The 57483-nt window shown below is 65.7% G+C and carries 50 protein-coding genes and 1 pseudogene (2 of these 51 only partly in view); 33 read left to right on the forward strand and 18 right to left on the reverse strand.

Features of this window, described 5'->3' with window-relative positions; translation table 11 throughout:
- From ACWKWX_RS22900 to ACWKWX_RS22910, 3 genes are all read right to left on the reverse strand, one after another.
- Window positions 1-991: the 5' portion of an MFS transporter gene (locus ACWKWX_RS22900; RefSeq protein WP_416422765.1), read on the reverse strand. The gene continues 323 nt to the left of window position 1, outside the view; only the first 991 of its 1314 coding nucleotides appear in the window; the start codon lies at window positions 989-991; its stop codon lies off the left edge, out of view.
- 282 nt (window positions 992-1273) lie between these two features.
- Window positions 1274-2512, reverse strand: coding sequence for a transporter associated domain-containing protein (locus tag ACWKWX_RS22905; protein WP_483829011.1), 1239 nt, complete (start codon window positions 2510-2512; stop codon window positions 1274-1276).
- An 11-nt stretch (window positions 2513-2523) separates the two neighbouring features.
- Window positions 2524-3336, reverse strand: a complete 813-nt coding sequence (locus ACWKWX_RS22910; protein ID WP_416422767.1) for a cytochrome C assembly family protein — start codon at window positions 3334-3336, stop codon at window positions 2524-2526.
- A 193-nt stretch (window positions 3337-3529) separates the two neighbouring features.
- Between ACWKWX_RS22910 and ffh the strand changes: the two genes are divergently transcribed.
- From ffh to ACWKWX_RS22970, 12 genes are all read left to right on the forward strand, one after another.
- Window positions 3530-4909, forward strand: coding sequence for a signal recognition particle protein (gene ffh / locus ACWKWX_RS22915; RefSeq protein WP_416422768.1), 1380 nt, complete (start codon window positions 3530-3532; stop codon window positions 4907-4909).
- Window positions 4910-5157: 248 nt separating this feature from the next.
- Window positions 5158-5409 (forward strand): 30S ribosomal protein S16, encoded by a 252-nt coding sequence (gene rpsP, locus ACWKWX_RS22920; protein ID WP_008366201.1) that lies wholly within the window; start codon window positions 5158-5160, stop codon window positions 5407-5409.
- 5 nt (window positions 5410-5414) lie between these two features.
- Complete coding sequence (rimM, locus tag ACWKWX_RS22925) at window positions 5415-5954, forward strand: ribosome maturation factor RimM (protein WP_416422769.1); 540 nt, start codon at window positions 5415-5417, stop codon at window positions 5952-5954.
- 3 nt (window positions 5955-5957) lie between these two features.
- Window positions 5958-6710, forward strand: a complete 753-nt coding sequence (gene trmD / locus ACWKWX_RS22930; protein WP_027978896.1) for a tRNA (guanosine(37)-N1)-methyltransferase TrmD — start codon at window positions 5958-5960, stop codon at window positions 6708-6710.
- Between the two features lie 43 nt (window positions 6711-6753).
- Window positions 6754-7104, forward strand: a complete 351-nt coding sequence (rplS, locus tag ACWKWX_RS22935; RefSeq protein ID WP_027978895.1) for a 50S ribosomal protein L19 — start codon at window positions 6754-6756, stop codon at window positions 7102-7104.
- A gap of 104 nt (window positions 7105-7208) precedes the next feature.
- Entirely contained in the window at window positions 7209-7616 is a 408-nt protein-coding gene (locus ACWKWX_RS22940; protein ID WP_476296868.1) for an acyl-CoA thioesterase, read from the forward strand.
- Window positions 7617-7652: 36 nt separating this feature from the next.
- Window positions 7653-8549 (forward strand): site-specific tyrosine recombinase XerD, encoded by an 897-nt coding sequence (gene xerD, locus ACWKWX_RS22945; RefSeq protein WP_416422770.1) that lies wholly within the window; start codon window positions 7653-7655, stop codon window positions 8547-8549.
- Between the two features lie 157 nt (window positions 8550-8706).
- The gene (locus ACWKWX_RS22950) at window positions 8707-9444 is read left to right on the forward strand and encodes a thioredoxin fold domain-containing protein (RefSeq protein ID WP_416422771.1); all 738 of its coding nucleotides are present in this window, start codon (window positions 8707-8709) and stop codon (window positions 9442-9444) included.
- A gap of 135 nt (window positions 9445-9579) precedes the next feature.
- Complete coding sequence (locus ACWKWX_RS22955; protein ID WP_416422772.1) at window positions 9580-10884, forward strand: homoserine dehydrogenase; 1305 nt, start codon at window positions 9580-9582, stop codon at window positions 10882-10884.
- A gap of 54 nt (window positions 10885-10938) precedes the next feature.
- The gene (gene thrC / locus ACWKWX_RS22960; RefSeq protein ID WP_416422773.1) at window positions 10939-12348 is read left to right on the forward strand and encodes a threonine synthase; all 1410 of its coding nucleotides are present in this window, start codon (window positions 10939-10941) and stop codon (window positions 12346-12348) included.
- A 111-nt stretch (window positions 12349-12459) separates the two neighbouring features.
- Window positions 12460-16056: an ATP-binding protein gene (locus tag ACWKWX_RS22965; RefSeq protein WP_483829012.1), complete on the forward strand. Its 3597-nt coding sequence runs from the start codon at window positions 12460-12462 to the stop codon at window positions 16054-16056.
- Between the two features lie 88 nt (window positions 16057-16144).
- The gene (locus tag ACWKWX_RS22970; protein WP_483829013.1) at window positions 16145-17380 is read left to right on the forward strand and encodes an EAL domain-containing response regulator; all 1236 of its coding nucleotides are present in this window, start codon (window positions 16145-16147) and stop codon (window positions 17378-17380) included.
- 9 nt (window positions 17381-17389) lie between these two features.
- Here the strand turns inward: ACWKWX_RS22970 and ACWKWX_RS22975 are convergent, their stop codons facing one another.
- Window positions 17390-18052: a response regulator gene (locus ACWKWX_RS22975; RefSeq protein ID WP_473005559.1), complete on the reverse strand. Its 663-nt coding sequence runs from the start codon at window positions 18050-18052 to the stop codon at window positions 17390-17392.
- Window positions 18053-18260: 208 nt separating this feature from the next.
- On the opposite strand from ACWKWX_RS22975, the gene ACWKWX_RS22980 reads away from it, so the two are divergent.
- Window positions 18261-18551 (forward strand): DUF3509 domain-containing protein, encoded by a 291-nt coding sequence (locus tag ACWKWX_RS22980; protein ID WP_416422777.1) that lies wholly within the window; start codon window positions 18261-18263, stop codon window positions 18549-18551.
- Window positions 18552-18703: 152 nt separating this feature from the next.
- On the opposite strand, the gene ACWKWX_RS22985 is transcribed toward ACWKWX_RS22980, so the two are convergent.
- Entirely contained in the window at window positions 18704-19576 is an 873-nt protein-coding gene (locus ACWKWX_RS22985) for a TIGR02285 family protein (protein WP_483829014.1), read from the reverse strand.
- 139 nt (window positions 19577-19715) lie between these two features.
- Here ACWKWX_RS22985 and ACWKWX_RS22990 point away from each other — a divergent pair, with 139 nt between their 5' ends.
- From ACWKWX_RS22990 to ACWKWX_RS23000, 3 genes are all read left to right on the forward strand, one after another.
- Window positions 19716-20258 carry a YaeQ family protein gene (locus ACWKWX_RS22990; protein ID WP_416422779.1) on the forward strand — a complete coding sequence of 181 codons (543 nt, stop codon included), beginning with the start codon at window positions 19716-19718 and terminating at the stop codon, window positions 20256-20258.
- A 46-nt stretch (window positions 20259-20304) separates the two neighbouring features.
- Complete coding sequence (gene recJ / locus ACWKWX_RS22995) at window positions 20305-22014, forward strand: single-stranded-DNA-specific exonuclease RecJ (RefSeq protein ID WP_473005560.1); 1710 nt, start codon at window positions 20305-20307, stop codon at window positions 22012-22014.
- Between the two features lie 87 nt (window positions 22015-22101).
- Window positions 22102-23208 (forward strand): NADH:flavin oxidoreductase/NADH oxidase, encoded by a 1107-nt coding sequence (locus ACWKWX_RS23000; RefSeq protein WP_416422781.1) that lies wholly within the window; start codon window positions 22102-22104, stop codon window positions 23206-23208.
- 103 nt (window positions 23209-23311) lie between these two features.
- Here the strand turns inward: ACWKWX_RS23000 and ACWKWX_RS23005 are convergent, their stop codons facing one another.
- Window positions 23312-24928, reverse strand: coding sequence for a glucan biosynthesis protein D (locus ACWKWX_RS23005; protein WP_416422782.1), 1617 nt, complete (start codon window positions 24926-24928; stop codon window positions 23312-23314).
- A 658-nt stretch (window positions 24929-25586) separates the two neighbouring features.
- Here ACWKWX_RS23005 and ACWKWX_RS23010 point away from each other — a divergent pair.
- Window positions 25587-25952: an MBT domain-containing protein gene (locus tag ACWKWX_RS23010; protein ID WP_416422783.1), complete on the forward strand. Its 366-nt coding sequence runs from the start codon at window positions 25587-25589 to the stop codon at window positions 25950-25952.
- Window positions 25953-25964: 12 nt separating this feature from the next.
- On the opposite strand, the gene ACWKWX_RS23015 is transcribed toward ACWKWX_RS23010, so the two are convergent.
- The 8 genes from ACWKWX_RS23015 to ACWKWX_RS23050 form a co-directional block, all read right to left on the reverse strand.
- Complete coding sequence (locus ACWKWX_RS23015) at window positions 25965-27443, reverse strand: APC family permease (protein WP_473005561.1); 1479 nt, start codon at window positions 27441-27443, stop codon at window positions 25965-25967.
- Between the two features lie 136 nt (window positions 27444-27579).
- Complete coding sequence (locus ACWKWX_RS23020; protein WP_416422785.1) at window positions 27580-29004, reverse strand: gamma-aminobutyraldehyde dehydrogenase; 1425 nt, start codon at window positions 29002-29004, stop codon at window positions 27580-27582.
- 22 nt (window positions 29005-29026) lie between these two features.
- Window positions 29027-29836, reverse strand: coding sequence for an ABC transporter permease (locus ACWKWX_RS23025; RefSeq protein ID WP_416422786.1), 810 nt, complete (start codon window positions 29834-29836; stop codon window positions 29027-29029).
- Window positions 29826-30776, reverse strand: coding sequence for an ABC transporter permease (locus ACWKWX_RS23030; protein WP_416422787.1), 951 nt, complete (start codon window positions 30774-30776; stop codon window positions 29826-29828). Before ACWKWX_RS23030 ends, ACWKWX_RS23025 begins: the two co-directional genes overlap by 11 nt.
- Before the next feature lies 1 nt (window position 30777).
- Window positions 30778-31806 carry an ABC transporter ATP-binding protein gene (locus ACWKWX_RS23035; protein ID WP_483829015.1) on the reverse strand — a complete coding sequence of 343 codons (1029 nt, stop codon included), beginning with the start codon at window positions 31804-31806 and terminating at the stop codon, window positions 30778-30780.
- A gap of 120 nt (window positions 31807-31926) precedes the next feature.
- Window positions 31927-33078: a putative ABC transporter substrate-binding protein YdcS gene (gene ydcS / locus ACWKWX_RS23040; protein ID WP_416422789.1), complete on the reverse strand. Its 1152-nt coding sequence runs from the start codon at window positions 33076-33078 to the stop codon at window positions 31927-31929.
- 102 nt (window positions 33079-33180) lie between these two features.
- The gene (locus ACWKWX_RS23045; RefSeq protein WP_483829016.1) at window positions 33181-34641 is read right to left on the reverse strand and encodes a gamma-aminobutyraldehyde dehydrogenase; all 1461 of its coding nucleotides are present in this window, start codon (window positions 34639-34641) and stop codon (window positions 33181-33183) included.
- A gap of 138 nt (window positions 34642-34779) precedes the next feature.
- Window positions 34780-35694 (reverse strand): LysR family transcriptional regulator, encoded by a 915-nt coding sequence (locus tag ACWKWX_RS23050; RefSeq protein ID WP_483829017.1) that lies wholly within the window; start codon window positions 35692-35694, stop codon window positions 34780-34782.
- Between the two features lie 191 nt (window positions 35695-35885).
- Here ACWKWX_RS23050 and ACWKWX_RS23055 point away from each other — a divergent pair, with 191 nt between their 5' ends.
- Complete coding sequence (locus ACWKWX_RS23055; protein ID WP_483829018.1) at window positions 35886-37070, forward strand: diguanylate cyclase domain-containing protein; 1185 nt, start codon at window positions 35886-35888, stop codon at window positions 37068-37070.
- Between the two features lie 4 nt (window positions 37071-37074).
- Here ACWKWX_RS23055 and ACWKWX_RS23060 read toward each other — a convergent pair whose 3' ends face one another.
- The 3 genes from ACWKWX_RS23060 to ACWKWX_RS23070 form a co-directional block, all read right to left on the reverse strand.
- Window positions 37075-37764 (reverse strand): YoaK family protein, encoded by a 690-nt coding sequence (locus tag ACWKWX_RS23060; RefSeq protein WP_416422792.1) that lies wholly within the window; start codon window positions 37762-37764, stop codon window positions 37075-37077.
- A gap of 81 nt (window positions 37765-37845) precedes the next feature.
- Window positions 37846-39129 (reverse strand): sensor histidine kinase, encoded by a 1284-nt coding sequence (locus ACWKWX_RS23065; protein WP_483829019.1) that lies wholly within the window; start codon window positions 39127-39129, stop codon window positions 37846-37848.
- A complete protein-coding gene (locus ACWKWX_RS23070) occupies window positions 39122-39793 on the reverse strand; it encodes a response regulator transcription factor (protein WP_473005570.1) in 672 nt (223 codons plus the stop codon). Before ACWKWX_RS23070 ends, ACWKWX_RS23065 begins: the two co-directional genes overlap by 8 nt.
- Window positions 39794-39929: 136 nt before the next feature.
- Between ACWKWX_RS23070 and ACWKWX_RS23075 the strand changes: the two genes are divergently transcribed.
- The 9 genes from ACWKWX_RS23075 to ACWKWX_RS23115 all read left to right on the forward strand — a co-directional run bounded on the left by ACWKWX_RS23075 (window position 39930) and on the right by ACWKWX_RS23115 (window position 51572).
- Entirely contained in the window at window positions 39930-42191 is a 2262-nt protein-coding gene (locus ACWKWX_RS23075) for a TonB-dependent receptor (protein WP_416422795.1), read from the forward strand.
- Complete coding sequence (locus tag ACWKWX_RS23080) at window positions 42191-42913, forward strand: tetratricopeptide repeat protein (protein ID WP_483829020.1); 723 nt, start codon at window positions 42191-42193, stop codon at window positions 42911-42913. The genes ACWKWX_RS23075 and ACWKWX_RS23080 overlap by 1 nt, the downstream gene beginning before the upstream one ends.
- A 219-nt stretch (window positions 42914-43132) precedes the next feature.
- Window positions 43133-44755, forward strand: a complete 1623-nt coding sequence (locus ACWKWX_RS23085; RefSeq protein WP_416422797.1) for a methyl-accepting chemotaxis protein — start codon at window positions 43133-43135, stop codon at window positions 44753-44755.
- A complete protein-coding gene (locus ACWKWX_RS23090; protein ID WP_416422798.1) occupies window positions 44755-45288 on the forward strand; it encodes a chemotaxis protein CheW in 534 nt (177 codons plus the stop codon). The genes ACWKWX_RS23085 and ACWKWX_RS23090 overlap by 1 nt, the downstream gene beginning before the upstream one ends.
- Window positions 45288-46553: a CheR family methyltransferase gene (locus ACWKWX_RS23095; protein ID WP_416422799.1), complete on the forward strand. Its 1266-nt coding sequence runs from the start codon at window positions 45288-45290 to the stop codon at window positions 46551-46553. Before ACWKWX_RS23090 ends, ACWKWX_RS23095 begins: the two co-directional genes overlap by 1 nt.
- On the forward strand, window positions 46550-47233 hold the full coding sequence (locus ACWKWX_RS23100; RefSeq protein WP_476296822.1) for a chemotaxis protein CheW: 684 nt from the start codon (window positions 46550-46552) through the stop codon (window positions 47231-47233). The genes ACWKWX_RS23095 and ACWKWX_RS23100 overlap by 4 nt, the downstream gene beginning before the upstream one ends.
- Window positions 47230-49506: a response regulator gene (locus ACWKWX_RS23105; RefSeq protein WP_483829021.1), complete on the forward strand. Its 2277-nt coding sequence runs from the start codon at window positions 47230-47232 to the stop codon at window positions 49504-49506. The genes ACWKWX_RS23100 and ACWKWX_RS23105 overlap by 4 nt, the downstream gene beginning before the upstream one ends.
- The gene (gene cheB, locus ACWKWX_RS23110) at window positions 49503-50513 is read left to right on the forward strand and encodes a chemotaxis response regulator protein-glutamate methylesterase (protein ID WP_416422802.1); all 1011 of its coding nucleotides are present in this window, start codon (window positions 49503-49505) and stop codon (window positions 50511-50513) included. The genes ACWKWX_RS23105 and cheB overlap by 4 nt, the downstream gene beginning before the upstream one ends.
- A gap of 51 nt (window positions 50514-50564) precedes the next feature.
- A complete protein-coding gene (locus tag ACWKWX_RS23115) occupies window positions 50565-51572 on the forward strand; it encodes a diguanylate cyclase domain-containing protein (protein WP_416422803.1) in 1008 nt (335 codons plus the stop codon).
- Window positions 51573-51651: 79 nt separating this feature from the next.
- Here ACWKWX_RS23115 and ACWKWX_RS23120 read toward each other — a convergent pair whose 3' ends face one another.
- Window positions 51652-52071 (reverse strand): hypothetical protein, encoded by a 420-nt coding sequence (locus ACWKWX_RS23120; RefSeq protein WP_483829022.1) that lies wholly within the window; start codon window positions 52069-52071, stop codon window positions 51652-51654.
- 181 nt (window positions 52072-52252) lie between these two features.
- Between ACWKWX_RS23120 and ACWKWX_RS23125 the strand changes: the two are divergent.
- The 6 genes and pseudogenes from ACWKWX_RS23125 to ACWKWX_RS23150 form a co-directional block, all read left to right on the forward strand.
- Window positions 52253-52384 (forward strand): annotated as a pseudogene (locus ACWKWX_RS23125) (diguanylate cyclase domain-containing protein); the annotation flags it as partial.
- Between the two features lie 210 nt (window positions 52385-52594).
- A protein-coding gene (prfB, locus tag ACWKWX_RS23130) for a peptide chain release factor 2 (protein ID WP_416422804.1) occupies window positions 52595-53690 on the forward strand; the annotation gives its coding sequence in 2 pieces (ribosomal slippage) (window positions 52595-52666 and window positions 52668-53690; 1095 coding nt in all).
- Window positions 53691-53773: 83 nt separating this feature from the next.
- The gene (gene lysS, locus ACWKWX_RS23135; RefSeq protein WP_416422805.1) at window positions 53774-55276 is read left to right on the forward strand and encodes a lysine--tRNA ligase; all 1503 of its coding nucleotides are present in this window, start codon (window positions 53774-53776) and stop codon (window positions 55274-55276) included.
- Window positions 55277-55458: 182 nt separating this feature from the next.
- Window positions 55459-56163: a TetR/AcrR family transcriptional regulator gene (locus tag ACWKWX_RS23140; RefSeq protein ID WP_416422806.1), complete on the forward strand. Its 705-nt coding sequence runs from the start codon at window positions 55459-55461 to the stop codon at window positions 56161-56163.
- 47 nt (window positions 56164-56210) lie between these two features.
- Window positions 56211-56762: a hypothetical protein gene (locus ACWKWX_RS23145; protein WP_416422807.1), complete on the forward strand. Its 552-nt coding sequence runs from the start codon at window positions 56211-56213 to the stop codon at window positions 56760-56762.
- 16 nt (window positions 56763-56778) lie between these two features.
- A protein-coding gene (locus ACWKWX_RS23150) for a flavohemoglobin expression-modulating QEGLA motif protein (protein WP_476296813.1) crosses the window boundary here: on the forward strand, window positions 56779-57483 show its 5' portion. 573 nt of this gene lie beyond the right edge of the window; only the first 705 of its 1278 coding nucleotides appear in the window; the start codon lies at window positions 56779-56781; its stop codon lies off the right edge, out of view.

Consider the following 57483-nt stretch of genomic DNA (forward strand, 5'->3'; position numbering starts at 1 on the left):
GCTCCATGGCAAAGCCCGAGGCAATCGCCAATACGCCGCCGAACACCAGCACCGGCTTGCGCCCGAAACGGTCGCTCAGGGCCGCCGAAATCGGCGTGGCCAGGGCCATGAACAGCACCGCGAAGCACAGCATGCCCAGGAAGCTTTCCCGGCTGTAGCCCAGGGTGGCCACGCCGTAGCTCAGGGAAAACACCGTGGAGATGTAGAACAGCGCGTAGCACACCACCATGGAGGCGGCGCCCAGCAGCATGGGCCGCCAGTACTGGGCGAACAGTTCCACCAACGGGATCTTCAGCTTTTCATGGGCGGCCATGGCCTTGGCGAACACCGGGGTTTCTTCCAGCTTCAGGCGCACGTACAGGCCGACCATCACCAGCAGGGCGCTGAGCAGGAACGGCAGGCGCCAGCCCCAGGCGCGGAACTGCTCGTCGCTGAGCAGCATGGCCAGGCCCAGGAACAGGCCGTTGGCCGCCAGGAAGCCGATGGATGGCCCCAGTTGCGGGAACATGCCGAACCAGGCGCGCTTGCCCTTGGGCGCGTTTTCGGTGGCCAGCAGCGCCGCGCCACCCCATTCGCCGCCCAGCCCCAGGCCCTGGCCGAAGCGCAGCACGCACAGCAGGATCGGCGCCCAGGCGCCTATCTGGTCGTAGCCGGGCAGCACGCCGATCAGGGTGGTGCACACGCCCATCAGCAGCAGCGAGGCCACCAGGGTGGATTTGCGCCCGACGCGGTCGCCGAAATGGCCGAACAGCGCCGAGCCCAGCGGCCGGGCGAGGAAGGCGATGCCGAAAGTGAGGAAGGCCGAGAGCATCTGCGCAGTACCGGAGGTCTGCGGGAAGAACACCGGGCCGATCACCAGGGCGGCAGCCGTGGCGTACACGTAGAAGTCATAGAATTCGATGGCGGTGCCAATGAAGCTGGCGGTGGCCACCCGGGCGGTGGAATTGCGCGGCTGTTCGGCGCCGCTGGCAGCGTAGGTGCTGGTGCTCATTGCAGGTTCCCTGGCAAGCGTGCCTCCGCGCCGGCGCTTGGTCCGGGCGGGGGCGCATTATTATGTGTGCAGGGATGTTAACCGGGGAGGGAAAGGGTTGCACAGGCTCTAATTGCACAACCAAGGCTATCAGCTCGGTTCGTCAGGCCATGGCGCGATGCAACAGATGTAGGAGCCGAGCTTGCTCGCGATGCGCCGCGCGGGCGGCGCTCGATCTCGCGGGCGCCACAACCATTCAGGCATGCGCCTGGTCGCCACGATGAATTATCCGGCCAGCAGCAATCAGGCCAGTTTGGGCAAACTGGATGTGTGCCAGATCAGTACCCGCGTCACGCGGTTTTCCTCGGCCTGGAGGATTTCCAGGCGGTAGCGGCCGATCTTCAGGCACACCGCGCAATCGGGGATGCTCTCCAGCGCCTCGGTGACCAGGCCGTTGAGGGTCTTGGGGCCGTCGCTGGGCAGGTGCCAGCCCAGGCTCTTGTTCAGCTCGCGGATCGACGCCGCGCCATCCACCACGAAGCGGCCGTCGGCCTGCGGGTGCACGTGGGGGTTGTCCATGGTGTGTTCGTCTTCGAACTCGCCGACAATTTCCTCGAGAATGTCTTCCAGGGTCACCAGGCCGAGCACTTCGCCGTATTCGTCCACTACCACGCCCAGGCGCCGCTGCTGCTTGTGGAAGTTCAGCAGTTGCAGGTGCAGCGGGGTGCTCTCGGGCACGAAGTAGGCGTCGTAGCAGGCCGCCAGCAGGGCTTCCATGGTCAGCTCGCCCTTTGGCAGCAGGTGGCTGACCTGGCGGGTGTTGAGCACCTTTTCCACCTGGTTGATGTCGTTGTGGTACACCGGCAGGCGGGTGTGGCGGCTGATGATCAGCTGCTCGGCAATCTTCTCGATCGGGTCGTCCAGGTTCAGCCCGTCGACTTCGCTGCGCGGCACCAGGATGTCATTGACGGTGATGCGGTTCAGTGACTGCAGGCCACCCAGCAGGTGCGGGGCGCTGGGTTCCTGGTCTTCGTCGAGGTCGTCCTCGCTCTCATCCGGCCCCGGCTCGTCGTGGGGGCGGGCGATGGGCCGGGCAATGGGCGCGAACGGCTTGAGCAGCAGGCGGGCGATGCCGCTGAACGGCCACACCAGCGGGTACAGCAGGGTCAGGGGTAGGCGCAGCAGCGAGTTGCCCAGGCCGATGAAGGCCTCGGGATGGCGGCGCGCCAGCAGGCGTGGCAGGTATTCACTGAAGGTCACCAGCACCGCGGCCATGATCAGGCCGCCGGCCCACAGGCCCTTGACGTGCCAGTGGTAGACCGCCACGAACACCCCCAGCACCACCGCCAGCACCCGGCACAGGGTGTTGCACAGCACCAGGCTTTCCAGCGGGAAGGCCAGGCTGGGGCGCTCGCCCACCTTGCGCCGGGTGCGCAGGGCGGCCAGGTGGTTGCGGGCTGTCTCCACGCCCGTGAACAGCGCCGACCAGAGGATCGACAGCAGCACGAAACCCAGCATCGCGCCCAACGGCAGATTGTCCATTTACTCGCCCGTCAGATGTGCAGAATGTATTCGCGAACCAGCTTGCTGCCGAAGTAGGCCAGCATCAACAGGCAGAAACCGGCCAGGGTCCAGCGGATGGCCTTGTGCCCGCGCCAGCCCAGGCGGTTGCGGCCCCACAGCAGCACGCTGAACACGATCCACGCCAGGCACGCCAGCAGGGTCTTGTGCACCAGGTGCTGGGCGAACAGGTTTTCCAGGAACAGCCAGCCGGAAATCAATGACAGCGACAGTAGCCCCCAGCCGGCCCACAGGAAGCCGAACAGCAGGCTTTCCATGGTTTGCAGGGGCGGGAAGTTCTTGATCAGCCCCGAAGGGTGCTTGTGCTTGAGCTGATGGTTCTGGATCAGCAGCAGCAAGGCCTGGAACACCGCGATGGTGAACATGCCGTAGGCCAGGATCGACAGCAGGATGTGCGCGAGGATGCCCGGCTCCTCGTCGATCAGCGGCACCGTGCCCTTGGGGATGAACTGCGCGATCAGCGTGGTGGTGGCGCCCAGGGGGAACAGCAGGAGCAGCAGGTTCTCCACCGGGATGCGCGTGCAGGCGATCAGGGTCAGGGCGATGACCGCCGCCGAGATCAGGCTGGCGGCGCCGAAGAAGTCCAGGCTCAGGCCCTGGGGCGTGATCAGCTGGTATTTCAACGCCAGGCCTTGGGCTACCACGGCGAGGGCGCCGATCACGTAGAGCAGGCGTTTGTCGACCGCTGCGCGCTGCTTCACGCGGGTGCCGTGGTAGACGGTCGCAGCGGCATAAAGGAAAGCGGCGGCGAGGCTGGGTAGCAAACTGGGTGACAAGGGGAGCATAAGTCCTGTGGAGCAAGCCCGAAAGTGGCTGAGTGTGGCATAGAACGGCCGCCGGACGAAAGACTGGCGCCGCACTGGTGTCCGTGGCGCGCACTTCTGGCTATAATCGCCGGCCTGCCCACGCCGCGCCTCTAATATTATTCACGGGCCAGGCTGCTTAACCTCGGTTCAATTGAGCCTGAAAGGATCGCGCATGTTTGAAAACCTTACCGAACGTCTTTCGCAGACGCTGCGCCACGTAACTGGCAAGGCCAAGCTGACGGAAGACAACATCAAAGACACCCTGCGTGAAGTGCGCATGGCGTTGCTGGAAGCCGACGTCGCCCTGCCGGTGGTGAAGGACTTCGTCAACAAGGTCAAGGAACGCGCGGTCGGCACCGAAGTATCGCGTAGCCTGACGCCTGGCCAGGCGTTCGTGAAGATCGTCCAGATCGAACTCGAAGGCCTGATGGGCGCGGCCAACGAAGACCTGGCCCTGAACGCCGCGCCGCCTGCCGTGGTGCTGATGGCCGGCCTGCAGGGTGCGGGCAAGACCACCACCGCCGGCAAGCTGGCGCGCTTCCTTAAAGAGCGCAAGAAGAAGAGCGTGATGGTGGTATCGGCCGACGTCTACCGTCCGGCGGCCATCAAGCAGCTCGAGACCCTGGCCAACGACATCGGCGTGACCTTCTTCCCGTCCGATATCACCCAGAAGCCGGTGGCCATCGCCGAAGCGGCGATCCGCGAAGCGAAGCTCAAGTTCATCGACGTGGTCATTGTCGACACCGCCGGCCGCCTGCACATCGACGCCGAGATGATGGGCGAGATCCAGGCCCTGCACGCCGCCATCAAGCCGGTGGAAACGCTGTTCGTGGTCGACGCCATGACCGGCCAGGACGCCGCCAACACCGCCAAGGCCTTTGGCGATGCGCTGCCGCTGACCGGCGTGATCCTGACCAAGGTCGACGGCGACGCCCGTGGCGGTGCCGCCCTGTCGGTGCGTGCCATCACCGGCAAGCCGATCAAGTTCATCGGCATGGGCGAGAAGAGCGAAGCGCTCGAGCCCTTCCACCCGGATCGTATCGCCTCGCGGATCCTGGGCATGGGCGACGTGCTCAGCCTGATCGAGCAGGCCGAGCAGACCCTGGATAAAGAGAAGGCCGACAAACTGGCCAAGAAGCTGAAGAAGGGCAAGGGCTTCGACCTCGAAGACTTCCGTGACCAGCTGCAACAAATGAAGAACATGGGCGGCCTGGGCGGCCTGATGGACAAGCTGCCGAGCATCGGCGGCATGAACCTGTCGCAGATGGGCAACGCCCAGAACGCCGCTGAAAAGCAATTCAAGCAGATGGAAGCCATCATCAACTCCATGACCCCGGCCGAGCGCCGCGACCCTGACCTGATCAGCGGTTCGCGCAAGCGCCGGATCGCCCTGGGTTCCGGCACCCAGGTGCAGGACATCGGCCGCTTGATCAAGCAGCACAAGCAGATGCAGAAGATGATGAAGAAGTTTTCCACCAAGGGCGGCATGGCCAAGATGATGCGTGGCATGGGCGGCATGCTGCCCGGCGGCGGTGGCATGCCGAAGATGTGATTACCCGTGCCAGCCCCCGGGCTGGCACCGCCCGCAGCAGTGCGGGCACTGCGGTAAACCTGCCCCGGCAGGTCCACCGGCCACCCCTTCGGGTGGTCATATGAAGCAAATCTATCGGGTGCACTGTGTGTGCCGGAAAAAGGCATTTGCAAAAGTCCGGATATTCCTTGAGAATATGCGGCCTTTCGGGCACCCGTGTGCCCGCTGTGCATTATGATTTGCAGCACCGACTACAGGAACGATGTTCAATGCTAACCATCCGTCTTGCCCGTGGCGGCTCTAAAAAGCGCCCATTCTACCAACTGACCGTGACCGACTCGCGCAACCCGCGTGACGGCTCGCACAAAGAGCACGTTGGCTTCTTCAATCCAGTGGCTCGTGGTCAGGAAATCCGCCTGTCCGTGAACCAAGAGCGCGTCAACCACTGGTTGAGCGTTGGTGCACAGCCTTCTGAGCGCGTTGCTCAGTTGCTGAAGGAAGCTGCCAAGGCTGCGGCCTGAGCAATATGAACACGACGCCAGCTACTGCTGATGATTTGATCGTTATCGGCAAGATTTTCTCGGTTCACGGCGTTCGTGGCGAAGTGAAGGTTTACTCCTTTACTGATCCGATTGACAACCTGTTGGACTACAAAACCTGGACGCTCAAGCGCGCAGGCAGCGTGGACAAGCAGGTAGAGCTGGTCAGCGGGCGCTTGCAGAGCAAGTTCCTGGTCACGAAGCTCAAGGGTCTTGATGATCGCGACGAAGCCCAGCTTCTGTCCGGTTACGAGATCTGCGTGCCACGTGATCTGTTTCCAGATTTGGACGACGGCGAGTACTACTGGTACCAGCTGGAAGGTCTGAATGTCATCGACCAACTCGGGCAACTGCTCGGGAAGATCGATCACCTGCTGGAGACCGGTTCGAATGATGTGATGGTGGTCAAGCCTTGCGCTGGCAGCCTGGATGATCGCGAACGCTTGCTGCCCTATACGGAGCAGTGTGTGTTGGCTGTCGACCTGGCCGCAGGCGAAATGAAGGTTGATTGGGATGCGGACTTCTAGGCAATGGCCAGCCTGCGCGTAGAAGTGATCAGTCTGTTCCCCGAGATGTTTTCGGCCATCAGCGAGTACGGCATTACCAGCCGCGCGGTGAAACAGGGGTTGTTGCAACTGACCTGTTGGAATCCGCGGGACTACACCACAGATCGTCACCATACGGTGGATGATCGGCCGTTTGGCGGTGGTCCGGGCATGGTGATGAAGATCAAGCCCCTGGAAGATGCGCTGGCCGAGGCCAGGAACGCAGCGGGGGAGTCGGCGAAGGTCATTTACCTGTCGCCGCAAGGCCGCCAGCTGACTCAGCAGGGGGTACGCGAACTGGCTGAATCGGAATCCTTGATTCTGATCGCAGGGCGCTATGAAGGCATTGACGAGCGGTTTATTCAGGCTCATGTCGATGAAGAGTGGTCGATTGGTGACTATGTCCTGTCTGGCGGTGAGCTGCCGGCGATGGTCCTGATCGATGCGGTTACACGACTGCTGCCCGGAGCTTTAGGGCATGCGGACTCCGCGGAGGAAGATTCCTTCACGGATGGTCTGCTGGATTGCCCGCACTACACCCGACCGGAGGTGTATGCGGATCAGCGTGTTCCCGACGTATTGCTTAGTGGCAATCATGCACACATCCGGCGCTGGCGTTTGCAGCAGTCCCTTGGGCGGACCTACGAACGACGTGCCGATCTTCTGGAAAGACGCTCGCTTTCTGGAGAAGAGAAGAAGCTGCTGACGGAGTATCTCCGTGAGCGGGACGATAGTTAACGTATCGATGGTAGATCACAAAGATTTACCTTAGGAGCACAGCATGACCAACAAAATCATTCTGCAACTCGAAGCCGAGCAGATGACCAAAGAAATCCCGGCCTTCGCCCCGGGCGACACCATCGTCGTTCAGGTGAAAGTGAAGGAAGGCGATCGCGCTCGTCTGCAGGCGTTCGAAGGCGTTGTTATCGCCAAGCGTAACCGTGGTGTGAACAGTGCTTTCACTGTTCGTAAAATCTCCAACGGCGTTGGCGTAGAGCGTACTTTCCAGACCTACAGCCCGCAGATCGACAGCATGGCCGTGAAACGTCGTGGTGACGTGCGTAAAGCCAAGCTGTACTACCTGCGCGACCTGTCGGGTAAAGCAGCTCGCATCAAGGAAAAACTGGCTTAATAGCCGTTTTACCGATGCAAGAAAGAAGCAGCCTACGGGCTGCTTTTTTGTGCCCGCGATTTATGCCAGCTCCCACATTCCCAACACCCTGGCGATAGCCCTCCATGACCCCACGCGACCTCGAAATCCAGCGCCGCACCGACCTCTCGGTCAGCCGCGTCACCAAGGCGGTGTTCCCGCCCACCACCAACCACCACAACACCCTGTTCGGCGGCACTGCCCTGGCCTGGATGGACGAGGTGTCGTTCATCACCGCCACGCGCTTCTGCCGCCTGCCGCTGGTGACCGTGTCCACCGACCGCATTGACTTCAACCACCCCATTCCTGCCGGCAGCATCGTCGAACTGGTAGGCACTGTGGTGAAAGTCGGCAATACCAGCCTCAAGGTGCGGGTTGAAGTGTTCGTGGAAAGCATGAGCTGCGACGGCCGGGAAAAGGCCATCGAAGGCGTGTTCAGCTTCGTCGCCATCGACGATGACAAGCGTCCGGTGCCGGTATTGCCGGGCCTGTGAGGTAGACTGCGGCTTTCAATCGCCCGGTTTGCGCAGATGCCCGCTGTAGATCACCCCCTCATCGACCAGTACCTCGATGCCCTGTGGCTGGAAAAAGGCCTGTCGGACAACAGCCGCGACTCTTACCGCAGCGACCTGACCCTGTTCAACGGCTGGCTGCAGGAAAAAGGCGTGCAGCTGCCCCAGGCGGGCCGCGAGTTGATCCTCGACCACCTGGCCTGGCGCGTGGACCAGGCCTATAAGCCGCGTTCCACCGCGCGTTTTCTCTCCGGTGTGCGTGGCTTTTATCGCTACCTGCTGCGTGAAAAGCTGATCGGCGTGGACCCGACGCTGCAGGTCGAGATGCCGCAGTTGGGCAAGCCGTTGCCCAAGTCCCTGTCGGAAGCCGACGTGGAGGCGCTGCTCAAGGCCCCGGACCTCAGCGAGCCCATCGGCCAGCGCGACCGCGCCATGCTCGAAGTGCTGTATGCCTGTGGCCTGCGCGTGACCGAGCTGGTGAGCCTGACCCTGGACCAGGTCAACCTGCGCCAGGGCGTGCTGCGGGTGATGGGCAAGGGCAGCAAGGAACGCCTGGTGCCCATGGGCGAGGAGGCCGTGGTGTGGGTGGAGCGCTACCTGCGCGACGGCCGCAACGACCTGCTGGGCGGGCGCCCCAGCGACGTGCTGTTCCCCAGCCAGCGCGGCGAGCAGATGACCCGCCAGACCTTCTGGCACCGCATCAAGCACCAGGCCAGCGTGGCCGGCATCGGCAAGTCGCTGTCGCCGCACACCCTGCGCCACGCCTTCGCCACGCACCTGCTCAACCACGGCGCCGACCTGCGCGTGGTGCAGATGCTGCTGGGCCACAGCGACCTGTCCACCACGCAAATCTACACCCATGTCGCCCGGGCCCGCCTGCAGGACCTGCATGCCCGTCATCACCCGCGTGGCTGAGGCGATCACCGCACATCTCTTGTTGCCGTGTCATTCGGACAGAGCCTGTGAATGTGGTAGGCTTGGGCGGTTACCAAAGCGGGCATCGAATGCCGGCTGTCCACGGACCGCCGACCCAGCACGATTGGCCCCTTCGTCCGCTGCCTCAGGAGTTCCCATGCGCGTGACCCGAATTCTCGCTGCCGCCGCCCTTGCGCTGCTCAGCACCGTGGCTATGGCCGACGACAAGGCCGAGCAGGCCATCCGCAAGACCCTCGACACCCTGCAACTCGACACCCCGATCGAAAGCATCGCCGCCAGCCCGCTCAACGGCCTGTACGAAGTCAAGCTGCAGGGCAGCCGCGTGCTCTACGCCAGCGCCGACGGCAAGTTCGTGATGCAGGGCTACCTGTTCCAGGTGCAGGACGGCAAGCCGGTCAACCTCACCGAGATCACCGAGCGCCAGGGCGTGGCCAAGACCATCAACGCCATCCCTGCCAGCGAAATGGTGGTGTTCCCGGCCGTGGGCGAGACCAAGTCGCACATCACCGTGTTCACCGACACCACCTGCCCGTACTGCCACAAGCTGCACGAGGAAGTGCCTGCGCTGAACAAGATGGGCATCGAAGTGCGCTACCTGGCCTTCCCGCGCCAGGGCCTGGGTTCGCCCGGTGACGAGCAGCTGCAGGCCGTGTGGTGCTCCAAGGACCGCCAGGACTCGCTGACCAAGCTGATCAACGGCAAGAGCGTCGACACCCCGGCCAAGTGCGCCAACCCGGTGAGCAAGCAGTTCGCCATGGGCCAGTCCATCGGTGTCAACGGCACGCCGGCCATCATCCTGGAAAACGGCCAGATGATTCCTGGCTACCAGCCGGCCCCACAAGTGGCCAAGCTGGCCCTGGGCGCCAAGGGCTGATGGCTGCCGCCTTCGTGTCATCCAAGATCAAGGCCTGACGGGAATGCCCGCCAGGCCGTAATTTACCAAGCCGCACGGGTGTGCGGCGGTTTGTCACGGCCGACCCTGCGTCGGCCGTTTTATGGGGAGTTCAGAGTGAAACCGGTCAAAGTAGGCATCTGTGGGTTAGGTACCGTCGGTGGCGGCACCTTCAACGTACTTCAGCGCAACGCCGAGGAGATTGCCCGCCGTGCCGGGCGTGGAATCGAAGTGGCCCAGATTGCCATGCGTTCGCAGAACCCGAATTGCCAGATTACCGGTACCCCCATTACCAACGATGTCTTTGCCGTGGCCACCAACCCCGACATCGACATCGTCATCGAGCTGATCGGCGGCTACACCGTGGCCCGCGAACTGGTGCTCAAGGCCATCGAGCACGGCAAGCACGTGGTCACCGCCAACAAGGCGCTGATTGCCGTGCACGGCAACGAAATCTTCGCCAAGGCGCGCGAGAAGGGCGTCATCGTCGCCTTCGAAGCGGCCGTGGCCGGCGGCATCCCGGTGATCAAGGCCATCCGTGAAGGCCTGTCCGCCAACCGCATCAACTGGGTGGCCGGCATCATCAACGGCACCGGCAACTTCATCCTCACCGAAATGCGCGAGAAGGGCCGCACCTTCGAAGACGTGCTGGCCGAGGCCCAGGCCCTGGGCTACGCCGAAGCCGACCCGACCTTCGACGTGGAAGGCATCGACGCGGCGCACAAGCTGACCATCCTGGCGTCCATCGCCTTCGGCATCCCGCTGCAGTTCGACAAGGCCTACACCGAAGGCATCACCCAGCTGACCACCGCCGACGTCAACTACGCCGAAGCGCTGGGCTACCGCATCAAGCACCTGGGCGTGGCGCGCAGCACCGCCGCCGGCATCGAGCTGCGCGTGCACCCGACGCTGATCCCGGCCGACCGCCTGATCGCCAACGTCAACGGCGTGATGAACGCCGTCATGGTCAACGGTGACGCCGCCGGTTCCACCCTGTTCTACGGCGCCGGCGCCGGCATGGAGCCTACCGCTTCGTCCGTGGTCGCCGACCTGGTGGACGTGGTGCGTGCCATGACCTCCGACCCGGAGAACCGCGTGCCGCACCTGGCCTTCCAGCCCGATTCGCTGTCGGCCCACCCGATCCTGCCGATCGAGCAGTGCGAGACCGCCTACTACCTGCGCATCCACGCCAAGGACCACCCAGGCGTGCTGGCCCAGGTCGCCAGCATCCTCTCGGAGCGCGGCATCAACATCGAATCGATCATGCAGAAGGAAGTCGAGGAACAGGACGGCCGCGTGCCGATGATCCTCCTGACCCACCGCGTGCAGGAACAGCGCATGAACGACGCCATCAAGGCCCTCGAAGGCCTGGAAGGCGTGGTCAGCCCCGTTGTCCGCATCCGCGTCGAGCACCTCAACTAATCAGTAGCCGCCAGCCCTGCCAGGGCTGGCGGTGCGAACCAAAGGTTTGGAACCATGCGTTATATCAGTACTCGCGGCAAAGCCCCGGCCCTGAACTTCGAAGACGTCCTGCTGGCTGGCCTGGCCAGTGACGGCGGCCTCTACGTGCCGGAAAACCTGCCACGCTTCACCGTCGAAGAAATCGCCTCGTGGGCCGGCCTGCCATACCACGAACTGGCCTTCCGTATCATGCGCCCGTTCGTCACCGGCAGCATCCCGGACGCCGACTTCAAGAAGATCCTCGAGGAAACCTACGGTGCCTTCGCCCACAACGCCGTGGCGCCGCTGCGCCAGCTGAACGGCAACGAATGGGTGCTGGAGCTGTTCCACGGCCCGACCCTGGCCTTCAAGGACTTCGCCCTGCAGCTGCTGGGCCGCCTGCTGGACTACACCCTGGCCAAGCGCGGCGAGCGCGTGGTGATCATTGGCGCCACCAGCGGTGACACCGGCTCGGCCGCCATCGAAGGCTGCAAGCACTGCGAGAACGTCGATATCTTCATCCTGCACCCGCACCAGCGCGTGTCGGAAGTGCAGCGTCGGCAGATGACCACGCTGTTCGGCGACAACATCCACAACATCGCCATCGAAGGCAACTTCGATGATTGCCAGGAAATGGTCAAGAACAGCTTCGCTGACCAGAGCTTCCTGAAGGGCACCCGCCTGGTTGCCGTGAACTCGATCAACTGGGCGCGCATCATGGCCCAGATCGTCTACTACTTCCACGCGGCCCTGCAGCTGGGCGGCCCGGCGCGTTCGGTGTCGTTCTCGGTGCCTACCGGCAACTTCGGCGACATCTTCGCCGGCTACCTGGCCCGCAACATGGGCCTGCCGGTCAACCAGCTGATCGTAGCCACCAACCGCAATGACATCCTGCACCGCTTCATGAGCGGCAACCAGTATGCCAAGGAAACCCTGCACGCCACCCTGTCGCCGTCCATGGACATCATGGTCTCGTCGAACTTCGAGCGCCTGCTGTTCGACCTGCACGGTCGCAATGGCGCCGCCGTCGCCGAGCTGATGGACACCTTCAAGCAGGGTGGCGGCTTCAGCGTCGAGCAAGAGCGCTGGACCGAAGCGCGCAAGCTGTTCGACTCCCTGGCGGTCAGCGACGAAGCCACCTGCGAGACCATCGCCGAAGTCTTCGCCCAGACCGGCGAAGTGCTGGACCCGCACACTGCCATCGGCGTCAAGGCCGCGCGCGAATGCCGCCGCAGCCTGGACATTCCCATGGTGGTGCTGGGCACGGCGCACCCGGTCAAGTTCCCCGACGCGGTGGTCAAGGCTGGCGTTGGCAAGGCGCTGGAGCTGCCAGCCCACCTCACCGACCTGTTCAGCCGCGAGGAAAAATGCACGGTGCTGCCGAACGACCTCAAGGCCGTCCAGGCCTTCGTCAGCCAGCACGGCAACCGTGGCAAGCCGCTGTAACGCTGCGTTACGCTGAATAGCCCTGCAACATATAAAGCCCGTCGCTCGACGGGCTTTATTCTTTGCGCGTGTCACACTTGGGGTTCGATTCCCCAAGGGCCATGACACGGCATGAAGCACAACCTGCACAAGGCAAAACGCTGGCTGGCGGCCTGGTTGGTGCTGCTGTGCCTGGCCACCTGCAGCCTGGTCCAGGCCGCACAGACCCTGCCGTTCACCCTGATGCCGGCGTTCACCCGGCTTGAGCCGCTGCCCCTGGCGGCCGGCGACCGGCAATGGCTGGCCCAGCACCCGGTGCTGCGGGTAGGGGTGTCGATCACCGACCTCGAGCCGGTCGACATCACCGTGGACCGCAACCGCTACCGCGGTATCAGCGCCGACTACCTCAACCTGATTGCCAGCCGCCTCGACCTGCCGCTGCAGATTCACGGCTTCGCCCGCCGCGAGGAGGCCGTGGAGGCCCTGGAGTCCGGCGAAATCGATATCCTCACCAGCGCCAACGGTTTTGTGCGCAAGCACCCGGGGCTAGCCTTCACCCGCGCGTACATGCCCGACGACGCGGTGCTGGTGCAACGGGAGAACCTGGGCGGCCCCAACGCCCTGGCAGGCTCGCGCATCGCCGTGCTTGATGGCTACCTGGACCTCGACGTGCTGCACGCCGCCTACCCGCACAGCGAGCTGGTGCTGGCCCCCAGCCTCGCCAGCGGCCTGGAGGCAGTGGCCCAGGGCGACGTGCAGGCCTTCATCGGCAACGAGGTGGTGGTACGTGCCTACAGTGCGCTGCGGCCGTTCATGGGCTTGCGCATCGCTGGCGAGGCCAGCCTGCCAGATGCCGGCTTCGCCTTCGCCGTGCGCGGCACCGACCCGGTGCTGCTGGGCCTGCTGGACCGAGCGCTGGCCAGTATCGACGAGTCGTTGCGCCGGGAAATCCTCGGCCGCTGGACCACCGGCCTGGGTTCGGACATCGGCCAGCCGCGGGTGGCGCTGTCGGCCGAGGAGCAGGCCTGGCTGCATGCCCACCCCAGGGTGCGGGTGGCAGCCAGCGATTACCCGCCGTACCTGTACCGCGACCGCCAGGGCAACTGGGCAGGGCTCAACCGCGACGTACTGGCGACCATCTCCTCCATGAGCGGCCTGCAGTTCGACTACGTGCCCTCTGCGTCCATCGCCGACAGCCTGCAGGCGCTGAAGGCCGGCAACGTCGACATGAATACCACCTTGTCGGAAAACCCCGAGCGCAAGGCCTTCCTGGGGTTCTCCCATGCCTTCGGCGGCCAAGGCTGGGTGTTCGTGGTGCGGGGCAATGGGCCGCCGGTGGCCTCGCTGGAGGACATGGCCGGGCGCGTGCTGGCCCTGCCGCGCCAGCACGCGCTAGAGAGCAGCCTGCGCGAGGAATACCCCAACATCATCCTGCGCCTGGTGGACACCTACGACCAGGCCCGCGACCTGGTGCGGCGGGGCGAGGCCGACGCGACACTGGACAGCGAAGTCAGCGCCTGGCGCTCGGTGGGCCGCTACCCGCCGGGCGAGCTGAAGGTAGGGCGCAGCGTGGAAGGCCGGTGGGCGGCGGACCGCTTTGCCGTGCGCCTGGATGAACCGCTGCTGCTGAGTATTCTCAACAAATCCCTGGAAGCCTACCCGGTGCCCGAGTTGCGCGCGGTGCGAATCAAGTGGCTGGGCGCCGTCGACGGCCCGCCACCGGCCTGGCAACGCATCGCACCATGGGTGTGGTGGGCGCTGGCGGCGGCGGTGCTGTTTGGCCTGGTGTCGTTGATGTGGAACAGCCGCCTGAAGGCGCAGATCCAGCAGCGCGAGCAGGCCGAGGAGGCGTTGAGCGACCAGTTGGCGTTCCAGCGTGCGTTGCTCGACGGCATCCCCAACCCGATCTACGTGCGCGACCTGCAGGGGCGCATGGTGTCGTGCAACAAGAGCTACGAGGAGGTGTTCTCGACCCGCCTGGCGCTGGTGCGCGGCAAGCTGCTGCCCGAAGTGTCACTGATCGCCGCCGACAAGGCCGCGCAGCTGCACGCCGACTACCTGGCGCTGCTGCAGGACCAGCAGCCGCGCTTCGCCGACCGGCAGATCGAGCTCAAGGGCCAGCCGGTGGACGCCTGGCAGTGGATGGTGCCGTTCTACCGCGCCGACGGCCAGTTGCAGGGCATGCTGGGCGGCTGGATCGACATCAGCGAGCGCAAGCGCCTGGAGGCAGAGCTGGTACATGCGCGGCAGGTGGCCGAGCAGGCCAGCCAGGCCAAGAGCGCGTTCCTGGCCACCATGAGCCACGAGATCCGCACGCCCATGGCCGCCATCATCGGCCTGCTGGAACTGGAGCGCGAGACCGCTCGCCTGCACGGTGGCGAGCCGTCGCAGGCGCTGGATGTGGCCTATCAGTCGGCCCGCGACCTGATTGCCTTGATCGGTGACAGCCTGGACCTGGCCAAGATCGAGGCGGGCAGCCTGCAATTGGCACCCGAAACCACCGAGCTGCGGCCCTTCTTCGCCACCATCGTCCAGTTGTTCAGCGCCCAGGCGCAGCAGAAAGGCTTGCGCCTGGAGCTGGACCTGGCGGCGGGGCTGGACGGCAGCTACTGGTTCGACCCGTTGCGCCTGCGCCAGGTGATTCACAACCTGCTGAGCAACGCCTTGAAGTTCACCCATCAGGGCCAGGTGACCCTCGAGGTAAGGTTGAGCGAACAGGGCGGCCTGTGCATCGAGGTCAGCGACACTGGCGTGGGCATGGACGCCGAGCAGCAGGCGCGGCTGTTCAAGCCGTTCGTGCAGGTGGGCGCGCCGTCTGCACAGGAGGTGCGTGGCACCGGCCTGGGCCTGAGCATCTGCAAGCAGCTGGTGGGCCTGATGGGCGGCGATATTCGCCTGGCCAGCGCACCGGGGCAGGGCACGCGGGTCACCTTGACCCTGGACCTGCCGCGCGTTGCCGGCAGCCCCGGCAACACCGCGGGGCACGCTCAGCCGTATGCTGGCCGTGCACTGCAGGTGCTGGTGGTGGATGACATGGCCGCCAACCGCCTGGTGCTGACCCAGCAGGTGAGTTTCTTCGGCCATCAGGTGCAGGCTGTGAGCAGCGCCGCGCAGGCCTTGGCGGCGTGGCAGGCCAAGGCCCCCGACGTGATCATCAGCGACTGCAACATGCCGGGCATGAGTGGCTATGACCTGGCCCGCGCCATCCGTACCGCCGAGGCGCAGGGCGCAAGGCCGCGTACACCGTTCATCGGCAGCAGCGCAAATGCCTCCGATGGCGAGGCAGAGCGTTGTCGCCTGGCGGGCATGGACCAGCTGCTGGTAAAGCCCATCGGCCTTGAACAGCTTGGCCAGTTGCTGGCCGGCCTGGCGGCGCCGCCGGCCTTCGACATGGCCACCCTGCGGCGCATGACCCTGGCCGATGATACGGTGATGAAAAAGATGCTGGAGGAACTGCGCAACAACATCGCCCAGGAAACCCAGGTGCTGGAGGCGGCGGTGGCCACGGCCGACTGGTCGCCCATGCGGGCCGCGTTGCATCGCCTCAAGGGCGTGGCCTGCCTGATTGACGCTGGGCCCATGGCCATGGCCTGCGCCGAGCTGGACAGCAGCGCCAAGGCCCGTGCGGGCGATGGGCTCGGGCAGCAATGGGCCACCCTGCGCCAGCGCCTGCAAGCGCTGAGCCTGGACATCGAGAAACAACTTTCGGAAATATCCTACAAAGTTTAGGACTTGTCCTATGTGTCGACCCCGGCCCGCTCTCTAGAGTGTGCATCAAGCGCCCCTCACTACGCGGGCGTGATTCGGAGGTATGCACATGCACGCACTGAAAGTTCTGGTTCTCGAAGACAGCCCCTTCCAACTCATGGCGGTGCATCAAATGCTCAACGCCAGCGGGGTCTTCGATGTCCTGACGGCCGAAAGTGTCGATGCCGCGCTTCAATCACTGGAAAACCGCGGCCCTGTCGACATCGCCATCTGCGACCTGCAGCTGGAGGAAGGCGACGGCCTGCAACTGATCCGCCACCTGGCGCGCCACCGCCAGGCACAGGCGCTGATCATCCTGTCGAGCCTGGAACGCGGCGTGCTCGACAGCGTCGGCCAACTGGCCCGGCACCTTGGCTTGCAGGTGCTGGGGGTGCTGGAAAAACCGGCCACCCCGGCAGTGCTGCACGACCTGTTGCAACGGTATGAGCAAGGGACAGCGCCCGGCGTGATGCCCCTGGTGGAGGTCAACGAATTGGTCGGCCTGGACGAGCTGACGCTCGAGCGCCTGCCCCAGCTGCGCCAGCAGTGGCAGGTGTGGTTCCAGCCCAAGGTTGCCATCGACGGCCGCCTGCTGGGGGTCGAAGCCCTGGTGCGCTGGCAGCATCCGGCACTGGGGCTGCTGTCGCCGGCAAGTTTCCTGCCGCTGGTCAGCTATGCGGGGCTGCTGCCGCAGCTTACCTGGCATGTGCTGGAAGCTGCGTTGCAGCTAAGCGCGTCGGTGCGCGAGCACACCGGTGAAGCGCTGCCGGTAGCCGTCAACATGGCGCCGGGCCTTATCGAGGCTGAAGGTTTCACCGCCCAGCTCCAGGCGCTGCTCGAGCAGGCGGGTTTGCCGGCCACGGTGCTGACCCTGGAAATGCGCGAAACCCGCCAGGGCCCTGCCAATGGCCTGGAGGTGGAAGCGTTGTTGCGCCTGCGCATGCTGGGCTGCCAGCTGGCCATCGATGACTTCGGCACCGGTGAGTCGAACATCCAGCGCCTGTTGGACCTGCCGTTCTCGGAGCTGAAGATTCCCAGCCGGTTCGTGCGCGGCATGGCGCAGGACGGTCGCAAGGCTGCGGTGGTGGCTGGGGCGCTGATCATGGCGCGGCGCATGGGCCTGGGGGTGGTGGTGGAAGGGGTGGAAAGCGCCAGCGACTTCCACGCCCTGCAGGCCCTGGGGCAGCCGGCGCTGCAAGGCCCCTATGTGGCCCGGCCCATGTCGCAGGAAGCGCTGGGCGCCTGGATGGCCACCCGCGACCTCAGCCATTGGGCTGCGCAGCACGGCCAGCCTTGCCAGGCCTGAGCGCAGGGCTCAGGCCAGGCCATGTTCCTGCAGGTAGATGAACAGGGCGGCGTCGTTGGCCACCCCCAGCTTGCGCATGGCACTGACCTTCTGGGCGCTGACCGTCTGCTTGCTGCGGTTGAGCTGCGCGGCGATCTCGCCCACCGACAGGCCACCGGCCAGCAGCCTGGTCACCTCGATCTCCCGGGGTGACAGCGCTTCGCGCTCGAACATGCGGTCCGGGCGCACCTCACCCTCCTGCAGCAGCGCCTGGCTCACCGAATCGGCGATGAACACCTTGTTGCGTCGCACCTGGGCGATGGCGATTGGCAGTTCGCTGACCAGGCTGGCCTTGCCCAGCAGGCCTTTCACGCCCAAGCCCAGCATGGAGCGGAACAGCCCGGCGTTGTTGAGCATGGTCACCACCAGGATCGGCAGTTCCGGCCAATGCCGACGAACGGTCTCCAGCAGGCGCAGGCCGTCGTTCTGGTGTTCGGCCGGCATCATGAAGTCGGTAATCAGCAGGTCGCACTGGCCTTCTTCCAGCCACTGGGTCAGCTCCGACGGGCTGCTGGCCTCGCCCACCACCGCCAGGTCCGGGTCCTGTTGCAGTACGGCGCGCAGGCCGATGCGAAAAATCGGGTGGTCGTCGGCCACCAGGATGCGCAGCGGCGAGTGGGAAGGCGTATTCACGGTAAGGCTCCAAGCGCGGTGGCTGTTCCAGGCGAGGAGTCTGGCACATTCGCCGGGGGGCTGGCTTTTTGCACATTCCAACTGTCATATTCGACGGGCAAGCTGAAACGGCAGGTTAACTCCCCGTCGGAGCCGTTTTTAGAACTTTTTGCACTGTCGACGGGTCATTGATAGACACCTTGATTTCGAACAACTGAGTGGTGATCGAATGGAAAATATCAACGAGTTGCTGACTGAAGCACTGACGCCCTACCACGTGGACGTGGTTGACGTGGGCGGCCCGCTTGAATGCCGGGTGATATTGCGCGATTCGACCGGCGCTCTGGTGCTGGATCGACGCTTCAACCGCCGCCAGTTCGCCGACAAGCACGCCCTCACGGACGTGGTTGACGGCCTGCATCGCGACCTGATGGTCGTCGAGGGGCGGCTGCAGCCGTGCATGCTGGCTGCCCTGGCGCAAGCCGCGGTAGCGCCTGTGGCCAGTGCTTCGATGAGGTAGGGAACCTTCCCGCGCAGGTGTGTTCCGATCCTGTAAGGGCAGGGGGGCTGACATTGTGCTCCGGTGTCAGTCACCTGTCGTATTGGCCCACAGTGGCCACGTTTGACCCCGGGTAGCTTCCCCACTGCCCGGGGTTTCTTTTTGCCCGCGATTCAGGGGCTGGCGCGGGCCGATTCCTCGAAGAAGCGCCGGGAATCACGCAGGTAGTCCGCACGGCTCGCCGGGTCCAGCCAGTCGGCATAGAACCCCGGCAACGTGGTGCTGCGCAGACCCACCAACACGCGGTTCAACTGCTCGACTACCGCCCTGCCGGCTGGGGTGTTCGAACAGCCCACGTACACCGGTTGGTAGCGCGGCACCCCGCGCACCGGCAGGAACAGCAGGTCGTTGGCGCTGATCTGCTCCTGGGGTGCCAGGTACAACGCCTCCGGCCAATACCCCAGCACGCCGTCCAGGCGCCCGTGCTGCTGCATCTGCAGCAGGCTGGCCACCGCGTCGTTGCCGTGATGGGCGTTGACCGCCCCCTTGGGCGCTGCTGCCAGCATGGTGTCGATGGCCATGCCGTAGCTGCGCTCGGCTACGCGGCCGATCTTGATGTTGGGGCTGGCCAGCACGGCCGGCAGGTCCAGCTCGCCGTGGTGGATGAAGGTGTTGAAACCGTGGCGGTCCTGGCGGCGGATGATCAGGCCGTTGGTCTGGCTGGCCAGCACCGGCATGGAATACACCACCGACTGGCTGCGCTCGGCGGTCCACAGCAGGGTCGGGTCGCAGCTCAGCGGCGCTTCCTGGAGCATTTGCGAAGCGCGGGCGCGGTTGACCCGCACCACGCTGTGCTCGTACTGCGGCAGCGCCTGCATCAGCAGCGGCAGCATGCGGTCCACGGCCCCCTGGCCTTCGCGCGGGCCACTCTCGATGGTCAGGGGCGGCAGATCGCGCACCAGCCACGTCAGTGGTTCCCCAGCCTGGGCGACCAGTGGCAGGCCCAGGTACAACAACAGCAACGTCAATCGGCGGCGACCTTCCATGATACGGGCTCCGAAACAGCTGAATGTCTAGATAACACAGGTCTGCGCCTGCTGGGTAAGTTGTCGGCCATCGGTCTTAGTTGATTAGGCCATGATCGGTTAGACTGTGCGACTTTTCCTCGTAGCAAGAAGCCCCTTCATGGCCCAGCCCTCCACGACCTACAAATTCGAACTCAATCTGACCGACCTTGACCGTGGGGTCTACGAAAGCGTCAAGCAGACCATCGCCCGTCACCCCTCGGAAACCGAAGAACGCATGGCCGTGCGCCTGCTGGCCTACGCCTTCTGGTACAACGAGCAGCTGTCCTTCGGCCGTGGCCTGTCGGACGTGGACGAAGCGGCCCTGTGGGAAAAGAGCCTGGACGACCGCGTGGTGCACTGGATCGAAGTGGGCCAGCCCGACGCCGACCGCCTCACCTGGTGCTCGCGCCGCACCGAGCGCACCAGCCTGCTGGCCTACGGCAGCCTGCGCGTGTGGCAGACCAAGGTGGTGGACGCGGTGAAGAACCTGAAGAACGTCAACATCGCCGCCGTGCCCCAGGAAGTGCTGGAAACCCTGGCCAAGGACATGCCCCGCGCCATCAAGTGGGACGTGATGATCAGCGAAGGCACCATCTTCGTTACCGACGACCGCGGCCAGCACGAAGTGCAACTGGAGTGGTTGATGGGCGAACGCGGCTAAGCCGCCACGTCCTTTTCCTGACCTTGCCTCACAGATAAGAAGCCCCATGCGTATCGAACCGCGTCAACTGCCTGCCATCCTGCCCTTCCTCGGCGACCTGCCGCCCCTGCTGACCCGCCTGTACGCGGCGCGGGGCGTGCTGTCGGCGGCTGAACTGGACAAGAGCCTGGCGCGGTTGATTCCGTTCCAGCAGCTCAAGGGCATCGACGCGGCGGTGGACCTGCTGGTGGACGCGTTGGCCAACCGCCAGCGCATCCTCATCGTCGGTGACTTCGACGCCGACGGCGCCACCGCCAGCAGCGTCGGCGTGCTGGGCCTGCGCCTGCTGGGCGCGGCCCATGTCGATTACCTGGTGCCCAACCGGTTTGAATACGGCTACGGCCTGACCCCGGAAATCGTCGCCGTGGCCCTGCAACGGCAACCCGACCTGCTGGTGACCGTGGATAACGGCATTTCCAGCGTCGAGGGCGTGGCCGCCGCCAAGGCCGCCGGCTTGAAAGTGCTGGTCACCGACCACCACTTGCCCGGCCACGAGCTGCCGGCCGCCGATGCCATCGTCAACCCCAACCAGCCGGGCTGCGAATTCCCCAGCAAGTCGCTGGCCGGGGTCGGGGTGATTTTCTACGTGCTGATGGCCTTGCGCGCGCGCCTGCGCAGCCTGGGCCATTACGACAACCGTCCGCAGCCCAACATCGGCGAGCTGCTGGACCTGGTGGCCCTGGGCAGCGTTGCCGACGTGGTGCCGCTGGACGCCAACAACCGCATCCTGGTGCACCAGGGCCTGGAGCGCATTCGCGCCGGCCGTGCGCGGCCTGGCCTGAAGGCGATCCTTGAAGTGGCCAAGCGCGATCATCGGCGCATCACCTCCACCGACCTGGGGTTCATTCTCGGCCCGCGCCTGAACGCCGCCGGCCGCCTGGACGACATGAGCCTGGGCATCGAGTGCCTGCTCAGCGACGACACCGCCCTGGCCCAGGCCATGGCGGCGCAGCTGGACGAGCTGAACCAGGACCGCAAATCCATCGAGCAGGGCATGCAGCGTGAAGCGCTGGCGCAGCTCAAGGACCTGCCGGTGGAGTCCATGCCGTTCGGCCTGTGCCTGTTCGACGCCGACTGGCACCAGGGCGTGATCGGGATCCTCGCCTCGCGCCTGAAAGAGCGCTACCACCGGCCCACCATTGCCTTTGCCGACGCCGGCGAGGGCATGCTCAAGGGCTCGGCCCGTTCGGTGCCAGGGTTCCACATCCGTGACGCCCTGGACGCGGTGGCCGCGCGCCACCCGCAGCTGATCAGCAAGTTCGGCGGCCACGCCATGGCGGCCGGCCTGTCGCTGCCCGAGGCCAACTTCCCGGCGTTCGCCGCGGCCTTCGACGAGGAAGTGCGCCGGCAGCTGCAGGAAGACGACCTCACCGGGCGCCTGCTCACCGACGGTAGCCTGGCCGTGGAAGAGTTCCACCTGGAGCTGGCCCGCGCCCTGCGTAACGCCGGGCCCTGGGGGCAGCACTTCCCCGAGCCGCTGTTCCACGGTGTGTTCCAGCTGGCCGAGCAGCGGGTCGTCGGCGAGCGCCACCTGAAAGTGGTGCTCAAGAGCGAGTGCGGCTCGGTGCGCCTGGACGGCATCGCCTTCGGCATCGACCGCGAGGTGTGGCCCAACCCCACCGTGCGCTGGGTGGAGCTGGCCTACAAGCTCGACGTCAACGAATTCCGCGGCCAGGAAACCGTGCAATTGCTGATCGCCCACATGGAACCACGCTGAGAAACGGCTGAACCCTGCTCAAGGCGGCGTTGTCGACTAGGCTCTAGACATTGTCTGCGCCCGATCACATGCCTTGAGAGGTGCCCCATGAGCCTGCTGCTCGAACCCTATACCCTGCGTCAACTGACCCTGCCCAACCGCATCGCCGTGTCGCCCATGTGCCAGTACTCCAGCGTCGACGGCCTGGCCAACGACTGGCACCTGGTGCACCTGGGCAGCCGCGCCGTGGGGGGCGCCGGCCTGGTGTTCACCGAAGCCACGGCAGTCACCGCCGACGGCCGCATCACCCCCGAAGACCTGGGCCTGTGGAACGACGAACAGATCGAACCGCTGCAGCGCATCACCCGCTTCATCACCGCCCAGGGCGCCGTGCCCGGCATCCAGCTGGCCCACGCCGGGCGCAAGGCCAGTACCTGGCGGCCGTGGCTGGGCAAGGCCGGCAGCATTCCGGTGAACGAGGGGGGCTGGGTGCCGGTGGGGCCCTCGAAAATCGCCTTCGACCCCCGCCACACCGCGCCCACGGCGCTGGATGAAGCGCAGATCCAGGAAGTCATCCTGGCGTTCGTGGAGGCGGCGCGGCGTGCCTTGAAAGCCAATTTCAAGGTGGTGGAGGTGCACGCGGCCCACGGCTACCTGCTGCACCAGTTCCTGTCGCCCATCAGCAACCAGCGCCAGGACAGCTACGGCGGCTCGTTCGAGAACCGTATCCGCCTGACCCTGCAGGTGACCGAGGCGATTCGCACCGTGTGGCCGCAAGAGCTGCCGGTGTTCGTGCGAGTGTCGGCCACCGACTGGGTGGAGGATGGCTGGAACCCTGATGAAACCGTGGAGTTGGCCAAGCGCCTGAAGGCGCTGGGCGCGGATTTGATCGACGTGTCGTCAGGCGGCACTGCGGCGAACGCCGAGATCCCTACCGGGCCGGGTTACCAGACGCGGTTCGCAGAACGGGTGCGCAAGGAGTCGGGCATTGCCACCGGCACCGTGGGCATGATTACCGAGCCGGCCCAGGCCGAGCACATTCTGCGCACCTGCCAGGCGGACATCATCCTGCTGGCGCGCGAACTGCTGCGCGACCCGTACTGGCCGCTGCACGCCGACGACGACCTGGGCGGCCGCCAGGCGACGTGGCCGGCGCAATACCAGCGCGCCACCCATCGCGACCAGCCGATACACGAGTCCGACCTGCGCGATTGAGTGGCCCCGGGACGCGGCCTGCGGCCGCTGCTACATTGCTCCCACAAAGGTAGTTGCTGCTACGCCTGTAGCAGCGGCCAGAGGCCGCGTCCCAGGCGCCGCGTCAGGTGTACTTGCGCTTGTCCGGCGCTGGCGGGAAGTACTGGTACAGCCAGGTCTCGCTCAGCGTACGGTCCTGGGTGCGGATGAACAGGCGCATCTCCACCGGCGCGACGCTGTCGCTGGTGGGGTACCAGTCGAACGTCACGCGGTAGCCCTTGTCCGGCAGCACCAGGATATTGAAGTCCTGCACCTTGCCGCTGGACACCGTCACCACCGGCTCGATGCCGGTGCCTTCGGGCAGCCGCTCCAGGCCGCCGCCCTTGAAGTCCACGGCGAAACGCCGCGCCCATACTTCGGGGTAGTGCTCGCCGGGGGCCCAGCCCTCGGTGAAGCCACCCATGCCCGAACGGGTGGCATGCACCCGCGCCAGCGGCGTGCCCACGGGCGGCAGGGCGCTCCAGTACAGCTTGTAGCCGAAGTTCAGCGCGTCGCCGGCCTTGACCGGCTGCTTGGGCGTCCAGAAGGCGACGATGTTGTCCAGGGTCTCGCCCGTGGTCGGGATCTCCATCAGGCTGACCGAGCCCTCGCCCCAGTTGGTGGTCGGTTCCACCCACAGGCTCGGGCGCTTGTCGTAGCCGTCGACGGTGTCTTCGTAGCTGCTGAACGCGTGGTCAGTCTGCACCAGGCCGAAGCCCTTGGGGTTGTTGTCGGCGAAGGCGTTGAACTGCAGGGTGGCTGGGTTGTTCAGCGGCCGGCAGATCCACTCGCCGTTGCCGCGCCACATGGCCAGGCGGTCGGAGTCATGGATTTGCGGGTGGATGGTGTCGCACATGCGCCGTTCCTGGGTGCCGCAGCTGAACATGCTGGTCATGGCCGAGATGCCCAGCTGTTCGATGTCGGTGCGTGCGAACACGTGGGCGTCGATGGCCATCACCACCTGCTGGGCCTGGCAGTCGATGTCGAACTTGTAGGCACCGGTGGCGCTCGGCGACTCCAGCAGGGCGTAGACGGTGAAGCGGGTGCTTTCCTTGTCCGGGGTTTCAAACCAGAACTTGGTGAAGTCGGGGAACTCCTCGCGCTTCTTCGCGTAGGTGTCGATGGCCAGGCCGCGAGCCGACAGGCCGTACTGGCCGGTGGCGTCCACCGCGCGGAAGTAGCTGGCGCCGAGGAAGGACAGGATGTCGTGCTTGTCCAGCTCCGGGGCCTTGAACAGGCGGAACCCGGCAAAGCCCAGGTCGCCCTTGAGCTGCTTGGTGTCCACGCCGGTGTTGTCGTAGCGGAACAGCGGCGGGTGGAAGTGCACCTCGCGCGCCTGCTGTTTGCCGGCGTCGACGCTGTACATGCGCACGGGCAGCTTGAAGCCCATGCCCACGTGGAAGAATTGCACGTCCAACTGGCCCTTGTTGTCGTACCACAGCGAATGCTTGGGGTCGTACTGGATGGCGTTGAACTGCAGGGGCGTCATGTTCGCCAGGGTCGGCGGCAGCACCTGCTTGCGGTCGGTGTAGCCCTGGGTGGCCAGCTGCCGGGCCTGGGCCTGCAGCAGATCGAAACTGAACGGCTCGGCATCGCCATCGGCGGTGGCCGCCATGGCCTGCGCGGCCAACAGGCCGGTGCCGGACAGCCCGGTGTAGGCGGCGAGCGCCATCGAGGCCTTGAGAAGGTGCCTACGGTGCATAAATAAACCTGTCTGCAAATAATCCGGGCCGCCTCCTGGCTGCCAGGCTGGATCGAGATAAAGGTCTGGACATGCCCTCGGCCAAACGCAATCAACTCATAACAGATAACAAAGTGGGCGTGGGGTTCGCAAGGAGAGGGAAAAAAACCTGTAAAAAATCGATGATTCGTAGCCGCCCCATGCAAGGTGAGCGGGCAAGGCTGCCAAGCTGGTGGTCAAGAACACTTGAGCAGGTCGCGGTGAAACCCTGTGGGAGCTGGCTTGCCAGCGAGCTTTTCGGGCCGCCAAAAACTCGCTGGCAAGCCAGCCCCCACAGGGTTCATTGGGCTGCTTCCTCGAATACCAGGTTCTCGCGATCTTGGGGGAACGGGTCATCTCGACCGTCTTCTAGAAAATCGGAAGGAAGTTGTCCAAGAATGTCAAAAAAATCCCGAGACCAAACGGAACCCTCGGCCTCTCTCACCTTTCGATCGTCCATGTCTGCCTTCCCGCAAATGATTGATGACTGGCAATTCTGCCTTGCGAAATGCGGTTTTGGGGTAGAGAAACCGCGCTTCAGAAAAATCCTACAAAAACGCCAGATCCTTCCTCGTTATCCCCCCAGCCACACCCGCAATAATCCCCCCTCGACTCACCCAGACCAGCGAGGAAGCGCTTGATGCCCAGGGTAAGACCAACGCGAATTACCGTGACCGGCCACGTGGTGTTCGATCACCATTTCGGGGGCTGTGGGGATATTTACTTGTATTGGTGTGACGTCAGCGCGCCCGCGCAGGATGCGGGCAAGCCGGCCCGGCAGGGGCAGCCGGGGTATTTCAGCGCGAGCATTTTCGATGGCAGCGACTGGCGCAAGCTGCAGCTCAGCCGCCTGTTGCCGTACGCCGACCGGGCCTACCAGCGCCCGGTGCAGCGCCCGCGGGTGGCGCAGGCGCTGCAGCAGGTGATTCACGAGTGGCGCGGCGAGTTGGCCAACTACTACGATGAGTCCCGCTGCTTTCGCCTGCTGGCCCGTGAGTTGAGCTGAGGCCGCAAGGCTTCAGCGGCCGATTTTCCAGGCATCGCCCGCCGGCGCGTTGCCGCGGTCGTAAGGCTTGGCCAGCCACATGTACAGCAGGCCCAGGCCTATCACCACCACGGTGGTCACCACCATGGCGTAGTTCACGTACCAGGCGGCGTCCGGCGTGCGTGGCCAGGCCATGTTGATGATGGCGCCAATGCCGTACACCAGCGCGCCGACGTTCACCAGCAGGCCCCAGCGGCCCAGGTTGAACTGGCCGCTTGGCTGCCAGCCGCGCAGGCGCGCATAGAGTGCAGCCAACACGATCATCTGGAAGGCCAGGTAGATACCGATGGCGGCGAAGCTGACGATGGTGGCCACGGCGTCCTGCAGGAAGAAGCCGAGGATGATGATCAGCGCCGGCAGAATACCGGCTACGAACAGCGCGTTGACCGGCACCTGGGTGGTGGCCGACAGGCGCTTGAGCAGGCCGCTGCCGATCACCATCTCATCGCGGGCGTAGGAGTACAGCAGGCGGCTGGCGGCGGCCTGCAGGCTGATCACGCAGGAGATAAACGAGACCATCACCACCGCCATGATCACCCGTGAACCGACGCTGCCGAAGGCGTTGTTGAGCACGGTGGTGACCGGGTCCTTGTCGGTGCCGTTGATCACCGCCTGCATGTCCGGCACGGCGAGGATCAGCGCCAGGCAGGCGAACATCGCCGAGATGCCGCCGATGTAGATGGTCATGCGCATGGCCACCGGGATGCGCTTGCTGGGGTTGGGGGTTTCCTCGGCCACGTCGCCACAGGCTTCGAAACCGTAGTAGAGGAACATCCCCGCCAGCGAGGCGGTGAGGAAGGCCGGCAGGTAGGAGCCGTCGACGCTGATGTCGAAGGTGTTCCACAGCACGCTGAACGGCTGGTGGCGTTCGAAGATCAGCAGGTAGATGCCGACGATCAGCGCGCCCACCAGCTCGCAGAGGAAGCCGAACATGGCGATGCGTGCGAGCATCTTGGTGCCGCTGAGGTTGACCAGGGTGGCGAACAGGGTCAGCACCAGGGCGATGACGATGTTGGTGTTGTTGCTCGGCTCGAAGCCCAGCATCACCGCCAGGTAGGGGCCAGCGCCCACCGCCACGGCGGCGATGGTCACGCACAGGGCGATGGAGTAGATCCAGCCCACCATCCACGCCCAGCGCTTGCCCACCAGCCGGCGCGCCCAGGGGTAGACGCCGCCGGAAATCGGGAACTGCGACACCACTTCGCCGAAGATCAGGCACACCAGCATCTGCCCCAGGCCCACCAGCAGGTAGGCCCAGAACATCGGCGGGCCGCCGGCGGCCAGGCACAGGCCGAACAGGGTGTACACGCCCACCACGGGCGACAGGTAGGTGAAGCCCAGGGCGAAGTTTTCCCACAGGCTCATGCTGCGGTTGAAGTTCGAGGTGTAGCCCAGTTGCCTGAGCTGCTCGGCATCGTGGTCGACGGCTGCCATGTCAGGGGTGACGCTCATGTGTGTGCTCCGAAGGAATCGGCAGATTCAGGTTGCAGGTGCCCGGGGGTGGTGCCCACAGGCACACCCCAGGTCGTTGTTGTGGTTACGTGCCAAACACCCGTAGCAGCGGCCGTCAGGCCGCGTCCAGGGTTACTCAGTGTTTGAACATGACGTGGCGCACGGTGGTGTAGTCCTCTAGGCCATACATCGACATGTCCTTGCCATACCCCGACAGCTTCTGCCCGCCATGGGGCATCTCGCTCACCAGCATGAAGTGCGTGTTCACCCAGGTGCAGCCGTATTGCAGGCGCGCACTCAAGCGGTGGGCGCGGCCGACATCCTGGGTCCACACCGACGAGGCCAGGCCGTAGTCGGAATCGTTGGCCCAGCCCAGCACCTGGGCTTCGTCGTCGAAACGAGTCACCGACACCACCGGGCCGAACACCTCGCGCCGCACGATCTCGTCATCCTGCTGGGCGTCGGCCAGCACCGTGGGCTGGAAGAAGAAGCCGTTGCCATCCACCGCCTTGCCACCGGTGACCAGGCGAATGTGCGGCTGCGCCAGTGCGCGTTCGACGAAGCCGGCCACGCGGTCGCGGTGCTGGGCGGTGATCAGTGGGCCCAGCTCGGTGCTGGGGTCGTCCTGCAGGCCATATTTGATGCTGCTGACCGCAGCGCCCAGTTTCTCCACGAACTGCTCGTAGATGCCCGCTTGCGCGTAGATGCGGCAGGCGGCGGTGCAGTCCTGGCCGGCGTTGTAGAAGCCGAAGGTGCGGATACCTTCCACGGCGGCGTCAATGTCGGCGTCGTCGAAGATGATCACTGGCGCCTTGCCGCCCAGTTCCATGTGCATGCGTTTCACGCTGTCGGCGGTGTCGGCGATGATGTGCGCGCCGGTGGCGATGGAGCCGGTCAGCGAGACCATGCGCACCTTGGGGTGGTTGACCAGCGGGCTGCCCACGCTGGGGCCGCGGCCGAACACCAGGTTGAGCACGCCGGCAGGGAAGATGTCGTTGGCCAGCTGCGCCAGGCGCAGGGCGGTCAGCGGTGTCTGCTCCGAGGGTTTCAGCACCACGGTGTTGCCGGCAGCCAGCGCCGGGGCGATCTTCCAGGCGACCATCATCAGCGGGTAGTTCCACGGCGCGATGGAGGCGATGACGCCCACCGGGTCGCGGCGGATCATCGAGGTGTGGCCCGGCAGGTACTCGCCAGCGGCCGAGCCGCTCATGCAGCGAGTAGCGCCGGCGAAGAAACGGAACACGTCGGCGATGGCCGGGATCTCGTCATTCAGCGCGGCGCTGTAGGGCTTGCCGCAGTTGTCCGATTCCAGCTTGGCCAACTCTTCGCCGTGGGCCTCGATGGCGTCGGCCAGCTTCAGCAACAGCAGGGCGCGGTCCTTGGGCGTGGTCTGCGACCAGCTGTCGAACGCGGCATCGGCGGCGCGCACGGCAGCGTCGACCTGGGCTTCGCTGGCTTCGTGGATTTCCACCAGCACGCGACCCAGGGCCGGGTTGAACACCGCTTGCAGCGGGCCTTCGCCCGCGACGAAATGGCCGTTGATCAGCAGTTGGGTTTGCATGGTTGTTGTCCCCTTGAAGGTGTTATTTGCCGCCACTGCCGGCCACGCTTTCGCCGCCGCGTGTCAGGTAGTAAGCGCCCAGGATCGGCAGCATGGTCACCAGCATCACCAGCATGGCGACCACGTTGGTCACCGGCACGTCGCGTGGGCGGCTGAGCTGGTTGAGCAACCAGATCGGCAGCGTGCGCTCGTGGCCGGCGGTGAAGGTGGTGACGATGATTTCGTCGAACGACAGCGCGAACGCCAGCATGCCCCCGGCCAGCAACGCCGAGCCCAGGTTGGGCAGGATGATGTAGCGGAAGGTCTGCCAGCCGTCGGCGCCCAGGTCCATGGACGCCTCGATCAGGCTGTGGGAGGTGCGCCGCAGGCGGGCGATGACGTTGTTGTAGACGATCACCACGCAGAAGGTGGCGTGGCCGATGACGATGGTCATCAACCCCGGCTCGATGCCCAGGCTCTTGAACGCCGACAGCAGGGCGATACCGGTGATGATGCCGGGCAAAGCGATGGGCAGTATCAGCATCAGCGAGATGCCTTCCTTGCCGAAGAAATTGCGCCGGTACAGCGCCGCTGACGCCAGGGTGCCGAGCACGATGGCAATCAGCGTGGCCACGCAGGCCACCTGCAGCGACAGCTTGATCGACTCCACCACGTCGGTGCGGGCGAAGGCTACGCCGAACCACTTCAGGGTGAAGCCCTGGGGCGGAAAGCTGAAGGCGGCGTCTTCGGTGTTGAAGGCGTACAGGAAGATGATCAGGATCGGGAAGTGCAGGAACACCAGCCCGCCCCACGCGGCCAGGCGCAGCCCGATGGAGGGTTGTTCAGAGCGCATCGAAGGCCCCCAGGCGTTTGACGATGGACAGGTACACTGCGATCAGCACGATGGGCACCAGGGTGAACGCCGCGGCCATCGGCATGTTGCCGATGGCGCCCTGCTGGGCGTAGACCATGCTGCCGATGAAGTAGCCGGGCGGCCCGACCAACTGCGGCACGATGAAGTCGCCCAGGGTCAGCGAGAAGGTGAAGATGGAACCGGCGGCGATGCCCGGCACCGACAGCGGCAGGATTACCTGCATGAAGGTTTGCCGCGGCTTGGCGCCCAGGTCGGCCGAGGCTTGCAGCAGCGACGGCGGCAGGCGCTCCAGCGAGGCCTGGATGGGCAGGATCATGAACGGCAGCCAGATGTACACGAACACCAGGAAACGCCCCAGGTGCGAGGTGGACAGGGTGCTGCCGCCAATGCCGGGAATGCCCAGCACCGCCTGCAGCAGCGGCTCCAGCCCCAGGTGCTGGACGAACCACTGGGCCACGCCGCCCTTGGCCAGCAGCAGGGTCCAGGCGTAGGCCTTGACGATGTAGCTGGCCCACATGGGCATCATCACCGCGATGTAGAAGAACGCCTTGGTCTTGCCCGTGGTGTAGCGCGCCATGTAATAGGCGATGGGGAAGGCCACCAGGGCGCTGGCCAGCGACACGGCCACGGCCATCACCAGGGTGCGCTGGATGATGTCGAAGTTCGCCGGGTTGAACAGCGCGGCGAAGTTGGCCAGGGTCAGCTCCGGCGTGACCGTCATGCTGAAGTCGTCGAAGGTGTAGAAACCCTGCCACAACAGGTTCAGCAGCGAGCCCAGGTAGATGGCGCCGAACCACAGCAGCGGCGGCACCAGCAGCAGCGACAGGTAGAGGTTGGGCTTGCGGTACAGCAGGTTCCACAGCCGCCGCAGGGGCGAGTAGTCCGCCAGCGGCGCCGGTTTTTCCAGGGCCAGGCTCATGTCACAGGCCCTCGCCGTCGCGCAGCGGCGTCATCGCCTCGCGGGCCCAGCGCGCGCTCAGGCGCTGGCCAGGCTGCAGCACGATGCTCGGCTCCTGCCACTGGTTGTTGGCCTGGCTGATGGCGATTACCTGGCCGCTGGCAAGCTTCAACTCGTAGCGGGTGGAGCTGCCCTGGTACTGGATGTCGTGCAGCACGCCGTCCACCTGCACTTCGTGGCCGGTGGCGGCCTCGCCGAAGCGGATGTGTTCCGGGCGGATGGAGAAGGGCTGGTCGCTGCCGCACACCAGCCGCGCGGCCTCGCCACGCAGCACGTTGGAGGTGCCGACGAACTCGGCGACGAAGGGGGTGGCGGGCTTCATGTACAGGTTGCGCGGGCTGTCCACCTGCTCGATGCGGCCCTTGTTGAACACCGCCACGCGGTCGGACATGGACAGCGCTTCGGTCTGGTCGTGGGTGACGAAGATGAAGGTGATGCCCAGCTGGCGCTGCAGCTTTTTCAGCTCGCCCTGCATCTGCTCGCGCAGCTTCAGGTCGAGGGCGCCCAAGGGTTCGTCCAGCAGCAGCACCCGTGGGCGGTTGACCAGCGCGCGGGCCAGGGCCACGCGCTGGCGCTGGCCGCCGGACAGCTGCACCGGCTTGCGCTGGCCGTAGCCGCCCAGGGCCACCATCGCCAGGGCCTCCTCGGCGCGCTGCTGGCGCTCCTGCTTGCCCACGCCCTTGACCTTGAGGCCGTAGGCCACGTTGTCCAGCACGTTCATGTGCGGGAACAGGGCGTAGTCCTGGAACACGGTGTTGACGTCACGCTGGTAGGGCGGCAGGCCGGCGGCCTCGGCGCCATGAATGCGAATCGAGCCGCTGCTGGGCTGCTCGAAGCCTGCGATCAGGCGCAGGCAGGTGGTCTTGCCCGAGCCGGAGGGGCCGAGCATGGAAAAGAACTCGCCGTCCTGGATATCGATGGATACCCGGTCGACGGCCTTCACTTCGCCGAACACGCGGGAAACCTGGGTGAACTGGACTGCAAGCGTCATGATGCGCTACTCCGGTGGGCATGGAGAGTGTGGCGTGGAGGATGTGGGAGCTGGCTTGCCAGCGAGCTTTTGAGGGCCTTCAAAGCTCGCTGGCAAGCCAGCTCCCACAAGGGCGTGGGCTCAGCGGCCGCCCATGATCGCGATGTAATCCTGGGTCCAGCGGCTATACGGCACGAACTTGCCGCCCTCGGCCTGCGGGGTTTTCCAGAAGGCGATCTTGTCGAACTGGTCGACGCCATTGGTCTTGCAGCCCTCGGCCCCCAGCAGTTCGCTACTGGTGCACGCCGCCGGTACCGCCGGCAGCGAGCCGAACCAGGCCGCCACGTCGCCCTGCACCTTGGGTTGCAGCGACCAGTCCATCCACTTGTAGGCGCAGTTGGGGTGCGCGGCCTCGGCGTGCAGCATGGTGGTGTCGGCCCAGCCGGTGGCGCCTTCCTGTGGAATGGTCGAGGCCACGGGCTGGTTGTCGGCCTTAAGGCCATTGACCATGTAGCCCCAGGAACTCGAGGCCACCACGCCTTCGTTCTTCACGTCGCTCATCTGCACCGTGGCGTCATGCCAATAGCGGTGCACCAGCGCGTGCTGGGCGCGCAGCAGGTCGAGCACGGCCTTGTACTGGGTTTCGTTCAACTCGTAGGGGTTCTGGATGCCCAGCTCGGGCTTGGCGCTCTTGAGGTACAGCGCCGCGTCGGCGATGTAGATCGGGCCGTCGTAGGCCTGCACGCGGCCCTTGTTGGGCTTGCCGTCCGGCAGGTCCTGGGCGTTGAACACCACGCCCCAGCTGGTGGGCGGGGTCTTGAACACGTTGGTGTTGTACAGCAGCACGTTGGGCCCCCACTGGTACGGGGTGCCGTAGGTCTGCTTGTTGACCACGTACCAGGGGCCGTCCTTCAGGCGCGGGTCGATGTTCTTCCAGTTGGGGATCAGCGCGGTGTTGATGGGCTGCACGCGCTTGCCGGCGATCAGCCGCAACGAGGCGTCGCCCGAGGCGGTGACCAGGTCGTAGCCGCCCTTGGCCATCAGGCTGACCATCTCGTCCGAGGTGGCGGCGGTCTTGACGTTGACCTTGCAGCCGGTCTCCTTCTCGAAGCCGGTCACCCAGTCGTAGTTCTTGTCGCTCTCGCCCCGTTCGATGTAGCCCGGCCAGGCAACGATATCCAGTTGCCCTTCACCGGCACCCACCGCCTTGAGCGGTTCGGCGGCCTGCAGGCTGGCGCTGGCCAGCAGGGCGGTGGTCAAGGCGCTGAGCAATGCGGTCTTGTGCGCGTGCATGGTATCCCTCTTCTTTAAATTATGGTCGGGGCAGTGTTCGAACGGTGCAACGGGCCTTCGTCGAGGCTGATTATTAGAGTAGTGGTGATAACGCCTGGCGGGTCAGAGGTGCTCCCCGTGGCGTGCCATGATGTGGCGCACCACGCTGTAGTCCTGCAGCGAGTCACTGGACAGGTCCTTGCCGTAGCCCGAGCGCTTGAGGCCGCCGTGGGGCATTTCGCTGGCCAGTATGAAATGGCTGTTGATCCAGGTGCAGCCGTACTGCAGGCGCGCCGCCACCTGCATGGCCTTGTCCAGGTTCTGGGTCCATACCGACGAGGCCAGGCCGTATTCCGATTCGTTGGCCCAGTCCACTGCCTGGCTCAGTTCGTCGAAGCGGGTGACGGTGACCACCGGGCCGAACACCTCGCGCTGGACGATCTCGTCGTTCTGGCGGCAGCCGGCCAGCAGCGTTGGCTGGTAGAAGAAGCCGGGGCCCGAATGCACGGCGGCGCCGGTGATGCGTTCGATGTGTGGCTGGCTCAGCGCGCGTTCGACGAAGCTGGCCACGCGGTCGCGCTGGCGCGAGCTGATCAGTGGCCCCAGCTCGTTGTCGGCATCGCGCTTGCCGGCGAAGCGCAGCTTGCCCACTGCGGCGCCCAGTTCGCTCACCAGCTGGTCGTGGATGCCCGCCTGGGCGTACACCCGGCACGCCGCCGTGCAGTCCTGGCCGGCGTTGTAGTAGCCGTAGTTGCGCACGCCGTCGACCACGGCGCGCAGGTCGGCGTCGTTGCAGACGATCACCGGCGCCTTGCCGCCCAGTTCCAGGTGGGTGCGCTTGAGGGTCTTGGAGGCGGCTTGGAGAATCTTCTGGCCGGTGACGATGTCGCCGGTCAGCGACACCATGCGTACCTTGGCGTGGCTGACCAGGTGGCCGCCCACGCCCTCGCCACCGCCACAGACAATGTTCAGCACCCCGCGCGGGAGGATCTGCGCCAGCGCCGGGGCCAGGGCCAGGATCGACAGCGGCGTGTGCTCGGACGGCTTGAACACCAGGGTGTTGCCCGCTGCCAGCGCCGGGGCGATCTTCCACGCGGCCATCATGATCGGGTAGTTCCATGGCGCGATGGACGCCACCACGCCAATCGGGTCGCGGCGCACCATGCTGGTGTAGCCGGGCACGTATTCACCGGCCAGCTGGCCAGTCTGGCAGCGCACGGCACCGGCGAAGAAGCGGAACACATCGACGGTGGCCGCCAGGTCGTCCTGACGCGCCAGGTGCAGCGGCTTGCCGCAGTTCAGCGCTTCCAGCTGCGCCAGGCTGTCGGCCTGGCGGGCCACGGCGTCGGCAATCTGCAGCAGCAGGCTGGCGCGTTGCTGCGGGGTGGTGCGCGACCAGCTGGCGAAGGCGCGGTGGGCGGCCAAGATGGCGTGCTCCACCTGCTCGCTGCTGGCCTCGGCGATGTGGGTGAGCACCTCGGCGGTGGCCGGGTTGATGATCGGTTCCACCAGGCCTTGCCCCGCGACGAGCTCGCCGTCGATCAGCAGTGCGGTGCACAGGGTAGGGGGGGAAGTGCCAGCCATCTTGCGAGGTCTCTTTTCTTTTGGGCTCACGGGCAGGCTCCTTGGTACAGGCAGCCCGGGCACGGATTGTCTCGGTGGTTAGAGACTAGTGCGCGGGCGAGTGGGCTACAAATTCTAAATACTGAATGCAGCATTCGATTAAATCGATAGCCTGCGCCCAGCGTTGGGTTGTTCGCGGGCCACGGTCAGGAACGGGTCCACCAGCGCCGGCCGCGCGGTGCCACGGCGCCAGGCCAGGCCCACGTCCAGGGTCTGGGTCAGGTCGGCCAGCGGCCGTGCCTCGATGATGTCGCCTTCCAGCGACCAGGGCCGGTAGGTCATGTCCGGCTGGATCGACACCCCCAGGCCCGCCGCCACCAGGCTACGCACGGCCTCGGTGGAGGCGGTGCGCAGGCTGATGCGTGGCGTCAGGCTGGCGCTGGTCCACAGGCGTTGGGCGTTGCGGTCCATCTCGTCGACGTTGAGCTGGATCAGCGGCTCGCGCGCCACGTCGGCCAGGGTGATGCTGTCGTGCTCCAGCAGCGGGTGCTGGGCCGGCAGCCACAGGCGGTGGGGCGAGTGGGTCAGCACTTCGGTCTGCAGGGCGTGGCGGTCTTCCAGGTTGGAGACGATCAGCACGCCCACGTCGATCTCGCCGCTCACCAGCAGGTGCTCGATGTACGGGCGCTCGTCTTCCATGACGCGAAGCTCCACGTTGGGGTAGGCGCGCTGGAAGCGGGTCAGCAGGTCGGCCAGGTAATAGCCGGCCACCAGGCTGGTCACGCCGATGATCAACTGCCCGGCCACCTGGTCGGTGCTCTGCTGCAGGCTGCGCTTGGCGTTGTCGACGGTGGCCAGGATCAGGTGCGCCTGGCGCAGGAACTGATGGCCCTGGTGGGTCAGGGTCATGCCCTTGGCGTGGCGGTTGAACAGGCTGACGCCGATCTCCTGCTCCAGCTGCTGGATGGCCAGGGTAAGCGTTGACTGGGAAATGAACACCGCCTGGGCGGCGGCCGAGATCGAACCGGTCTCGGCCACGGCAATGAAATGGCGGATCTGGCGCAGGGTCATCATGGACAGGGCACTCGCAAAGACCGTAGCAGCTGCCGCCAGGCTGCGTCTTGCTTCACCGCGGTGGCACGGGACGCAGCCTGGCGGCAGCTGCTACGGGATCTATAAAGCTGATGGGGCGAGTGTATATCTTTTTTTTCGAACGGCTGCCTGTTGGTCTATGGTAGTCGGACTCAACTCGTACCCGGTGCCCAATGTCTGTTCCCCACCCAGCACACGACGCGCACACCCTGGCCGACGTCGAGCGCACGATTGCCTCCGGGGTGCGCATCCTGCGGTTCAGTGATGGGCTGGAGCGTCGCTACCAGGCCGACACCGTTAGGCAGCGCCTGCAGTTCATCACCGCCGTGGGCATCGGCGGCGCGGTGGTGTACAACCTGTTCCTGCTCAGCGACTGGCTGACCCTGCGGGACATGTTCGCCTACGTGGCCGCCGGCCGCCTGCTGCTGGTCACGCCGCTGTTCATCGCCTTGCTGGTGCTGGGGCAGCGCCTCACCCGCCGGTGGGCCGTGGAAACGGCCGCGGCGGCCGGCACCGTGGTGTCGTCGCTGATACCGCTGGTGGCGATGATCTACAGCCACAGCCCGTACCGGCTGCATTACCAGCTGGGGATGCTGCTGATCATGGTCTACTGCACCATGATCCAGCAGTTGCCCATGCGCTTTGCCTCGGTGGCCATGCTGTGCATGCTGGCGATCCAGCTGGTCACCACCTACCTTGCCGACTTTGCCGACTTCAGAATCTGGCAGGCCAACGCGCTGCTGTTCGTGTCCACGGTGGCGCTGCTGTTGATGGCTTCGTATTTCCAGGAGCGCGCCAGCCGGCTGAGCTACCTGTTTGCCTTGCGTGGGCGCCTGCTGCGCGAGCAGTTGTTGGACATTGCCCGCACCGACGCCCTGACCCAGTTGTTCAACCGTCGTTATCAGGGCGAAGTCATGACCCAGGTTTGGGAAGAGGCGGCGGCAAGGCCGGTGAGCGTGGCGGTGATCCTGCTGGATATCGACCACTTCAAGGCCTACAACGACAACTACGGCCACCTGCAGGGCGACGCCTGCTTGGCCCAGGTCAGCCAGGCTATCCAGCAGGCCGCGCAGGCGCAGGATGCCCTGGTGTTTCGCTTTGGCGGGGAAGAGCTGCTGATTCTGCAGGTGGGCGCCGATGCTGGCCAGGCGCAGGCCCTGGGCGAGGCCTTGCGCCAGGCGGTGGCAGCGCTGGCCATTGCGCACCCGGTGCTGGGCGCCGGGGCGCGGGTGACGGCCAGCCTGGGCGTGGCGGCGGCCATGGCCCCGCACACGGGCGCCGATGCCCTGATTGCCGCGGCAGACCAGGCGCTGTACGCCGCCAAGGCCGCCGGGCGCGATTGCCTGCGCTGCGCCTGACGGCTTACGCCAGGTCGGTCTTGCCTTCGTACACCATCACGCAGCCCCAGGCGGCCACGGCCACAGGAATCACCAGGCACCACAGCCCCACGGCCAGGTAGAGCAGCGCCGAGCCGATACAGCCCACGGTGAAGCCCAGCAGGTTGCGGCCAATGGGCCCCATGCGCGCCAGCACCACGTCGCGTTCGCCGCGGTCGCGCAGGCCGATCAGCGAGAACAGGTCGATCGCCAGTTGCGTCACGTTGCCGGTCATCAGCGTGGTCGGTGGCGCGGCTTTCAGGTGCTGGCGCGACAGCGCGTTCTGGATAGCCATGGCCGCCACGCCGACCATGCCGGTGACCAGTGCCACCAGCGAATCACCGTCGGTAAACGGCCCCAGGCAGACCGCGCAGGCCATGAACAGCGCCAGCAGCAGGGTGTGCGCCAGCATCAGCAGGTGCAGCGACGCCAGGTTGCGCCGGTGCAACGCGGTGGCGGCCAGGTGGGTGAAGCCCACGACCATGGCGAACACCGGCAACGCCAGTAATTTCGCCAGCGCCCCCGAGGTGCCGTGCACGATGCTCACCCCCAGGGTGACGAAGTTGCCGGTGACGTGGGCGGTGAACAGGCCCTGCAGGGCCAGGAAGCCCACGGTGTCGACGAAGCCACCGTTGAAGCTCAGGGCCGGGGCGAGGGAGGTGGGTACGGGGCGCATGGTGGGTCGTTCCTTGAGGTTGGGAGGCGCGGCCATTGTGGCCGCGAAACCGTTTCAGGAACAATTATCCAGAGGGTGAACTTATTGTTTCTGTTTTGGGGACGATGCGCAGTCCAGGCGGAAGCATGTCGGCCCGCCCTCGGGGGAATCGACGCTGATGGCCCAGCCCTGGTTCAGGCAGATACGCTTGACCAGTGACAGGCCCAGGCCCAGGTTTTCGACGCTGGGCTGAGCCCCCCGGGTGAAGGGCAGGAAAATCGCCTCGTGCTGGTCGGCGGGCACGCCGGGGCCGTTGTCCTGCACCTCCACCCAGCTGTCGCCCACCCGCAGGCGAATCTCACTGCCGGTGCCGGCGTACTGCAGGGCGTTGCGCAACAGGTTGCCCAGCACCGTGCGCAGCAGCGGCAATGGATAGGCCGGCGGGGTGGCCGAGCTGCCCTGGGGTTCCACCAGCAGCGCCAAATGCAGGCGCCGCGCCTGGGGGCAGGCCTGCTGCACCTGTTCGGCCACCGCCTGGGCCAGGCTGGCGTGGGCGAACCCCAGGCAGGCGGCCTCGCCACGGGCCAGCATCAGGTAGGTGTCCAGGCGCTGGCGCATGTCCTTGATCGACGCTTCCACCTGGGCCAGCTGGGCATCGGCGGCGGGGCTCAGCGGCTCCTCGTCGCGCAGCACCTCGCAGGCGCTCAACGCCGCCATCATCGGCGTGCGCAGTTCGTGGCCGACGTCGGCGGTGAACAGGCGCTCGCGCTGCAGCGCCAGTTCCAGGTGGTTGTAGGTGTTGTCGAAGGCCTGGGCGGCGGCGCCGATTTCATTGGCCGGGAAGTCCGGTGCCAGGCGGCTGGAAGGGGGCAGGGCGGTGCGCGCGCCCATGCTCGCGGCCAGGCGCTCGATGGGCCGCACCAGGCGCCGGGTGGTGATCACCCCCAGCAGCACGGCCAGCAGCACCAGGCCGCCGAGGCTGGTGACGCCGACAATCAACAGGGTCGACAGGCCGTGTTCGTAGTCGGTGTAGTCGCGCATCAGCAGGTAGCGCTGGGCGCCGTCGTCCACTACGCGCACGTGCCACAGGCGCTGGCCGCGCATCAGCTTGTAGAAACCGGGGGACAGCTGCCGCAGGTCGGCGGGGAACTGCGCCGAGCCCGGTTGGCCGACGAAGAAGCGCCCCGGGCGGCCGGCGCCACCGCTGGCTATTTCTTCGCGCACGCGCTGGATGGCGATGCCCATGTCGATTTCCTGCAGGCGCACCTCCAGGCGGTTCAGGCTCAGGTCCGACAGGGCCAGCACCAGCGCGCCGGTGAGCAGGCTCACCAGCCCGTAGATCAGGATCAGCCGGCGGCCTAGGCTATGGCGGCGGCGCTCAGTCATCGGCCAGCCGGTAGCCGATGCCGTGCACGGTGCGCAGCAGGGGCAGGGCGAAGGGCTTGTCGACCACGTGGCGCAGTTGATGAATGTGGGTACGCAGGCTGTCGCTGTCGGGCGGCGAGTCGCTCCACAACAGTTCTTCCAACTTGCGCCGTGCCACCACCGCGGGGCTGGCCTGCATCAGCGCCATCAGCAGGCGCAGGGGGGCGGGCGGCAGTTTCAGCGGCTGGCCGGCCCGGCTCAGGGCCAGGGTGGTGGTGTCCAGGCACAGGTCGGCCACCTGCAGCACGGCCTTGTGCGGGGGCGCGGCGCGCAGCAGCACGGCGTTCACCCGTGCGGCCAGCTCGGCCAGGGCGAAGGGCTTCACCAGGTAGTCGTCGGCGCCGGCCTCGAAGCCTTCCAGGCGGTTATCCAGGGTGTCGCGGGCGGTGACCATGATCACCGGAATGCGCCGTCCGCCTTCCTCGCGCAGGCGCCGGCACAGGCTGTAGCCGTCCAGGCGCGGCAGCATCAGGTCGAGCACGATCAGGTCGAAGTCGCCGCTGCGGGCCATCTCCAGGCCCTGGGCGCCGTTCTCCGCGCAGTCGACGATGTAGTCGCGGCGGCTGAGGTAGCGGGTGATGTTCTCGAGGATAACCAGGTCGTCTTCGATGACCAGAATGCGCATGGGCGGTCCAGATTTCATGGAAATGTAACGATTGTAAAAACTTCTTAACAAGAACTTGAGAAGCGTTATCGCACAATGCGCGAAAGAGAATCGTTGTTAATTACTTTAACCCGTTGGCCCCTCCTTCGAGAACCCCATGAGCCGTCAATCCACCCTCCAACCTCGCCTGGACGTTTCCCTGGGCATGGCCGTCGCCACCCTCAGCAGCCTGACCTACGCCGCCGACCAGGTGCCCAACACCTTGCAGCTGGACCAGACCGTCATCGACGCGCCCCAGGACAACACGGCGCCCTACCAGACTGAAAAACTCTCGGGCAGCAAGTTCACCGAGGCCCTGCGCGACACCCCGCAGAGCATCAGCGTGGTGCCCAAGCGCGTGCTGGAAGAGCAGAACGCCCAGGACCTCAAGGACGTGCTGCGCAACGTGCCCGGCATTACCTTCAACTCGGGCGAGGGCGGTGGCGGCGTTGGCGACAGCATCAACATCCGTGGCTTCAGCGCCGACGGCAACATCTACCGCGACGGCGTGCGCGACCCGGCGAAATACACCCGCTCAGAGCTGTTCAACACCGAACAGGTGGAAGTGCTCAAGGGTTCCAGCAGCTCGGGCTGGGGCGTGGGCGCCATTGGCGGGGCCATCAACATGGTCACCAAGAGCCCGGAGCTGAAGGACTTCGACACCCTGGACGTGGGCGTGGGCACGGCCAACTACAAGCGCAGCACCCTGGACATCAACCACACCATCGACGGCCTGGGCGAGGGCGCGGCCTTCCGCCTCAACGTGGTGGGCTACAAGGGCGGCGAGAACGGCCGTGACTGGATCCAGCGCGAGCGCAACGGCTTCGCGCCGTCGCTGTCCCTGGGCCTGGGCACCGACACCCGCTTCACCATTGCCTACGAATACATCCACGACAACGGCAACACCGACTACGGGATTCCGACCGTCGACGGCAGCAACGGCAGCAGCCCGCACCGCCTGGGCAGCTGGAGCAGCTACTGGGGCTGGCGCAACCTGGACAAGGAAAACAACGAGTCGCACCGCCTGAACCTGAAGTTCGCCCATGACTTCAACGACAACGTCACCTTCGACAACCAGCTGACTTACTTCCACCTGGACCACGACTACTTCGTCACCACCCCGGGTGGCACCTACTACGCCGCCAACAGCCCGGCGCCGGGCGTGATGGCCAACAAGGGCGTGTACCGTCGCTACCTCAACACCCCGTCGCGCGACCAGACCAACGCCACCTGGAGCGACCAGAGCAACCTGACGTTCCGCTTCGACACCTTCGGCATCGGCCACACCCTGGTCACCGGTATCGAGTACAGCAAGCAGACCCTGCAGGAAGACACCGGCAAGCTCACCGCCGCCGACGCCGCGACCATGAGCAACCTCACGGCCGAGAGCAACAGCTGGTCCAAGTACCCGTACTCGGCTGACACCTACACCAGCGCCGAAGTGGCCGCCGAGCAGGTCGACAAGGCCTTCTACGTGCTCGACACCCTGACCTTCAACGACCACTGGCAACTGCACCTGGCCGGCCGCCAGGACCACTACGACTCGCGCATCACCAGCAACTGGTCGCGCAGCAGCCAGACCGCAGCCTGGGTGGACGGTGGCAACTCGTCGGACTCGGAAAAAGTCACCAGCGTGCACACCGCCCTGGTCTACAAGCCGGTGGAAGAGGGCAGCATCTACCTCAGCTACGCCAACGCCCGCCAGCCCAGCAGCCTGACCGCCATCGCCCAGACCGGCGCCAGCACCGGCGACAGCACCCAGCGCGGCAAGACCATCGAGCTGGGTACCAAGTGGGATGTGTTCAACGAAAACCTCAGCCTGACCGCGGCGTTGTATGAAACCAAGCGCAGCCTGACCTACACCGACGACGACACCGGCGCCACGCTGAACGTGGGCGGCGAGCAGCGCGTGCGCGGCCTGGAACTGGGCGTGGTGGGCAACATCACCGACAAATGGTCGATCTATGCCGGCTATGCCTACCAGAACGCCGTGACCTTGAAAGCCGCCAACGCCACCTCTGAAGATGGCACGGTCGGCATCGCCAACACGCCCAAGCACACCATCAGCCTGTGGAACACCTGGAAGCTGCCGGGCGACAACACCTTCAGCTATGGCGTGCGCTACGAAGACACCGTGGACATCTACCAAGGCACCGGCACCGGCGCCGACTCGGTCACCAGCGCGGCGACCAAGACCACCCTGCCGGACTACGTGGTGCATGACGTGGCGTTCACCCACGCGATCAACAAGAACATCGATCTGCGCCTGAACGTCACCAACATCTTCGACAAGCGTTACTTCACCGAATACAACGGCCGTGGCTACGGTATTCCGGGTGATGGCCGCGGCGCCACGCTGACCGCCGAGTACCGCTTCTGATGCTGGCCGATCCCGTCCTGCGCCTGGGGGTGCAGGACCGCACTGCGGTGGCACGCCTGCTGCTGGACCAGGCCGCCACCGGCAACCCCGAGGCCCAGGCGCACCTGGGCCAGGCGCTGCTCGACGGCCACGGCATCGAGCGCGACGCGGCGCTGGCCTTGCGCTGGTTTCGCATCGCGGCGGGGCGCGGGCACCTGGTGGCGCTGAACATGGTCGGCCGCTGCCTGGAACTGGGCTGGGGCTGCGCCCCGGACTTGCCCGCGGCGGCGGTGCATTACCGCGCCGCCGCCCAGCGCGGGCTGGACTGGGGCCAGTACAACTACGCCAACCTGCTCAGCCAGGGCCGCGGCGTGCCGCGCGACATGGCGCAGGCGCTGGCCTGGTACCAGCGCGCCGCCGACAGCGGCCACGCCAAGGCCATGAACCTGGTGGGGCGCTTTCATGAAGAGGGCTGGGGCATCCCGGTGAACGCCGCGCTGGCGTTCGACTGGTTCCAGCGCTCGGCCCTGGCCGGGGATTTTCGCGGCCAGTGCAGCTACGCGGCGATGCTGGTGCGCCTGGGCAACCTCGACGAGGCGGCCCAGTGGGTCATGCGCGCAACGCGCACGGCCACCCCGGCGTTCCTCGCCAAGATCCGCGAAGCGGTGGCCGCCTTGCCGGCCGCCGTGTTCGCCCCCGTCATCACCGCCATCGACCAGCGCCTGGCCCCAACGGCCCCGTAGCAGCGGCCGCGAGGCCGCGTCCAGGGCACCGCGCCTTTCCTGGTACACCGCGGTGAGACCGGACGCGGCCAGCGGCCGCTGCTACGAGGAATGTGTGGCTTCGCGCCATCATGTCGAAAAGATATGGAAACCTAGGCAAAAACGACACAGTCAGCAGGGTTATCTGTGGGCTATACTCGGCCAATTTGCCGGTAGACGTAGCACTTTCGAGGGATGACTGTGAAGAACTGGACATTGCGCCAACGGATCCTGGCGAGCTTCGCCGTGATTATCGCCATTATGCTGTTGATGGTGGTGGCCTCCTATACGCGCCTCAAGGCCATCGACGACGCACAGGAAAACGTGCGCGCCGACAGCGTCCCCGGCGTCTACTACAGCTCGATGATCCGCAGCGCCTGGGTCGAGAGCTTCGTCTACACCCAGCAACTGGTGGGCTTGAGCTACCAGCGTGAGTTCGTCACGGCCGACGAGGACCAGTACAAGGCCTTCGCCGACCGCTTGAGCGAGCAGATGGGCAACTACCAGAAAACCGTGTTCGACCCCGAGGACAAGGCCAGTTTCGACGAGTTCTCGAAGACGCGCGTCGCCTATGACCAGGCCCTGGCCAAGGTGCTGGACGCCTACCACCAGAAGCACTTCTCCCTGGCCCAGGACCTGCTCAACGACCAGGTGACGCCGGCCTGGGCCGCCGGCCGCAAGCAACTGAACAATCTCATCGAGCGCAACCGCGACTCTGCCGAGCACGCCTCCCAGGCCAGCTCCCAGGCGGTCAGCGACGCCAAGCTGACCATGGGCATCGCCCTGGTGCTGGCCATCATCGCCGCCGGCATCTGCGGCCTGTTGCTGCTGCGCGCCATCATGCAGCCGATGCAGAAGATCGTCGCCATCCTGGAAACCATGCGCACCGGTGACCTCAGCTCGCGCCTGAACCTGTCGCGCCGCGACGAGTTCGGCATGGTCGAGACCGGCTTCAACGACATGATGACCGAGCTCACCGCCCTGGTGTCCCAGGCCCAGCGCTCGTCGGTGCAGGTGACCACCTCGGTGACCGAGATCGCCGCCACCTCCAAGCAGCAGCAGGCCACCGCCACCGAAACCGCTGCCACCACCACCGAGATCGGCGCCACCTCGCGGGAAATCGCCGCCACCTCCCGCGACCTGGTGCGCACCATGACCGAGGTCACCTCGGCCGCCGACGCCGCGTCCATGCTCGCCGGCTCCGGCCAGCAGGGCCTGTCGCGCATGGAAGACACCATGCACCAGGTGATGGGCGCCGCCGACCTGGTGAACGCCAAGCTGGCGATCCTCAACGAGAAGGCCAGCAACATCAACCAGGTGGTGGTGACCATCGTCAAGGTCGCCGACCAGACCAACCTGCTGTCGCTCAACGCTGCCATCGAGGCGGAAAAAGCAGGCGAATACGGCCGCGGTTTCGCCGTGGTGGCCACCGAAGTGCGACGCCTGGCCGACCAGACCGCCGTCGCCACCTATGACATCGAGCAGATGGTGCGCGAGATCCAGTCCGCCGTGTCCGCCGGGGTCATGGGCATGGACAAGTTCTCCGAAGAAGTGCGCCGCGGCATGTTCGAGGTGCAGCAGGTGGGTGACCAGCTGTCGCAGATCATCCAGCAGGTGCAGGCCCTGGCGCCGCGCGTGCTGATGGTCAACGAGGGCATGCAGGCCCAGGCCACCGGCGCCGAGCAGATCAACCACGCCCTGTCGCAGCTCAGCGACGCCAGCAGCCAGACCGTGGAATCGCTGCGCCAGGCCAGCTTCGCCATCGACGAGCTCAGCCAGGTGGCCACCGGCCTGCGTGGCGGCGTGTCGCGTTTCAAAGTCTGATGAGCGAGGCGCTGCGCCCGTCCAGGGCGGCCATCACCTGCCAGGGCAAGCTGTTCCTGATTTTCCAGGTGGGCGCCGAGCGCTTCGCCCTGGCCGCCACCGACATCGGCGAAGTGCTGCCCTGCGTGCCGCTCAAGGCGGTGGCCCAGGCGCCGGCCTGGGTGGCGGGCATCTTCGCCCACCGCGGCCGCGTGGTGCCGGTGATCGACGTCGGCCAGCTGATGTTCGGCAAGCCGGCGCCGCAGCGCACCAGCACCCGCCTGGTGCTGGTGCATTACCGCGCCGACCCCGCGCGCCCCGACCTGCGCCTGGGGCTGATCCTGGAACACGCCACCAACACCCTGCGCTGCGACCCGCGGGATTTTCGCCCGTACGAGGTGTCCAACGCCAACACGCCCTACCTGGGGCCGGTGCGTGAGGACGAACAAGGCCTGCTGCAGTGGGTAGGCGTGCAAGACCTGCTCGATGACCAGGTGCGCCAGCTGCTGTTTGCACCGCAGTTGGCCGCCAGCCTCAAGGATGGGGATGACTGATGGGCGACGATCCACGTTTCTTCAAGTACCTGCGTGACCGCATCGGCCTGGACGTGGCGTCGGTGGGCCCGGCGCTGATCGAGCGCGCCGTGCAGCAACGCCGTACGGCCAGCGGCTGCACCAGCGCCGACGCCTATTGGCAGTTGCTGCAGGGCAGCGGCACCGAGCAGCAGGCCTTGATTGAAGCGGTGATCGTCCCGGAGACCTGGTTCCTGCGCTACCCCGAGTCGTTCGCGGCCCTGGCGCGCCTGGTGCAGGCGCGGCTGCTGGCGCTCAAGGGCACGCGCCCGGTGCGCCTGCTCAGCCTGCCTTGCTCGACGGGTGAAGAACCCTATTCCATTGCCATGGCGCTGTTTGACGCCGGCGTGCTGGCCAGCCAGTTCCGCGTCGACGGCGTCGACATCAGCCCGCTGTCGGTGGCCAAGGCCCAGCGCGGCCTGTACGGACGCAACTCGTTCCGCGGCGCCGAGCTGGGCTTTCGCGAGCGCTATTTCGAGGTGGAAGACGACGGTTATCGCCTCGGCGAGCGGGTACGCCAGCAGGTGCGCCTGCAGCCGGGCAATGTGCTCGACCCGGCGCTGCTCAAGGGCGAGCCGCCCTACGATTTCGTGTTCTGCCGCAACCTGCTGATCTATTTCGACGTGGAAACCCAGCAGCGCGTGTTCGAGGTGCTCAAGGGCCTGACTGACAAGGACGGCGCCCTGTTCATCGGCCCTGCCGAGGGTAGCCTGCTGGCGCGCCTGGGCATGCGCCCCATTGGCATCGCGCAGTCGTTCGCCTTCGTGCGCGACGAGAACCCCGCGCCAGAGCCGCAACCGATGACGCCGTGGGTGGCGCCGCCGCCGCGTGCGCTGCCGGCCGCCATGCCGCCACGGCCACGCGCCGCGCCCATTGCCCCGCCGCTGCCTCAAGTGGCCGCGCCGGCGGCCGAAAAACAGGTACAGGTGACGCTCGAACAGATCGCCAGCCTGGCCAACGAAGGCAAGAGCCAGGCGGCCATGCAGGCGTGCGAGCTGTACCTCAAGCATCAGGGGCCGCATGCGCAGGCGTACTACTGGCTCGGTTTGCTCAACGACGTCGGTGGCGATGCGCGCAAGGCCCAGGATTTTTACCGCAAGGCGCTGTACCTGCAACCGCAGCACCCCGAAGCGCTGGCCCACCTGGCCATGCTGCTGGCCGCCCAGGGCGACAGCGTCGGGGCCAGGCGCTTGCAGGAACGCGCCGCGCGCAGTGACCGAACCGCTGACAGTGAGCGTAAACGATGATTGGCCTGGCTTCGCTGAACGTCATCCAGGGGGATGGCGAAGCGATTGACGATTGCTGGAACCGGATCGGGATTCACGGTGACAAGTCGTGCCCGTTGCTGGCCGACCATATCCATTGCCGTAACTGCCAGGTCTACGCGGGCGCCGCCGTGCGCCTGCTGGACCGCTATTCCCTGGCCCGCGAGAGCGTGCGTGGCGAGACCCTGGAGGAGCTGGGCCAGGTGGCCTCGCGCTCGCTGGTGGTGTTCCGCCTGGCCGAGGAATGGCTGGCCCTGGCCACCCGTTGCCTGGTGGAGATCGCCCCGGTGCAGCCGGTGCATTCGCTGCCGCACCAGCGCTCGCGGGCGCTGCAGGGCGTGGCCAACGTGCGTGGGGCGCTGGTGGCGTGCCTGTCCCTGGCCGAACTGCTGGGGGTGGACGTCAGCGTCAGCCCCCAGGCGTCGGCGCGGGTGATGCCGCGCATGCTGATCCTGGCCGCCGCCGGTGGCTCGGTGGTGGTGCCGGTGGATGAAGTCGACGGCATCCACCGCATCGACCTGGCGGACCTGGAAAACGCCTCGCCCGCCGCCGGCCAGGCCGGCAAGCGCTTCACCGAGTCGGTGCTGCCGTTCAAGGGCCGGAGTGTGCGGGTGCTGGACGAAACCCAGTTGCTGGACGCCGTTGCCCGGAGCCTGACATGACCCCGGACCAGATGCGCGACGCCTCGCTGCTCGAACTCTTCGCCCTGGAAGCCGAAGCCCAGACCCAGGTGCTGAGCACCGGCCTGCTGGAACTGGAACGCAACCCCACCCAGGCCGACCAGCTGGAAGCCTGCATGCGCGCCGCGCACTCGCTCAAGGGCGCTGCGCGCATCGTCGGCGTGGACGCCGGCGTCAGCGTGGCCCACGTGATGGAAGACTGCCTGGTGAGCGCCCAGGAAGGCCGGCTGCTGCTCACCCCCGAACACATCGACGCGCTGCTGCACGGCACCGACCTGCTGATGCGCATCGCCACCCCGGACACGGCGCCCACCACCGAAGACATCGCTGCCTATTCGGTGCGCATGACCGTGTTGCTTGACCCCTCGGCGGTGCCCCCGCCGCCAAGGTCCGCCGCCCCGGCGCCGGAGCCGCTGGTGGCCGCGCCGCCGCCCGAGCCGGAAGCGGCCGCCGAAGCCCCCGCCAGCCCCGAGCCGCGCAAGGCCAAGGGCGCGCCGGTGGAAGGCGGCGAGCGCGTGCTGCGGGTCACGGCCGAACGCCTCAACAGCCTGCTGGACCTGTCCAGCAAATCGCTGGTGGAAACCCAGCGGCTCAAGCCGTACCTGGCCACCATGCAGCGCCTCAAGCGCATGCAGGGGCAGAGCCAGCGTGCCCTGGATGGCCTGAAGGAACACCTGCAGGCCACCCACCAATCCGAGGAAGTGCTCGAAGCCCTGGCCCTGGTGCAAGGCCTGCTGGGCGAGACCCAGCAGATGCTGGTGCACCAGACCGCCGAGCTGGACGAGTTCGGCTGGCAGGCCAGCCAGCGCGCGCAGCTGCTCTACGACACCGCCCTGGCGTGCCGCATGCGGCCGTTCGCCGACGTGCTGGGCGGGCAGGGGCGCATGGTCCGTGACCTGGGCCGCGAGCTGGGCAAGCAGGTGCGCCTGGAGATCGAAGGCGAGAAGACCCAGGTCGACCGCGACGTGCTGGAAAAGCTCGAGGCACCGCTGACCCACCTGCTGCGCAACGCCGTCGACCACGGCATCGAATCGCCCGAGCAGCGCCTGCTGGCGGGCAAGCCGGCCGAAGGCCGGGTGCTGCTGCGCGCCTCGCACCAGGCCGGGTTGCTGGTGCTGGAGCTGATTGATGACGGCGGTGGCGTCGACCTTGAACGCCTGCGCCGCAGCATCGTCGAGCGCCAACTGTCACCGGCCGAGACCGCTGCGCAGCTGAGTGAGGAAGAACTGCTGAGCTTCCTGTTCCTGCCCGGCTTCAGCCTGCGCGACAAGGTCACCGAAGTGTCCGGCCGCGGCGTCGGCCTGGACGCGGTGCAGCACATGATGCGCCAGCTGCGCGGCTCGGTGGAGCTGACCCAGGTGCGCGGCCAGGGCAGCTGTTTCCATATCGAAGTGCCACTGACCCTGTCGGTGGTGCGCAGCCTGGTGGTGGAAGTGGGCGAGGAGGCCTACGCCTTCCCCCTGGCGCACATTGAACACACCCTCGACCTGCCGGCCGAGGACATCGTCCAGCTCGAAGGCCGCCAGCACTTCTGGTACGAAGGCCGCCACGTCGGCCTGGTAGCTGCCAGCCAGTTGCTGCAGCGCCCGGCCGGGCAAAGCAGCGAGGACTCGCTGCGGGTGGTGGTGATCCGCGAACGCGACGCCATCTATGGCGTGGCGGTGGAGCGCTTCATCGGCGAGCGCACCCTGGTGGTGCTGCCGCTGGATGCGCGGCTGGGCAAGGTCCAGGACATTTCCGCCGGGGCCCTGCTGGACGACGGCTCGGTGGTGCTGATCATCGACGTCGAGGACATGCTGCGCTCGGTGGAAAAACTGCTGACCACCGGCCGCCTGGAACGCATTGACCGGCGCAACCGCCCCGGCGTGGAACAGGCGCGCAAGCGCGTGCTGGTGGTGGACGACTCGCTGACCGTGCGTGAACTGCAGCGCAAGCTGCTCAGCCACCGTGGCTACGACGTGGCCGTGGCGGTGGACGGCATGGACGGCTGGAACGCCCTGCGCGGCGAGGACTTCGATCTGCTGATCACCGACATCGACATGCCGCGCATGGACGGCATCGAGCTGGTCACCCTGGTGCGCCGCGACACGCGCCTGCAGTCGCTGCCGGTGATGGTGGTGTCCTACAAGGACCGCGAAGAAGACCGGCGGCGTGGCCTGGACGCCGGGGCCGACTACTATCTGGCTAAAGCCAGTTTCCACGACGATGCCCTGCTGGACGCCGTGGTCGAGCTGATCGGGGGTGCCCAGGGATGAAGATCGCCATCGTCAACGACATGCCCATGGCCGTCGAGGCCCTGCGCCGGGCGGTGGCGTTCGAGCCGGCGCACCAGATCATCTGGGTGGCGGGCAACGGCGCCGAGGCGGTGGCCAAGTGCGCCGAACAGCTGCCCGACCTGATCCTGATGGACCTGATCATGCCGGTCATGGACGGCGTCGAGGCCACCCGCCAGATCATGGCCGCCACCCCCTGCGCCATCGTCATCGTCACCGTCGACCGCCAGCAGAACGTCCACCGGGTGTTCGAGGCCATGGGCCATGGCGCCCTGGACGTGGTCGATACCCCGGCAGTGGGTGCTGGCAACCCGCGCGAGGCGGCGGCGCCGCTGCTGCGCAAGATCCTCAACATCGGCTGGCTGATCGGCCAGCGCGGCACCTCGGTCAAGGCCGTACCCACGCCCCTTCGCACGGGGGTGCAACGGCAGACGCTGATCGCCATCGGCTCCTCCGCCGGCGGCCCGGCTGCCCTGGAAGTATTGCTCAAGGGCTTGCCGAAAACCTTTTCGGCGGCCATTGTGCTGGTGCAGCACGTGGACCAGGTGTTCGCCGCCGGCATGGCCGACTGGCTGTCCGGGGCCAGCGGCCTCAACGTGCGCCTTGCCCGCGAAGGCGAACCGCCGCAACCTGGCGTAGTATTGCTGGCGGGTACCAATCATCACCTCCGTCTGCTCAGCGACGGAACACTGGCCTACACGGAGGAGCCGGTGAACGAGATCTACCGGCCGTCCATCGACGTATTCTTTGAAAGCGTGGCGCGTTTCTGGCGTGGCGACGCGGTTGGCGTGCTGTTGACCGGCATGGGCCGCGACGGCGCCCAGGGCCTGAAGCTGTTGCGCCAGCAGAACTTCCTGACCATCGCCCAGGACCAGGCAAGCAGTGCGGTGTATGGCATGCCCAAGGCGGCAGCGGCCATTGATGCAGCGGTGGAAATCCGCCCCCTGGAGCGGATTGCTCCCAGACTGATGGAAATTATCCAGCCATGACCCCGAGTATTAAGCCCTGCCAGCGTACAGGCAGCGATCAGGTGACAACGCATGATTGATTTGCAGATCGAAGAGTTCAAGGCCACCGACGAGAACAAGGCCATGGTGCTGCTCGTCGACGACCAGGCCATGATCGGCGAAGCAGTGCGGCGGGGGCTGGCCAACGAAGCCAACATCGACTTCCATTTCTGCGCCGACCCCCACCACGCCATCGAGCAGGCCGTGCGCCTCAAGCCCACGGTGATCCTCCAGGACCTGGTGATGCCCGGCCTCGACGGCCTGACCCTGGTGCGCGACTACCGCAACCACCCGGCCACCAAGGACATCCCGATCATCGTGCTGTCCACCAAGGAAGACCCGCTGGTGAAAAGCGCGGCCTTTGCCGCCGGCGCCAACGACTACCTGGTGAAGCTGCCGGATAACATCGAGCTGGTGGCGCGCATTCGCTACCACTCACGCTCCTACCAGACGCTATTGCAGCGCGACGAGGCCTACCGCGCCCTGCGCGTCAGCCAGCAACAGCTGCTGGACACCAACCTGGTGCTGCAACGGCTGATGAACTCCGACGGCCTCACCGGCCTGTCCAACCGTCGTCACTTCGACGAATACCTGGAGCTGGAATGGCGCCGCGCCCTGCGCGACCAGACCCAGCTGTCGCTGCTGATGATCGACGTCGACTACTTCAAGTCGTTCAACGACAGCTTCGGCCACCTGGACGGCGACGAAGCCCTGCGCCGCGTGGCCGACGCCATCCGCGACAGCTGCAGTCGCTCCACCGACCTGCCGGCGCGCTACGGCGGCGAGGAATTCGCCCTGGTGCTGCCCAACACCTCGCCCGGCGGCGCCCGCCTGGTGGCGGAAAAGCTTCGGCAGACCATCGCCGCGCTGAAAATCCCGCACATCGCCCCCAGCGAAGGCTCGCACCTGACCGTCAGCATCGGCCTGTCCACCCAGATCCCCCAGGGCGGCTCCCACTGCCGGCAGCTGATCTCGGCGGCCGACAAGGGCCTGTACCAGGCCAAGCACAACGGCCGCAACCAGGTGGGAATCAGCGACTGAGTCCCCCTGGTTACGGCCGCCTGCCATAGTGCAAGTCGGCCGCCGATGGAGCTTGGCGGCCGCGGTTCCGAACTAAGGCTTAAGCTACGATGTTCAAGGGCTCGTAAAAATTATGTGCGCCCCTCACTATGAACCATAACTTACCTCCAGCAGGGCCAAATGCACTCTTGGGGATGAGGAACGTGGTTTCCTGGTCCAACCTGACGGGTTCGGCGGACGACACATAACTATGATCCGTATACGCAGCCTCAATCAAAAGTCGTGCTTCAGTTGCTTCCAGGTTCCGGCGTGGAATAATCGAAAACAGTTCTCCCGCCTCCGGAATGTCACTGAGGCTGAGCACGTCACCTCGCTGGTGTTCAAACTTGACTTCTCCATACGGAGGGAAAATAGGGTCGATCGGAATAACATCGCCGACTTCATACAGGCGACCTTTTTTGTCGCCAAACTTGCTTTTCCCAAGCGAATGGGAAGTAGCATTGCTGGTGTTAGTGCTCATTCTGAGTGCCTCATTGGGTGAGTGATAATCCGGAGCGGCGTTTTGCCCCCCCTCGGATTCCACATTCCCTTAAATCTGGAACCCCATCAACTGACAGAACTGACAGGAGCCAAAGCGCCATCACGCATTCGTTGAGCACAATGTCCCCATTAAATCCCGCACATCGCCCCCAGCGATGGCTTGCACCAGCATCGGCCTGTCCACCCAGATCCCCCAGGGCGGCTCCCACTGCCGGCAGCTGATCTCGGCCGCCGACAAGGGCCTGTACCAGGCCAAGCACAATGGCCGCAACCAGGTAGGCATCAGCGACTAACCCGCCCGGTAGCAGGGGCCGCCAGGCCGCGTCCCAGCCGCCTCTATTTGTTCAGGCCGGCCGCCGACGCAGCCTGCGGCAGCTGCTACGGGCCATTCGTGCGTTCCTGGCAAGCAAAATCCTTGCATAACCGCCCGGCGGGCTGCCTCGGGGCGGCGAGTGCGTTATACTCTCCGGCTTTTGACACAATACGTACGAGTGCTGCCCGCCATGGAAATCAACCCGATCCTGAACACCATCAAGGACCTGTCCGAGCGCTCCGAAACCATTCGGGGGTATCTTTGACTACGATCAAAAGCATGAGCGTCTGACCGAGGTCAACCGCGAGCTTGAAGATCCGGCAGTCTGGAACAACCCTGAATACGCCCAGAACCTGGGCCGCGAGCGCGCGCTGCTGGCGCAGATCGTCGACACCCTGGATGAAATGAACGCGGGCCTGGCCGATGCCAAGGACCTGCTGTTGATGGCTGCCGAGGAAGAAGACGAAGGTGCTGTCGCCGACGTGACCGAGGAAGTCGACCGCCTGCGCGAGTCGCTGGAGAAGCTGGAATTCCGCCGCATGTTCAGCGGCGAGATGGATGCCAACAACGCCTACCTGGACATCCAGGCCGGCTCCGGCGGTACCGAAGCCCAGGACTGGGCCAACATCCTGCTGCGCATGTACCTGCGCTGGGCCGACAAGCGCGGCTTCGACACCACCATCATGGAGCTGTCGGCCGGTGAAGTGGCCGGTATCAAGGGCGCTACCCTGCACATCAAGGGCGAGTACGCCTTCGGCTGGCTGCGCACCGAGATCGGCGTGCACCGCCTGGTGCGCAAGAGCCCGTTCGACTCCGGCAACCGCCGCCACACCTCGTTCTCGGCCGTGTTCGTGTCGCCGGAAATCGACGACAACATCGAGATCGAGATCAACCCGGCGGACCTGCGCATCGACACCTACCGCTCCTCGGGCGCCGGTGGCCAGCACGTTAACACCACGGACTCCGCGGTGCGTATCACCCACGTGCCGACCAACACCGTGGTCAGCTGCCAGAACGAACGTTCCCAGCACGCGAACAAGGACACCGCCATGAAAATGCTGCGGGCCCGTCTTTACGAGCAGGAAGTGCAGAAGCGCAACGCCGCGTCCCAGGCCATGGAAGACAGCAAGTCGGACATCGGCTGGGGGCACCAGATTCGCTCCTACGTGCTGGATGCCTCGCGCATCAAGGACCTGCGCACCAGCATCGAGCGCAGCGACTGCGACAAGGTACTGGACGGCGACATCGACGAATACCTGGTGGCCAGCCTCAAGCAAGGCCTGTAAGGCGCGCGCCCTTCGGGGCGTGACCGCCCGCGATCCCCGCCGCAAGGCGGGGGCAACAACCCCGTGATGGAATTTTTCAAGACATGAGCGACCAACAACTCGACCCGCAAGCCCTGCAACAGGAAGAAAACTCCCTGATCGCCCTGCGCAAGGAAAAGCTTGCTGCCGAGCGTGCCAAGGGCCAGGCCTTCCCCAACGACTTCCGCCGTGACAGCTACGCAGCCGACCTGCAGAAGCAGTACGTCGACAAGACCAAGGAAGAACTGGAAGCCCTGGCCATCCCGGTCAAGGTTGCCGGTCGCATCATGCTCAACCGTGGCTCGTTCATGGTGATCCAGGACATGACCGGTCGCATCCAGGTCTACGTCAACCGCAAGACCCTGTCCGAAGACACCCTGGCCGCGGTGAAAACCTGGGACATGGGCGACATCATCGCCGCCGAAGGCACCCTGGCCCGTTCGGGCAAGGGCGACCTGTACGTGGAAATGACCCACGTGCGCCTGCTGACCAAGTCCCTGCGCCCGCTGCCGGACAAGCACCACGGCCTGTCGGACACCGAGCAGCGCTACCGCCAGCGCTACGTTGACCTGATCGTCAACGAAGACGTGCGCCAGACCTTCCGCGTGCGTTCGCAAGTCATCGCCCACATTCGCAGCTTCCTGATGCAGCGTGACTTCCTGGAAGTGGAAACGCCGATGCTGCAGACCATCCCTGGCGGCGCCGCGGCCAAGCCGTTCGAAACCCACCACAACGCCCTGGACATGGCCATGTTCCTGCGCATCGCGCCGGAGCTGTACCTCAAGCGCCTGGTGGTGGGTGGTTTCGAGAAGGTCTTCGAGATCAACCGCAACTTCCGCAACGAAGGCGTCTCGACCCGGCACAACCCCGAGTTCACCATGCTCGAGTTCTACCAGGCCCATGCTGACTATGAAGACAACATGGACCTGACCGAAGAACTGTTCCGCGAGCTGGCGCAACTGGTGCTGGGCACCACCGACGTGCCGTACGGCGACAAGGTGTTCCACTTCGGCGAGCCGTTCGTGCGCCTGTCGGTGTTCGACTCGATCCTCAAGTACAACCCGGACCTGACCGCCGACGACCTCAACGACATCGACAAGGCCCGTGCAATCGCCAAGAAAGCCGGCGCCAAGGTGCTGGGCTTCGAAGGCCTGGGCAAGCTGCAGGTGATGATTTTCGAAGAGCTGGTCGAGCACAAGCTGGAGCAGCCGCACTTCATTACCCAGTACCCGTTCGAAGTGTCGCCGCTGGCCCGTCGCAACGACGACAACCCCAACGTCACCGACCGCTTCGAGCTGTTCATCGGCGGCCGTGAAATCGCCAACGCCTACTCCGAGTTGAACGACGCGGAAGACCAGGCCGAGCGCTTCATGGCCCAGGTGGCCGACAAGGACGCCGGCGACGACGAAGCCATGCACTACGACGCCGACTTCGTGCGCGCGCTGGAGTACGGCATGCCGCCAACGGCCGGTGAAGGCATCGGCATCGACCGCCTGGTGATGCTGCTGACCAACTCGCCGTCGATTCGCGACGTGATCCTGTTCCCGCACATGCGTCCGCAGGCCTGAGTCAGCTGAACGAGCCGCCCCCCGGGGCGGCTTTTTTATGCGCGAATATCCTGTAGCAGCTGCCGAAGGCTGCGTCTGGCTTTACACTGGTGGTGCTGCCGGACGCAGCCTCCGGCAGCTGCTACGAACAATTCACCGACGGATCGGTTTTTTTCAAGAGGGTTTAGGTAGTGACTCCTGCAATGGCTCAACAAGGTGCTGCCGGTGTAGCGACAGCAGTGGCGGAAAGTGTGCAGTATCAGGGTCGCAAGGCCAGCCGCCAGGGAAGTGAGCAGCGTCGTCAGGAGATTCTCGACGCGGCCATGCGCATTGTCGTACGCGACGGCGTACGCGGGGTTCGGCACCGGGCGGTGGCGGCGGAAGCCGGCGTGCCGCTGTCGGCCACCACTTACTATTTCAAGGACATCGAAGACCTGCTCACCGACACCTTCGCCCAATACGTGGAGCGCAGCGCCGCGTACATGGCCAAGCTGTGGGCCAGCACCGAGGAACTGCTGCGCAACATCATGGCGCGCAACGACGGCAGCCCGGCGTCCCGCGCCCAGCTGGCCGACGAAATCGCGCGCATGACTGCCGAGTACGTGCACCGCCAGCTGCTCACCCGCCGCGACTACCTGATGGCCGAGCAGGCTTTCCGCCAGGAAGCGCTGCTCAGCCCACGGCTGGCAAAACTGGTTACCTCGCACCAGCAGATCCTGCTGCAGGGCACCTGCCAGCTGCTGCAGGTGCTGGGCTCGCGCGAGCCGCACCAGGATGCCAAGGTGTTGACGGCCATCATCGGCCGCATGGAATATCAGGGCCTGCTCGACAGCCAGGCACCCATGGCCGATGACGAGATGCTGGCGATCCTCACCCGCTACATGCATCTGGTCCTGGCTTCGGCCTGACCCCAGGCGCAGGAATGCGCCTGTCCCCACCGCCCAAGGAGTGCTTGATGAAAGCCTGGCGCCTGTTGCTCATCGCCCTGTGGTCGCTGTTGCTCAGCGGCTGCCTGGTCAGCTTCAAGGACCCGCTGCCGCCAAGCCAGGCCGCGCCAGCCGGGCTGGTGGGGCACTGGGTGAGCAGGACCGCGTGGGGCCAGCACCTGGCCCTGGCCATCAAGCGCCAGGACGCCAACCATTACCTTGCCATCAGCACCCCCGCCGGGCAGCCGCGCGATGAGGTAGGCTTCACCGTGGCCGGCCATGGCAGCCGCTGGTACGCCTCGGCGCGAATGCCGGCCGATTATGGCGGTCAGTATGCCCTGGTAGGCTTCGAGCTGGCCGACGACGGCGCGCTGGTGGTCTATAACCTCGATGTCGAGCGCATCCAGCAGGCCATTGCCCAGCACGCGCTGAGCGGCGCCGGGCTGGACACCCCGCAAGGCGAGGGCGTGCGGGTGGACAGCGGGCTGGACCAGGTCTTCGCTTACCTGGACGACCCGGCCAACTCCGACGTGTTCGTCGAAATAGCCCGCTATACCCGGGCCAAGTCAAAACCGCAGTAATAGCAAGGAGTCGCCGGTGGACGATTATCAGCAGACGATTCGCGGCCTTTCCGACCGTATCGTGTTGGCCCAGGCACCCATCCGCGTGCTGGACGCGGTGAAATGGGATGACACCATCCGCCAAGATTTCCTCAAGGCCAAGGGCAAGGCCATGCCCGCCGTGGACCGTGCCTACTACCAGAACCGCCCGCTGTCGTTCGACTCCAGTGCGGTGAAGCTGGAATTCCAGAACATCGAGCGCGACATCACCCGCCAGCTGGGGCAGTTCAACCCGGTGGGCCAGATCATGCGGCGCATGTGCAAGGAATACCGCATGGTGGTGCGCATGCTCGAAGCGCGCGGCACCGAGGATTTCGGCCTGATTTCCCAGGAGCTTTACGGCGCCGCCTCCGATGCCTTCCACGCCGGTGACCCGACCCTGGCCGACCTGGGCCTGATGCTGTCGGACTACCTCAATAACATCGACGGCCGGGGCGACCTCAAGGACGAGCCCAAGACCCTCACCGCCAAGGACGCCGTGGGCATGCTGCAAAGCCGCCTGAACCGCACCTTCGGCGAGGCCGAGGAAACCATCCGGGTGTTCGAGTCCGACGGCATCGTCGCCGACGCCGCGGCAGGCGCCGACTACATCAAGATCCGCAGCGACGCGATGTTCAACGAGCGCGACGTACGCGCCCTGGAAGTGCACGAAGGCCTGGTGCACGTGGGCACCACCCTCAAC

The organism is Pseudomonas imperatae, assembly GCF_057128625.1.

Coding starts and splice junctions, on each gene's coding strand:
- ACWKWX_RS22905 (WP_483829011.1), bottom strand. CDS start 2,512: ATGGACAATCTGCCGTTGGGCGCGATGCTGGGTTTCGTGCTGCTGTCG.
- ACWKWX_RS22910 (WP_416422767.1), bottom strand. CDS start 3,336: ATGCTCCCCTTGTCACCCAGTTTGCTACCCAGCCTCGCCGCCGCTTTC.
- ffh (WP_416422768.1), top strand. CDS start 3,530: ATGTTTGAAAACCTTACCGAACGTCTTTCGCAGACGCTGCGCCACGTA.
- rpsP (WP_008366201.1), top strand. CDS start 5,158: ATGCTAACCATCCGTCTTGCCCGTGGCGGCTCTAAAAAGCGCCCATTC.
- rimM (WP_416422769.1), top strand. CDS start 5,415: ATGAACACGACGCCAGCTACTGCTGATGATTTGATCGTTATCGGCAAG.
- trmD (WP_027978896.1), top strand. CDS start 5,958: ATGGCCAGCCTGCGCGTAGAAGTGATCAGTCTGTTCCCCGAGATGTTT.
- rplS (WP_027978895.1), top strand. CDS start 6,754: ATGACCAACAAAATCATTCTGCAACTCGAAGCCGAGCAGATGACCAAA.
- ACWKWX_RS22940 (WP_476296868.1), top strand. CDS start 7,209: ATGACCCCACGCGACCTCGAAATCCAGCGCCGCACCGACCTCTCGGTC.
- xerD (WP_416422770.1), top strand. CDS start 7,653: ATGCCCGCTGTAGATCACCCCCTCATCGACCAGTACCTCGATGCCCTG.
- ACWKWX_RS22950 (WP_416422771.1), top strand. CDS start 8,707: ATGCGCGTGACCCGAATTCTCGCTGCCGCCGCCCTTGCGCTGCTCAGC.
- thrC (WP_416422773.1), top strand. CDS start 10,939: ATGCGTTATATCAGTACTCGCGGCAAAGCCCCGGCCCTGAACTTCGAA.
- ACWKWX_RS22965 (WP_483829012.1), top strand. CDS start 12,460: ATGAAGCACAACCTGCACAAGGCAAAACGCTGGCTGGCGGCCTGGTTG.
- ACWKWX_RS22970 (WP_483829013.1), top strand. CDS start 16,145: ATGCACGCACTGAAAGTTCTGGTTCTCGAAGACAGCCCCTTCCAACTC.
- ACWKWX_RS22980 (WP_416422777.1), top strand. CDS start 18,261: ATGGAAAATATCAACGAGTTGCTGACTGAAGCACTGACGCCCTACCAC.
- ACWKWX_RS22985 (WP_483829014.1), bottom strand. CDS start 19,576: ATGGAAGGTCGCCGCCGATTGACGTTGCTGTTGTTGTACCTGGGCCTG.
- ACWKWX_RS22990 (WP_416422779.1), top strand. CDS start 19,716: ATGGCCCAGCCCTCCACGACCTACAAATTCGAACTCAATCTGACCGAC.
- recJ (WP_473005560.1), top strand. CDS start 20,305: ATGCGTATCGAACCGCGTCAACTGCCTGCCATCCTGCCCTTCCTCGGC.
- ACWKWX_RS23000 (WP_416422781.1), top strand. CDS start 22,102: ATGAGCCTGCTGCTCGAACCCTATACCCTGCGTCAACTGACCCTGCCC.
- ACWKWX_RS23005 (WP_416422782.1), bottom strand. CDS start 24,928: ATGCACCGTAGGCACCTTCTCAAGGCCTCGATGGCGCTCGCCGCCTAC.
- ACWKWX_RS23010 (WP_416422783.1), top strand. CDS start 25,587: ATGCCCAGGGTAAGACCAACGCGAATTACCGTGACCGGCCACGTGGTG.
- ACWKWX_RS23015 (WP_473005561.1), bottom strand. CDS start 27,443: ATGAGCGTCACCCCTGACATGGCAGCCGTCGACCACGATGCCGAGCAG.
- ACWKWX_RS23020 (WP_416422785.1), bottom strand. CDS start 29,004: ATGCAAACCCAACTGCTGATCAACGGCCATTTCGTCGCGGGCGAAGGC.
- ACWKWX_RS23025 (WP_416422786.1), bottom strand. CDS start 29,836: ATGCGCTCTGAACAACCCTCCATCGGGCTGCGCCTGGCCGCGTGGGGC.
- ACWKWX_RS23030 (WP_416422787.1), bottom strand. CDS start 30,776: ATGAGCCTGGCCCTGGAAAAACCGGCGCCGCTGGCGGACTACTCGCCC.
- ACWKWX_RS23035 (WP_483829015.1), bottom strand. CDS start 31,806: ATGACGCTTGCAGTCCAGTTCACCCAGGTTTCCCGCGTGTTCGGCGAA.
- ydcS (WP_416422789.1), bottom strand. CDS start 33,078: ATGCACGCGCACAAGACCGCATTGCTCAGCGCCTTGACCACCGCCCTG.
- ACWKWX_RS23045 (WP_483829016.1), bottom strand. CDS start 34,641: ATGGCTGGCACTTCCCCCCCTACCCTGTGCACCGCACTGCTGATCGAC.
- ACWKWX_RS23050 (WP_483829017.1), bottom strand. CDS start 35,694: ATGATGACCCTGCGCCAGATCCGCCATTTCATTGCCGTGGCCGAGACC.
- ACWKWX_RS23055 (WP_483829018.1), top strand. CDS start 35,886: ATGTCTGTTCCCCACCCAGCACACGACGCGCACACCCTGGCCGACGTC.
- ACWKWX_RS23060 (WP_416422792.1), bottom strand. CDS start 37,764: ATGCGCCCCGTACCCACCTCCCTCGCCCCGGCCCTGAGCTTCAACGGT.
- ACWKWX_RS23065 (WP_483829019.1), bottom strand. CDS start 39,129: ATGACTGAGCGCCGCCGCCATAGCCTAGGCCGCCGGCTGATCCTGATC.
- ACWKWX_RS23070 (WP_473005570.1), bottom strand. CDS start 39,793: ATGCGCATTCTGGTCATCGAAGACGACCTGGTTATCCTCGAGAACATC.
- ACWKWX_RS23075 (WP_416422795.1), top strand. CDS start 39,930: ATGAGCCGTCAATCCACCCTCCAACCTCGCCTGGACGTTTCCCTGGGC.
- ACWKWX_RS23080 (WP_483829020.1), top strand. CDS start 42,191: ATGCTGGCCGATCCCGTCCTGCGCCTGGGGGTGCAGGACCGCACTGCG.
- ACWKWX_RS23090 (WP_416422798.1), top strand. CDS start 44,755: ATGAGCGAGGCGCTGCGCCCGTCCAGGGCGGCCATCACCTGCCAGGGC.
- ACWKWX_RS23095 (WP_416422799.1), top strand. CDS start 45,288: ATGGGCGACGATCCACGTTTCTTCAAGTACCTGCGTGACCGCATCGGC.
- ACWKWX_RS23100 (WP_476296822.1), top strand. CDS start 46,550: ATGATTGGCCTGGCTTCGCTGAACGTCATCCAGGGGGATGGCGAAGCG.
- ACWKWX_RS23105 (WP_483829021.1), top strand. CDS start 47,230: ATGACCCCGGACCAGATGCGCGACGCCTCGCTGCTCGAACTCTTCGCC.
- cheB (WP_416422802.1), top strand. CDS start 49,503: ATGAAGATCGCCATCGTCAACGACATGCCCATGGCCGTCGAGGCCCTG.
- ACWKWX_RS23115 (WP_416422803.1), top strand. CDS start 50,565: ATGATTGATTTGCAGATCGAAGAGTTCAAGGCCACCGACGAGAACAAG.
- ACWKWX_RS23120 (WP_483829022.1), bottom strand. CDS start 52,071: ATGAGCACTAACACCAGCAATGCTACTTCCCATTCGCTTGGGAAAAGC.
- lysS (WP_416422805.1), top strand. CDS start 53,774: ATGAGCGACCAACAACTCGACCCGCAAGCCCTGCAACAGGAAGAAAAC.
- ACWKWX_RS23140 (WP_416422806.1), top strand. CDS start 55,459: ATGGCTCAACAAGGTGCTGCCGGTGTAGCGACAGCAGTGGCGGAAAGT.
- ACWKWX_RS23145 (WP_416422807.1), top strand. CDS start 56,211: ATGAAAGCCTGGCGCCTGTTGCTCATCGCCCTGTGGTCGCTGTTGCTC.